This window comes from Mesorhizobium sp. M0923, from assembly GCF_040319365.1.
GTDB lineage: Bacteria > Pseudomonadota > Alphaproteobacteria > Rhizobiales > Rhizobiaceae > Mesorhizobium.
This window is the reverse complement of sequence record NZ_JAMYNW010000008.1, coordinates 55796-109656: the sequence shown is the minus strand read 5'-3', so window position 1 is coordinate 109656 and position 53861 is coordinate 55796. Positions and strand designations below refer to the sequence as shown.

Below are 53861 nucleotides of genomic sequence, written 5' to 3'. Positions count from 1 at the left end.
ATAAAAGCGGCCGTTGCGAAAAGGGCGCGTCTCATCGGGAACCTCCACTCGATGAAAAATCCTATCATATCGATTGCGGCGACGTGGTGACGCTTGAACAATCGCGTGCGAAAGCGCTACCTCTCGCCGTCGGCAGTCGGGCCGCGTGGAGATTTCTTGTGACCATATCAATGTATGAAGCATCCGTGCCGGTATTTTCGGCGAGGCTGAAGGCACTGGCCAACGTCCTGAGCATTGCCGAGCAAAATGCGGCTGACCGGAAGATCGATCCGCAGGTGTATCTCACGGCGAGGCTGGCGCCGGACATGTTCGCCCTGACCAGGCAGGTACAGATTGCCACCGATCACGCCAAGGGCGCGCCGTCGCGGCTGGCCGGGCGTGAGGTGCCAAAATACGAGGACAATGAGGCGAGCTTCGCCGATCTGCAGGCCCGCCTTAGCAAGACATTGGCTCATCTCGCGACATTTTCGGCGGCCGAATTCGATGGTTCAGATGACAGGATGGTCGAACTGAGGCTTGCGGGACGCGAGGTTTCGATGCCAGGAATGCAGTATCTGTTGCATGCCGCCATGCCCAATTTCTATTTCCACCTGACCACTGCCTATGACATCCTGCGCCACAACGGCGTGCCATTGGGCAAGTCGATCTTCCTCGGATTGCGTTGAGATTCGCTCAGGAGATATCCCGGCCGCGCGGGGATATCTCGCGGTGCACTGTTTAGCGCAAGGACATTTCCCGGGCGATGCGTGGGAAATCGGCCGGCTTGACGCCGATATCGGCGCGATCGGCATTGCTCATCGAATGGAGTAGCGCCAGTGCCGCGCGATAGCGCAGCTGTTCCCGCGGACGCGGACGGGCGAACATTTCAGTGAAGAATCCCATGATTCAAGCCCTCTATTGAAACCTCCACGGCCTTCAATATAGGCGGATCATGACGATTGTGCAGTGCAGCATTCGCATGGCAGCCATGCTGCCCCGATCTTTTTTGACATAATTCGGCTGGTCCGGCGAAACTTCTGCGGCACTTCGACCGTATGCGTCAGTGCCGGCATTTGGCCGGTTTTTCCTCGCCATTCCTGGCGAACTTCCGGACTGCATGCACATGCAGTCCGGCTTTTTATTGGCCGTGGGGATAAACCCCGTTCGCCGGCATCCTGGGAAAGTCGCCTGGCCTGCCGGCGGCGGGCTTGGAAGCGGCCGGCGCTTTCCTGTATGCTATTGCTTCCTCCTCGCGCAGCCGCGCAAAATTCCCGCCGGAGAACCTCCATGCACAAACGCCGCCTCGGCCAGACCGATCTTTTCGTGTCGCAGATCTGCCTCGGCTCGATGACCTGGGGCCAGCAGAACACCGAGGCGGACGGTCACACTCAGATGGATTTGGCGTTTGCGCGCGGCGTCAATTTCATCGACACCGCCGAACTCTATCCGATCCCGCCCAAGGCCGAGACGCAGGGCCGCACCGAGACAATCATCGGCAACTGGATGAAGGAGAAGCGCAATCGCGGCCAGGTGATCATCGCCTCGAAAGTGGTTGGCCGCACCGCCAACACCTGGTTTCGCGGCGACCGCCCGTCGAAGCTGGTGCGCGCCGACATCTTCGACGCTATTGATAAGTCACTCGCCAGGCTCAACACCGATTACATCGATCTCTACCAGATCCATTGGCCGGAACGTGACGTACCGTGGGGCGCCAATCCGAACCGCATCGGCGCCGTGCCGCGACGCTCCGATGCCGCCGGCGTGCCGGAGGGCGAGACGCCGATCGCCGAGACGCTTGGTGTGTTCGACGAGCTGGTGAAGGCCGGCAAGATCCGCCACTTCGGCCTGTCGAACGAGAATTCCTGGGGCGTCATGCGTTTCATTGCCGAAGCCGACAAGGGCCTCGGCCCGCGCGTCGTCTCGTTGCAGAACGCCTATAATTTCGTCAACCGCACCTTCGAGGTGAACCTTGCCGAAGTCTGCGAGCGCGAGCAGGTGTCGCTGCTTGCCTATTCGCCGCTGGCGCAAGGCTATTTGACCGGCAAATACGATCATGGCGCGCGGCCGCAGGGCTCGCGCTCGCAGTTGTTCAACCGCGGCCAGCGCTACGAGACGCCGAATGCTGCCGAAGTGCAGCTCGAATACAACCGGTTGGCGCGCACCTTCGGCATGGAGCCGGCCCTGTTTGCCAATGCCTATGTCTCGAACCGGCCCTTGGTCACCTCGAACATCATCGGTGCCACCACCATTTCGCAACTCGAAATGGCGCTCTCTTCCGCCAACGTGGTCTGGACCGAGGACATGCAGAAAGCCGTCGATGCGATCCACCAGCGCGTCGGCAATCCGTGCCCGTGAGGCGTCGAGACGTGATCGTCCGATGATCATAAGGGGAGGGGAACAGCCATGGACTTCCGGATCGACGCGGTGCGCGCAAAATTTCCGGCCTTGTCGCTGACCGACAAGGGCCGCAGGCGCATCTATCTCGACAATCCTGCCGGCACGCAGGTGCCGCAGGCGGTGGTGGACGCGGTGTCACGCTGCCTGCTGACCACCAATGCCAATCTCGGCGGCTTCTTCGAGACCACCATCGCGGCCCAAGACATCGTCGACGAGGCCCATCTGGCGATGGCGGATTTCCTTGGCGCGGCAAGTCAGCAGGAAATTATCATCGGCGCCAACATGACGACGCTGACCTACCACATGTCGCGAACGCTTGGCCGTACGATGAAGCCCGGCGACGAGATCATCCTCACCCGCATGGACCATGAGGGCAACGTCTCGCCTTGGCTGCAACTGGCTGAAGACCTTGGCCTTGTCGTGCGCTGGCTGCCTTTCGACCAGCAGAGCTGGCAAATCGAGGAGGCGGCGCTTGCCGCGTTGCTTTCCGAGAGGACGCGGCTCGTTGCGCTCAACTACGCCAGCAATCTCACCGGGTCGATCAACCGGGTGAAAGCGTTGACCCGCACTGCCAGGCAGGCCGGTGCGTTGGTCTACGTCGATGCCGTGCAGTTCGCCCCGCATGGCCTGATCAACGTCCAAAATCTCGGCTGTGATTTCCTGATCTGCTCGGCCTACAAGTTCTTCGGCCCACATATGGGAATTTTGTGGGGCAGGCTGGACGTCGTCGATGCGCTGAAGCCGTACAAATGCCGTTGCTCGTCCAATGCCCTGCCGGAGCGCTTCGAGCTCGGCACGCCGCAAATTGAATTGATGGCCGGCCTGTCGGCGGCGGTCGATTATCTTGCCGAGCTGGGCGCGGCGGCCGGCGATCAAGCATCGCGCCGCCAGAAAATAACCAAGGCCTTCGAATTGTCGATCGCTTACGAGAACCCGCTGGCGCAACGGCTGATCGACGGTCTGTCGGATATTGCCGGCCTGACCATCCACGGCATCACCGATCCGAAGCGGATCAATGAGCGCGTGCCGACGGTGTCCTTCACCGTCCAAGGCATCGTGCCGGAGGCGATCGTGCGGCAGATGAATGCGGAAAACATCTTCCTATGGTCCGGCCACAACTACGCCTGGGAGATTGTGCACCAGCTCGGCATTCCGGCCGACCAGGGCGTCGTGCGCATAGGCATCGCTCATTACAACACTTCAGCCGAGATCGACGAGACGCTGGAGAGTGTGCACCGCGTTGTCGCCATGCTGAGGCAGGAACGATCCTGAGCGCGCCTCGCGGGCCGATCATCGCTTGTGGGCGCCGCCAAAACCGGTGAGGAAGGCGGTGAGATTGTCGCCGAGCTCGTCGCAGAGATAGCCGCCTTCCTGGACGATGACTGTCGATAGGCCGAGACCGGCGATGGCCTCGCCAATGCGCGAGAAACCGGGCGTGCTCACCGACAGCCCACCGAACGGATCGCCCTCGAAGGCGTCGAGGCCGAGCGCCACCACCAGCGCTTCTGGCGCAAAGGCGCGGATACGCTGGAAAGCCACGTCCAGTGCTTCGAGGAATGCGGCGTCGCCGGATTTGCGCGGCAGCGGCAGGTTGAGATTGTAGCCGAGGCCGGCGCCTTCGCCGCGCTCGTCGGCATGGCCCCAGAAAAACGGATAGAAGCGCACCGGGTCGGCATGCAGCGACACGGTGAGCACGTCCGGCCGGGCATAGAAGATGCCCTGCGTGCCATTGCCGTGATGCAGGTCGACGTCGAGGATCGCCACCCGCGCCGCTTGCTTGCGCAGAACCCGTGCGGCGACCGCCGAATTGTTGATGAAGCAGAAGCCGCCGGCGACCTCGGCAAAGGCGTGATGGCCGGGCGGACGGCAGAGCGCATAGGCTGAAGGCACGCCCGACATCACCGCCTCGGCTGCTTCAACCGCGCTCCAGGCGCTCGACAGTGCGCTCTGCCACGTCTCGCCGGAGATCGGGCAGGCGGTGTCGGCCATGTGGTAGCCGGCCTGGCCGACTGCCGAGGCAGGATAGGAGCCGTGCCGCGCGATCGGATGGATGTTGGGAATGACCTCGGCAGAGGCACCCTCGATGCGCTGCCAGCGCGCGAAGATATGCTGGAGGAAATCGAGATATTCGGGCGTATGCACCGCCGCAATCGGGCCGAGCCCGTGATCCCGCGGCCGTTCGATCGTGCAGCCGGCAGCCTTTGCGCCGGCTAGCAATCGCTCGACCCGTTCCGGCTTTTCCGGATTGGGCTGCGGCGCGCCGCTTGAGAGGAACGCCTTCGGGTCGTGGCGCTTCTGTTCTTCGGCATAAAAGGCTTTCATGTTGGCTCCTCCGGTGCATCGGCGAAGGCGAAAAAGGCGTCGCCGACGATCTTCTGCACCTGCTCGTAGCTCGACCAGGCAATGCCCAACCGTTCGTAAAAAGCCTTGGCGGTCTCGTTGTCGGTATCGACGGACAGCCTGAGATAGACGCCGCCTGCCTTCCGGCACTGCGCCGCCACCCGGCGCAGCAGGCGCTCGCCGATCCTGCGGCCGCGAAACCGGTCCTCGACGTAGAGGTCCTGCACATAGACGCCGGGTCGTCCCATCCATGTCGAGAAGATCGGAAAATACAGGCAAAGCCCGGCAAATTCGCCGCCGACTTCGGCGATCAAGGTCGAGAAGGCAGGCTTTTCGCCAAAGCCATAGGTGCGGAGATCCGCAGCTGTCGAGGTGATCTCCTGATGTGCGCCGACATGCGCGCCGAGCCGTAGGAGTGCGGCGTGGATGGTTTCGACGTCCTCCACCCGGCCGGGGCGGATAAGCACGTTTGTGGATGGCGTACTCACGGCAGGCAGGGCGCCCAGGCACCCCCCCTCTGTCCTGCCGGACATCTCCCCCTCAAGGGGGGAGATTGGATGTCGCGCCGGGTTTCGCCATTCACCAACGTTGCAGGGTGGGCAGCGAGATCGAAGCTGCCGATCTCTCCCCTTGAGGGGGAGATGGCCGGCAGGCCAGAGGGGGGTGTGCCGGAGCGCAACCATCAGAACGCCACACGGTCGCCGCCCTTGAGCGCCAGCATCTGCCGCGCCTCGGCCGGCGTCGCGACGTCCAGCGACAGCCCGTCGAGCACGCTGCGGATACGGCGGACCTGGTCGGTATTGGACTTGGCCAGTTGGCGCCCGTCGTAGAGGCTGTCCTCCAGCCCGACGCGGACGTTGCCGCCCATCGCCGCCGCAATCGAGATCATCGGCATCTGGTGGCGTCCGGCGGCCAGCACCGAAAACTGGTAGCTGTCGCCGAACAGTTTGTCGGCGATGCGCTTCATGTGGATCAGGTTTTCGGGATCGGCGCCGATGCCACCGAGGATGCCGAACACGAACTGGATGAACAGCGGTCCCGACACCAGCCCGCGGTCGCGGAAATGCGCCAGCGAGTAGAGATGGCCGACATCGTAGCATTCGAATTCGAAGCGCGTGCCGCATCCGCGCCCAAGCTTTTCGAGCACCGTCTCCATGTCGGCAAAGGTGTTCTTGAAGATCGTGTCGCGGGTCGCCTCGAGCAGCTTCGGCTCCCATTCGTGCTGCCACTCCCGCGGCCGCTCGAGCATGGGGAACAGCGCGAAATTCATCGAGCCCATGTTGAGCGAGCACATTTCCGGCTCCGCCCTGAGCGGGGCGGCCAACCGCTGGTCGAGCGTCATCAGCGAGGAGCCACCGGTGGTGATGTTGATCACTGCGTCGGTCGCCTGCTTGATGCGCGGCAGGAACTGCATGAACACCTCGGGGTCGGCGGTCGGCCTCCCATCCTTGGGGTCGCGGGCGTGAAGATGCAGGATCGAGGCACCGGCTTCGGCGGCGGCGATCGCGTCGGCGGCGATCTGGTCCGGCGTCACCGGCAGATGCGGCGACATCGATGGTGTGTGCACCGACCCGGTGACGGCGCAGGTGATAATGACTTTTCGCAGCGCCATGGTTCGCCCCTCAGCCTTCGACCGGCAGGTCGAGTTCACCGGCCAGCACTTCGAGCGAGTCGCCGATGATGGCTACGATCTCGCCGATCTGCGCGGCGGTGACGATCATCGGCGGCGCGACCATGAAATTGTCGCCATCGACACCGCCCTTGACCTTGCGTCCGTAGATGATCAGGCCGCGCTCATAGGCGAGGTCGAGCAGGCGCTGGGTGGCCTTCTTTGCCGGCTCGATCGGCCTCAGCGTTTCTGGGTCGGCGACCATTTCGGCACCGGTGAGCAGGCCCTTGCCGCGGACGTCGGCGATGAACGGAAACCGCTTCGCCAATCCCTTCAGCTCGTCCATCAAAAGCTTGCCCATATCAGCCGCGTTGGCGATCAGACCGAGACGGTCCATCTCGCCGAGCACGGCGAGGCCGGCGGCGCAGGCGAGCGGATTGCCGGCATAGGTATGGCCGTGCTGGAAGCCGCCGGACGCGAGCAACGGCTGCACCAGCCGTATCGGTGCCACCAGCGCGCCGAGCGGCGCGTAGCCCGAGCCCAGCCCCTTCGACAGCGCGACGATGTCGGGCTTGCAGTTCCAGTGGTCGCCGCCGAGGAATTTTCCGGTGCGGCCGGCACCGCTCATCACTTCGTCATGGATGAGCAGGATGCCGTAGCGATCGCAGATCTCGCGGATGCGCGGATAGTAGCTGTCCGGCGCCACCAGTGCTGCCGTGGCAGCGCCGCCGACCGGCTCCATGATGAAGGCGAGCACGCTGTCCGGCCCCTCGGCGAGAATCCTCTCCTCCAGCATGTCGGCATAGCGGATGCCGCGCTGTTCCATCGAAAGATTGTCGCGGTCGCGCCAGGCGATGGGCGCCGGCACGGTCGGCATCACTTGCATCATCGGCGCAAATGTTTCGGCCAGCGCATCGTCGCCGGTGACGGCGAGCGCACCCAGCGTGCCGCCATGATAGGACGGAAAACGCGTGATCACCTTCCAGCGGCTGGGCTGGCCGGTGGCGACCGCCCATTGCCGCGCCAGCTTGACGCAGGATTCCGTTGCCTCCGAGCCGCCCGAGACGAAAAAGATGCGGTCCAGGCCCTCGGGGAGTTTGGCCGCCAGTTGCCGCGCGAGCTCCTCGGCCGGTTCGTTCTCGAAATGCAGGCGGTAGGCGAAGGTGGCGCGGTCCATCTGCCGTTTCATCGCGTCGAGCACGTTGCGGTTGGAGTGGCCGATATTGGCGACCATCGGCCCGCTCGATCCGTCGATGAAGCGGCGGCCATCCTGCGTCCACATGTAGATGCCTTCGGCGCGGTCGATCAGCGGCCGACGCAGGCTGGACAGATAAAACAGATGCGAGGCTTCGCGGGCTTCCGGGACAGGGGGCTTCAGCATGTCATGGCTTTCCAAGATAGCGGTCGAGGACATTTCTGGTGACGCGCTCGACCATCGCGTCCTGCCTTAGCAGGCCGGCGACCCATTCGCAGCTTCCTGCGTGAAACACCTCGCCCTTGCCGCGCGGGAAATTGATGATCATGCCGTTGCCGCGTCTGACCTTGTCGAGATTGGCGTCGCTTGCCTCGCCGAACAGCGTTTCGGCGGTGAAGCGACCGTCCTCGTCGCCGAGGAACTGGTCCTCGAACGGAATGTCGGCGCTTTCCTCGACCTGGGCAGCCATGCCGACCGCGAGCACCTGCAGGCCGTCCGGTGCGCCGCTGTCGGGCGTGGGGTAGGGCAGGCCGCCGCGGATCTCGAAATCGAGCCCGTCGACCTCGTAGCCATAGACATGGCTGTCGGCGCCGAGCAGGTCGCCATAGTAGATGCCGGTGCCGGCAAACGCCCAATGCTCAGGCCGGTAGACCGGAAAGCCGCGTACGCCGCGCGGCGCGCAGCCGCCCCAGCCCGCATAGACGCCTCTTGTCGCGTTGAGGCCGAAGGTCGCCGCACCCGGCCGGCCGATTTCCGGCGCTTCCCAGGAATTGGTGGCGCGCCTTATATCGCCGCCGCGATAGGCCGGGTCCTCTGCGCGAGCGCGGTATTTGTAGCAGACCTGCCGGCGGCCTTCGTCCTCCAGCCTGGTCTGCCACATGAAATTGCCGGCGAAGCGCGCCGCATGGCCGCCGCGCTCGACATAGGTGTCGACCGCATCGCGCATCTCCCAGGTCCAGTATTCGTCGTGGCCGACGAAGACGACGCAGTCGTAGCCGTCGAGAATGTCGGGCGAAAAATGCAGATCGTGCTGGCTGGCAAGATCGACGGCGTAGCCGGCACGCTCGGCGAAGCGGAAGAAATGGCTGTCATAGCTTGCCCAGCCGGACGAGGCGTATTTCTTCGAATGGCCGGTGGCAAACGCCCATTCCATATGCGGATAGCGCGGCACGGTTTTCGGCGGCACGGCGACTTCGAGCGGCACGCGCGGCGCGTCCCTGGGCAGCACGACGAAGCCGCGGCACCAAGGCCGCTGCGTCGACACTATTCGTGCATACTGGTCGCGGCCTGGCCCGGTGATGCCTTCGTAATGGTTGGAACCGCCCCATGTGTTGTAGGCGAGCCAGGTGCCGGTGGCCGCGACCTGCAGCACGCGACCAAGCTTCTTGCCGGGCTGCGGCGCGACGATGAAAAGATGGTGGTAGCGGATCGGCTTGCCGTCGCGAGCGTCGGCTTCAAGCGTGACGCGATAGGCGCCGGACGGCCAGTCGTCGCCGATGCAAAATTCGAACGATGCTTCCCAGCCGCAGCCCTCGACCGAACACTGATCAGGCGTATCCTGCCAGCGCGCCGCGATCCCGGTCCTTTCGAATATCGTCGTTTCCGTACCGCCGTCGCGGACGATCGCGATGCCGAAACTGGCGGCCGTCGAGCTGACATGCAGCGCCACCATCTCGCCGGGGTGGTAGGAAAAACGGTCGCTGTAGCACCAGATTTCGCCGCGCCCGCCATCCATACCCGGCCATTCCCAGTAATGGCTGCGCACCGCCTGGCGTCGCTGCTCCGGCGTCAGTCCGAAATCGGGAAACTCGGTCGGCAGATGGTTCATGGACACCGCTAAGGTCGAAGGCCGCCATTTCGGCCATCCGCCGGCCAAGCGTCAATTGGAAACGATCGGGCCAGTCATCGCCGGGCTGCTCCCTTGGCCTTGCCGGACAAACAGACTATCTCACAAAACGCGGCCTTGTCCGCCACGGGAGCCGATATGCTGAGAGTGCAAAAGGTTAGGGTCAACGACATTTACGTGCCGACCGCGCGCAAGAAGACGCTGCATCCCGAGACCGTCCGCCATCTTGCCGAGGACATTCTGGAAAACGGCATGAATACGCCGATCCAGGTGCGCCATGACGGCAAGCGCCATATCCTGGTCGAAGGCCTGCATCGGCTCGAAGCGGCCAAGTGGCTCGGCGAGACTGAGATCGACGCCTATCTGGTGCAAGCCAAGCGCCACTGAAGCCACTCGGTTCCGTCGTTCGAATCTCCGGTTCCGCGGATTTTTTCTCGTGGACCGTGTCGGCTTGCGTCTTGCCGGTTCGTCCTAGACACGAAAGCCAAACCCGACATGTGAGGAAACACCATGACCACCAAGCTCGACATCGCCCCCAACTCCGACCGCGAGCTGGTTCTCGCCCGCATCATCGATGCACCGCGCGAGAACGTCTATCGCTGCTGGACCGAGCCGAAGCTGTTGACGCAATGGTTTGCGCCGAAGCCGTGGACGACGCCGCGCGCTGAGATGGACGTTCGCGCCGGCGGCACCAGCCTGGTCGTCATGGCCGGTCCCGACGGCAACGAGTTTGCGAACCCCGGCGTCTTCCTCGAAGTCGTGCCGGGCAGGAAGCTCGTCTTCACCGATGCCTATACCAAGGCGTGGGAGCCTTCCGCCAAACCGTTCATGACCGGCATTGTGACACTCGAGGACGAGGGCACGGGCAAGACCCGCTACGTCGCCCGGGTTGCGCATTGGTCGGTCGCCGACCGCGAACAGCACGAGAAAATGGGTTTTCACGAGGGCTGGGGCCAGTGCGCCGAACAGCTCGAGGAAGTCGCAAGGCGACTTTGATGCAAACGGGAGAGGGAGACTGACATGTCCAGATCGATATTTTTCGCCATTTTCGCTTCGGCCGCCGCGCTGTTTGCCGCGCCGGGCACCATCAACGCTGAGGAGGCCAAGCCCGCCATGACGACCGCAACCGCAACATTGCCGAAGCCGGAAAAATCCGGCCTGCTGCCGATCAACGGTTTGAACTATTATTACGCCGTCTATGGTAAGGGCGAGCCGCTGCTTCTGCTGCATGGCGGGCTCGGCACGACGGATATGTTCGCGCCGATCCTGCCGAAGCTTACCGAAAACCGCACCGTCATCGGCGTCGACCTGCAGGGCCATGGCCGCACCGCACTCGGCGACCGGCCGCTCAGCCTGGAGGCGATGGGCGACGACATGGCGGCGATCGTCAAGGCGCTCGGCTACGACAAGGTCGACGTCATGGGTTATTCGCTGGGTGGCGGCGTCGCCTTCCGCATGGCCGTGCAGCATCCCGAGGCGGTGCGCCGGCTGGTGCTGGTCTCGACCCCCTACGCCGCGGACGGCTTCTATGCCGAGATGCGTGGCCAGCAGGCACAGGTCGGCGCGGCGATGGCTGACATGATGAAGGACACGCCGATGTACAAATCCTACGTCGCCGTTGCGCCGCATCCGGAGGATTTTCCGAAACTCCTCGATCAACTTGGCGCCTATATGCGCAAGGACTACGATTATTCCGCCGACGTGCCGAAGCTGAAAATGCCGGTGATGCTGGTGTTCGGCGACAGCGACATGTACCGGCCCGAGCACGAGATCAAATTCTACCAGATGCTCGGCGGCGGATTGAAGGACGCCGGCTGGATGCGCGAGAACCTGTCGCAGAACCGCCTGGCGATCGTGCCGAACCGCACCCACTACGATGTGTTCTTCGCGCCGGAGCTCACAGCTGCCGCGCTGCCGTTCCTCAATGGCGAGACCAAGGTCAAGACCTGGGACGAAGTCGTCAACGAAACGAACTGACACGCAGTCAATTGTCTGCCGGCCGTCTCCCGCGAGACGGCCGGCATTTCGTCAATGAGGCCTTGGCGCGGCGCATCGGCCAGTCGTGTATCGGTCGCATCACAGCTATAGATGGCGCCATCAAAGCTTTTCAATTGACGCTACCGCGCCTATCGATAGGTATGCCGCCTATCCTCACAGGCAGGGAAACGGGCGATGGCTGGGTATCAGGGCGGGTGTTTGTGCGGCGCGGTGCGCTACCGCGCCGAGGCAGCACCGATCAATGAGCGCGTCTGCCATTGCCGGTTGTGCCAGAAGGCGCTGGGTGCCGCCTTCAACGCGCGCATGCTGTTCCGTATCGACGATGTGACGGTCGACGGACCGCTGGCGATGGTGAATTCCTCGCCCGATCTCAAGCGCGGCTTTTGCCCGCGCTGCGGCACGACGATGTTTTCCCGGCGCGATTCCGCCGGCATCATCGGCGTCACCACCGGCTCGCTCGATGACCCCTCAGTGTTCAGGCCCGAGATGCATATCTGGACCGCCTCGAAGCAGCCCTGGGTGCAGATCGACGACGGCCTGCCGCAATATGAAGGCGCGCCACCTCCGGTTTGAGGTGAAATCTGGACAAAATTTAATCCAAAGCGACACGAGATAGCCGGCAAAGCGTCATTGGCGGGCCATCATTGCTGCCTATCTATTGCGTGCGGGCGGCAGTCGAGGAGGCGACGGAATGAACGACAGCATCAACACCCTGGACGAACTCTTGAGCGATCCGATGATCAAGCTGGTGATGGAGCGCGACCGCGTGCAACCGGCAGAACTTCGCACGCTGCTCGAAGAAAAGGTCCGCCGGGCGGACGATGATGTGGCGGTCAACGATCGTTTTGTACCGCCGGCCCACCTGATGGCCACGACCTGCCACAAGCTGTGGCTGTGCGGCTAGGGTCTTGAAGCGGTTAGCCGGAATTTGCCGGCAAATAGCTGTAATGGCTGCGGAAATAAGCGAGTTTGAAGCCGAGACGTGCATAGTTGCGATAGGCCGGCCCGTCGCGTTCGGCTTGCGGCGCCTCGATATCGGCCACGAACAGTTTTGCACCGGCCGCAAGTCCGTCGCGCACCATCGCTTCGCCGAGCATTGCATCGAGATCGAAGCTCGGCGCCATGATGCCGGGCACCGGCGCGTCGATGCCGCTCCAGGCCATGCCGTCGGTGCCGATGAACATCGAGCGCACCGCCGCCGCGCCGTCGCGCCGCAGCATGTAATGGTGCCAGCCGCGCCGGCCGGCCAGTGCCAGTAACCACGGTGAGGTCGGCAACCGGTATTGGCTGTCGATGAACCCAGCCCATTCCCTTGCCGTTGCCGGCGTCACCCGCTCGACCGAGACATCCTCCGTCGGGAAAAGCGGCTCCGCTGGCAACGGCGTGGCGTCGCGAAAGATGCGTTCCCAGCCTCCCTGACGCTGCAGGCCGCGCGCCTCGAGCCAGCAGCTGAGCGTCGCGGGCTCGGTGTGTGGGTTGGTGTAGAACCAGGGCCGCAGAATGCCGGCGTCGCGATAATGCCTCAGAAGCGTATCGAGCCGGCTCTCGGTGGCCGCGCTATCGACACCAAGGTTCTTGACGCAGTTGAAATGGATGAACGGGATCGTCGTGCAGGTGGTCCAGACGAGATCGCCATCTTCGGCGATGGCTAGGCCTTGCCTTGCGGCAAAGTCTGCCGGGGCGGCGCGATAGAGATCGAGCCAGGCATCGACCTCAGCGCGTTCGATGACGCGGCTGAGATCGCCGGATATCTCGTCGATCCCGATGGCGGGCGAGCGTGGCTCCGGCGTGACTAAGGGCTGCAATTCTGACAAGGCGGCGGGCTGCATGACTCCCTCCCAAGTATGGCCTTACATCGTAAGATTAGCGAAGACTAATCTCACGCAGTGAGTTGTCAAGCGGGATTGCGAAGCCAGCGACGTGGCCGAACGGTGGAAGGGCAGCGTCCCTTTGCCCGCCGACGTCTCGACGAGAGCCCTAACAATTCGATTCAAACTTTGTTGGTAGTTTCTTGTTAGGAATCCAGCTTGGTTTGTCCGGCGGCGTTGTCCTGCCTTCGGTCTGTTGTGTTTTGCGTACAGGTCCAGATGCGGATATCAGGCGTCGTCATCTTTTCGATCGCAGCGCTGTGCCTTGCCGGTTGCACGTCGACCTCCGGCGTCGATGCGCTGCAAGTGCCGTCCAGCGAGACCACCAGCTCGGTTGTGCGGCCACCCGCGCCGGTGGCATCCGTGGCGAAAACTGATGCTGCGCCCGCTTTTGCCGAACAGGAGCAGGACGAACAGCCGGTCGCGATGGACGTACCCGATCAGGACGTCGAACCGCCGGCCGAGGTGATCGCGCTGATGTCGCCGCCGAAGCGGCTGACACGCGCAGCACCGGCAATGCTTGCAGAGCCGGTCACGCGCTATGGTTTTCGCGACGCCAAGCCGATCAATTTCGGCAAGTCCTCCTCGCCAAGGCGCCTTGCCGTCCATGGCGTCGACGTTTCGCGCTGGCAGGGCAATGTGAACTGGCAAAAGCTGCGCGCCCAGGGCGCCAATTTCGCCTACATCAAGGCGACCGACGGCGGCGATCATATCGACCCGATGTTTACCAGGAACTGGCGCAATGCCGACGCCGCCGGCCTGAAGCGCGGCGCCTATCATTTCTTCTACTGGTGCCGCACCGCCGGCGAGCAGGCGGACTGGTTCATCCGCAACGTGCCGAGGGTCGAGGGTGCGCTGCCGCCGGTGATCGACGTCGAGTGGAACGGCGAATCCAGCTGCAAGCGCCGCCCGTCCCGGCAAAAGGTGCTGGAGAAGATGCAGGTGTTCATGGACAAGCTCGAGCGCCACTACGGCCAGCGGCCGATCATCTACACCGCGCCCGACTTCTACCGCGACAATCTGCGCGGCGCATTCCCAGATTATCCATTCTGGCTGCGCGCCGTGGCGGCGCATCCGTCAAAGGTCTATCCCGGCCGCAAATGGCTGTTCTGGCAATATTCCGGCTCCGGCCTGTCGCACGGTGTGAGAGGCCGCATCGACCTCAACGTCTTCCACGGCGACGAGAGGGCGTGGCGCGACTGGGTCGGTGGACGGCAGATGGTGGCGGAAGTGGAGTAGCGCGGCCGGTCGGGTGCCTGGCTTCCACTGTCGGCATCGCGCCGCCGGGCCACGGCATGGATCCTAGGATCTCCGCAACGTCGCTTCGCTCCTGCTCCGCCCTAGGATGACGAAGGGAGGGATGTTCCCGCCAATTACCGGCTTTGGCGATTGGCCTCCAGGCCCCGTGTCTTCGTCATCCTAGGGCGGAGCGAACGCGAAGCGGAGCGCAGACCCTAGGATCCATGCCGTGCCATCAAAGCGAAACGCGTGGTAGATAACTACCAGCCCCAGTTCGGCTGGCGGCTCTACGCCTCTACATATTCCGCCAGGCTGACCCCTTTGGGCACATCCAGCCCGTCGGCCCGCAGGCCTTCGATATGAAAGCGTATTGCGTCACGAATTTCGGCTTCAACCTCAGGCACCGTCGCACCGGTGGCGATGCAGCCGGGCAGATCCGGAACATAAGCGGAAAAATTGTTTCCGGCTTTTTCAATCACCACCGCGTACCGCATGTTGTCACTCCTTCAGACCGGACTGGTATAGGATGCTGTTCAGGGTTCCTGGCGCTGCTCACCTTCTCCCCGGAACGACGGGAGAAGGTGGAGCATGCCAGATGATTACTTAAGCCGTTTCCGACTAGCCACTTCGTCAGCAATTAGCCTCGCCCGAATTGACTGCCACCTGTCTGCGATCTCTTGGCACGACGCCGCCAGCAGCTTTCTGCGTTGACTGAAACTACCAGGTGCAGTGAAGATCTTCTGCGCAAACACATCAATCACAAAACAGAACTCTGCTCGTGGTTCTCCGGCTTCTTGGAAGCATTCCTCCGCGTACCAATGGAGAAGTGCCCCATGCAGTGCCGACGTTTCTGTCGACAATGGTAGAGTCTTGCAGAGATAGGGTTTAACCAAGCCGAAGCCAAATTCCTTCTTTCCTGTCTGTGGTACCTTCGCCGAGTTTGTCGGTCGGACGCTAACAGAGACACCGCTGAGAAAGAACTTTGGCTGGCTATCCGGAATGCCGGTTAATTTCGCAGCAGTAGGTAGCTTGGCCAAGCTCATAGTGCGACAAAGTTCAATTGCATCGTGAGCAGTAAGAAGCCTTTGCTCATCGTGCGAGGTAGCAGGTTGGCGCGACAGCAAAGCCCTGTCGAGCTGCGACAGTCGGCTGTCATCCTGACCGTGAGTTTCAATGAAATGCATCATTGCGCGCTCAATCTCATTGTAGCGCGTGTCGAGGAGGAAGTTCTTGGGTCTGATGATATCTTCAATGATCACAGATCGTCGAGTGGATCGAGCGAAGCAATACTCAATCAATTTATTGGCGCTAATTTGCGGTTCGGTTTTCATAATGAGAGGGCCTTTCTGGAGCCGTTAAAAAGTCACACTGCTACCGATGCCTTCTCGACTCCTCGATCAGAATCTCCATATAATAACCTTGTTACAGGAGATGGGATTCTGATCTCGTCGCCCCGCGTGGGCTTCGGCTTATTCGCGGCATCCAAGGCCGGCCTGGGAGGGTCGGCTTTGGTGTTTTAAGAGGATGTCACATAAGGACATCCTTATGCGTCGTACCTTTTTTGTTCTCCTTACCATTTCGGCCCGATCTTGCGACCGGGCCGACGATGTTCATTTAGCGTTTCAGATTCCCTCAACTACACCCGCTCGTCGCCCCACAAGTATCGCACTTCTCGCACGTCCCGTTCCGCACCATCGTGAAATTATGGCACTCCGAGCATTCGTTGCCGGTGTAGCCCTGCATCAGCGATTGCTGGCGCCGGTTGGCGGCGAGCGCTTTGGCTTCGGCTGCTTCTTTCGCGGCCTCGTCGGTGAACAGCTCCGTCGGGTCGGAGGCTTCCGCGTAGACGATGTCCTCGACCAGTTCCCTGGCGCGCTCCTCGTAGTCGCGCTTGTAGGCGATGGCTTCGTCGCTGGCCGGCTTCAACGTCAGCACGTTGGAGCCGGAGAAGGCGGTTGGGGCGGTACGGGACGGAGTTCCGGAGCCCAAACCGGCAAAACCCTTGGGCTCGGCGCCCATGCCCGACACCAGCTTGACCGGCGAGGCACCGCGGGTGAGACCCTTGGAGAAGGGCGTCGCCTTGCCTTCGTTGATGCCACGCCCGAGTGCGGTCTTGTCGAAATCCGACTGGTCGACATGGGCGAGGTCGTGGCGGCCGAGATAGGAGACGGCAAGTTCGCGGAACACGTAGTCGAGGATCGACGTGGCGTTCTTGATGGCGTCGTTGCCCTGCACCATGCCGGCCGGCTCGAACTTGGTGAAGGTGAAGGCCTCGACATATTCGTCGAGCGGCACGCCATATTGCAGGCCGAGCGAGATGGCGATGGCGAAGTTGTTCATCATCGCCCGGAAGGCGGCACCTTCCTTGTGCATGTCGATGAAGATCTCGCCGATACGGCCGTCGTCGAATTCGCCGGTCCTGAGATAGACCTTATGGCCGCCGACGACCGCCTTCTGGGTATAACCCTTGCGGCGGTTCGGCAGTTTCTCGCGGTCGCGGTAGAGACGCTCGACGACGCGCTCGACGATCTTCTCGGTCACCTGAACGGCGCGCTGTGCGGCCGGTGCCGCGATCAGCTGCTCGACGGCTTCGTCCTCATCCTCCTCGCCATCGGCGAGCAGCGAGGCATTGAGCGGCTGCGAGAGCTTCGAGCCGTCGCGATAGAGCGCGTTGGCCTTCAGCGCCAGCTTCCACGACAGCATGTAGGCGCCTTTGGCGTCTTCCACCGTCGCGTCGTTCGGCATGTTGATGGTCTTGGAAATGGCGCCGGAGATGAAGGGCTGCGCCGCCGCCATCATCATGATGTGGCTGTTGATCGACAGCGAACGCTTGCCGATCTTGCCGCACGGGCTGGCGCAGTCGAACACCGGCAGGTGTTCGGCCTTCAGGAACGGCGCGCCTTCCAGCGTCATCGCCCCGCAGACATGGATGTTGGCGGCCTCGATGTCCTTCTTTGAAAAGCCAAGCGCCGGCAGCATCTCGAACGAGAAATCGTTGAGCTGCTCGTCGGTGAAGCCAAAATTCTCCTTCACCCAGTCGGCGCCCAGCGTCCACTGGTTGAAGACGAACTTGATGTCGAAGGCCGACTTCAGCGCCGCATTGAGTGCGGCGATCTTTTCGTCGGTGAAACCCTTTGCCTTGAGCGAGCCGGGGTTAACGGCAGGCGCCTGGTTGAGATTGCCGTGGCCAACGGCATAGGCCTCGATCTCGGCGATCTGGCTCTCGGAATAGCCAAGCGTGCGCAACGCTTCCGGAACCGCACGGTTGATGATCTTGAAATAGCCGCCGCCGGCGAGCTTCTTGAATTTTACCAGCGCGAAATCGGGCTCGATGCCGGTGGTGTCGCAATCCATCACCAGGCCGATCGTGCCGGTCGGCGCGATCACCGTTGCCTGCGCGTTGCGGTAGCCATGCTCCTCGCCAAGCTCGATGGCGCGGTCCCAGGCGGCCTTGGCATGGTTGGCAAGCTCCTGCTGCTTGAGATCCGAGGCGACCAGCGGCACCGGGTTGACGGCAAGCTTCTCGTAGCCGTCCCTTTCGCCATAGGCAGCACGGCGGTGATTGCGCATGACGCGCAGCATGTTCTGCGCATTGCGGTCGTAGTCGGGGAAGGCGCCGAGCTCGGCGGCCATTTCAGCCGAAGTGGCATAGGCCGTGCCGGTCATGATCGCGGTGAGGGCGGCGCAGATGGCGCGGCCCTCGTCGGAATCATAGGGAATGCCCGAGGTCATCAGCAGGCCGCCGATATTGGCATAGCCAAGGCCGAGCGTGCGGTACTCGTAGGAAAGCTTGGCGATCTCCTTCGACGGGAACTGCGCCATCATGACGGAGATTTCCAGCACCATGGTCCACAGCCGCACCGTGTGCTCGTAGGCGGCGATGTCGATGGTGCCGTCGGCGTTGCGGTAGGGCAGAAGGTTGATCGAGGCCAGATTGCAGGCGGTGTCGTCGAGGAACATATATTCCGAGCACGGATTTGACGCCCGGATCGCACCGGCCGAGGCGCAGGTGTGCCAGTCGTTCATCGTCGTGTTGAAATGCAGGCCGGGATCGGCCGACGCCCAGGCGGCATAGCCGATCTTTTCCCAGAGATCGCGCGCCTTCAGCGTCTTCAGCACCTTGCCGTCCTTGCGGGCGGTGAGATGCCAGTCTCCATCCTGCTCGACGGCGCGCAGGAAATCGTCCTTCAGCGACACCGAATTGTTGGAGTTCTGGCCGGAAACGGTGAGATAGGCATCCGAATCCCAGTCGGTGTCGTAGGTCTTGAACGACATCGAGGTATAGCCCTGCTTGGCGAACTGGATGACGCGGTAGATGTAGTTCTCCGGCACCGCGTCCTTCTTGGCCGCCTTGATCTCGCGCTTCAGCGCGGTGTTGACCGCCGGATCGAAGCAATCGTCGCCATTGCCTTCGCAGTTGATGCAGGCCTTCATGATCGCTTCGAGGTGCTTCTTGACGATCTTCGAGCCGGTGACCAGCGAGGCTACCTTCTGCTCCTCATTGACCTTCCAGTCGATGAATTCCTCGATATCGGGATGATCGGCGTCGACGATGACCATTTTCGCGGCGCGACGCGTCGTGCCGCCCGACTTGATGGCGCCGGCGGCGCGGTCGCCGATCTTGAGGAAGCTCATCAGGCCCGACGAGCGGCCGCCGCCCGACAGCTTTTCGCCTTCGCCGCGCAGGAACGAGAAGTTGGAGCCGGTGCCGGAGCCGTATTTGAACAGGCGCGCCTCACGCACCCACAAATCCATGATGCCGCCCTCGTTGACGAGGTCGTCCTGCACGCCCTGGATGAAGCAGGCATGCGGCTGCGGATGCTCGTAGGAAGACTTCGACTTGGTCAGCTTGCCGGTGAACGGGTCGACATAGAAATGGCCCTGGCTCGGGCCGTCGATGCCATAGGCCCAGTGCAGGCCGGTGTTGAACCATTGCGGCGAATTCGGTGCGACGCGCTGGGTGGCCAGCATATAGGCGAGCTCGTCGCGGAAGGCGCGCGCGTCTTCCTCCGACTTGAAGTAGCCGCCTTTCCAGCCCCAATAGGTCCAGGTGCCGGCAAGCCGGTCGAAGACCTGGCGGGCGTCGGTCTCGGAACCGTAGCGCTCGGCTTCCGGCAGCTTGGCCAGTTCAGCCTCGTCGGCGACCGAGCGCCACAGGAAGGAGGGGACTTGCGTCTCCTCGACTTTCTTCAGCCGTGCGGGGACGCCCGCCTTGCGGAAATATTTCTGCGCCAGGATATCGGCGGCAACCTGGGAGAACTGCGCCGGCACGTCGATGTTGTCCAAGCGGAACACCACCGAGCCATCCGGATTCTTGATCTCCGAAAGCGCCTTGCGGAATTCAATCTCCGCGTAAGCTGATTGCCCTGGCTTGGTGAAACGACGCTCGATGCGCATTGGTCCGGTCCCTTTTGTCTACATATAGCGCTTTTCCCAGAGGATTTCTGCCCTCGTGACGAAACGCGCATGGCCGCCGTCTGCCGGCGTTCGAAACCGCCGGCTCTCATAGTCACAGTCTCCGCGGCCCTGCCGGTCGAGCCTCTTGCGAGGCCGCTGTCCAACGCGCTCACGGACCCTGTGGGTCCCTCAAAACTGAAAACTTTTTGTAACGCCCTCGGTCGAGGGAAATTCACATTATCTAGCGTCGAACCTACCTGCAAACACTAAATATAGTGTTAACAGACAATTTATTCAAGTCCGACAATCCTCCCCTTTCGCCCCCCAAGGCTTCAAAATCCCACGCCTTCGCCGGCCTCGTAAACAGGCGGGAATGCGGATCAAAACGCACATATTCCGGGAAAAAGACCGGCCTCGAAACTTTTCCGGTCGCACTCTCAACAGGAGCGCATGGCCTATAAAAGGCGACTCGTTTTGCGCCGTCAAGGATTCGTTTGCGTAGCTTTTATGACCCCAACATCTTGTGTGTCACATATGTGGATAACGGGGACAGAAGCGCGCTGATTTCCGTTTTTGTAGCCACAAGCCTGGTGCCGACGCTCGAAGGCCTTCGCCGCAGCGAAGACCATGCCGACTCGGAAGCCATGTGCCGACTCAGTTGAAGCGATGCGGGTCAGCACCGAAATGGGCGATGATCTGACAAAGGTCGGGCTCGTTGACCATGCGTACCGCCTCGGCGGCGCTGACCCATTTGCGGATGCGCGCCCGCTTTTCCTTCCACCGGTCGGCGACCTTGTCGACGTGCAGCGGAAACACCAGCACCTCGCAGGGCACTTCCTCGCCGGACGCCAGCACCTTGGCATAGAAATAGCGGCCGGCCTCATGATGCGAGATCGTGCCGCGCAGCCCGGCCTCTTCGCCGGCCTCGCGCGCCGCTGCTTCGCAAAGCGGCTCCTTTGCTTCCGGCCAGCCCTTGGGAAGCACCCAGCGGCCGGTATCGCGGCTGGTGATCAACATGACCTCCACGCCGTCCTCGCTATCGCGCCAAGGCAGCGCTGCAACCTGCAGGCGGGACGGCACCGTGCCGAAGAGTCGCCGGACTCTTTCGGCCAGATGGTTGTGCGTCGTTGGCCTTGTCAACATCGGAGAAGCTTGCCCCAGCTTCCAGAATCGTTTGCCGTCTCGTAAATCTTACGGCTAATCATAAGCAATAAAAGTAAAAAACTTCATGTGGACTGGTTAACCACTCCAATGGGCGTCGATTAAGGAAATATCGTGTGCCGGGGCCACTCCTTCAAGGAGTGCTCGACGCTGTCTTCCGACGGAAGCGGCGTTACCGCGAATCAGCCGGCGTGGTCGTCGGCGATCGGCTTTTGGTAGGTGAAGCCCATGTCCCAGGGAAAATAGATCCAGGTGTCCTGGCTGACCTCGGTAACGAAAGTGTCGACCATCGGCCTGCCTTTCGGCTTGGCATAGACGGTGGCGAAATGAGCCTTGGGCATCATCGCGCGCACGATTCCTGCCGTCTTGCCGGTGTCGGTGAGGTCGTCGATGATCAGCACGCCGGCGCCGTCATCGGCGAGCAGCGCCGGCGTGACCTCCTTCAGCACCTGCAGCTGCCCCTGGCTGGTATAATCGTGATAGGAGGCAACGCAGACCGTCTCGATGATGCGGATGCCGAGCTCGCGCGAAATGATGGCGGCCGGAACCAGGCCGCCGCGCGTGATGCAGACGATTGCCTTCCATTGCCCCTTGTTGGCGCCGGCAAGCCGCCAGGCGAGCGCGCGTGCATCGCGGTGGAACTGGTCCCAGGAGACCGGGAAGGCTTTTTCGGGCAGGGACATCTTTCACGCACTCCGCAAAGCGCGCATCGCGCGCAGACACTATGGAATGCGGGCGGAATTAACTGGAAAGGCTTGGCCTTGGCAAGGGCGCGGCAAAGCGATTGTCCAACCCGTGATCTCTATGAACTTACCGCGACAGGAAAGCCGCCACCGGCGCGGTGCGCAGCACCGTTCGCGTCACCCCGCCGAACAGCAGCTGGCGCAGCCAGGAATGGCTGTAGGCGCCGAGCACGAGCAGGTCCGCGCCCGATTCGGCGACCCTGGTCTGGATGATGTCGTCGACCGAGGCGCCGCCGGACCTCAGCACCGAGACGCTGACGGTCGCGCCGTGCCTGGACAGCGAGGCGGCGATCTCGGCGCCGGCCGTTTCCGGCGCCTCTTCGAGCGTATCCGGCGGGTCGATGACGACGATGTCCGTCTTCTCGGCCTCGATGATGAAGGGCAGGGCATCGAAGGCCGCGCGTGCGGCCTCCTTGCTGCCGTTCCAGGCGAGCAGCACGTGCTTGAAGCTGGTGACCAGCGGACCCGAATGCGGCACCACCAGCACCGGCCGGCCGGCATCGTAGACCAGCGTGTCGACGTCGGCGCTCGGATCGCCGCTCGATTCGCGCTGCGCGGCGATGATCAGATCCGCGGTGCGAACGGTCGAGATACCGGTCAGCGCACTGTCGCCGGAAAAACTCTCGAGGCTGCGCCACTCGAACGACAGGCCGGAATTCTCGACGCGTTTGTGAAAGGCGGCCTGCAACTTCTCGGCGCGCTCCCGGTTCATGTCGGCCGAAACCTGCAGGAACTCGGTGTCCGGAAAGCCGGTGGCCGAGGTGTAGGGCACGGGCAGCGCCTCGGCATGAATGCCGATCAGATGGCTCTGGAACCGGCTGGCCAGCGGGATCGCGCAGTCGAGAACGCGCTCGGCGTCCTGTTCATTCTGCAATATGGCGACAATGGTCTTGAAGCGCATGGGCAATCCCTCAGTTTTTCGGCGATCCCACTCGTGACAAACGTCACGGCGCGATGCTTGGTTCCGTCACGCCTGCCGATCAGCCCACCTTGCTTGCCTTGGTCAGGCCCGCCACCATAACCTCTACGTCGGCGCGCGCGGAGTCCAGCGCCTGCTGGCTGCGGGCGCGCACCACCAGTTCCGTCCAGAATTTGCCGTCGCCATATTTCGGGTAGGAGCCGATGATCGTATCCGGATGCGCCTTCTGGATGTCGCCCAGCGGGCCGCCGATCAGGCCTTCACCGAACGGACATTCCACGGTTGCCGACAGCATTTTGGTGCCGGCCCGTAATGTCGGCACGACATTGTCGAGCATCGCCTGGAAAATCGCCGGCACGCCGGCCATGACATGGACGTTGCCGATGCGAAAGCCCGGCGCAACCGACACCGGGTTGTCGATGTGGTCTGCCCCGCGCGGCATCCGCGCCATGCGCTTGCGCGCTTCGGTGTATTCGATGCCGCGGGCAGCATAGCTTGCCTCCAGCAGGGCGTAGGCCCTGGCGTCGTATTCGCACGGCACGCCGAAGGCCTTGGCGATGGAATCGGCGGTGATGTCGTCATGCGTCGGGCCGATGCCGCCGGTGGTGAAGACATAGCTGTAGCGGGTGCGCAGCGCATTCACCGCAGCGACGATCTCGTCTTCCTCGTCCGCAACGATGCGCACTTCCTTCAGGTCGATGCCGATCGCCGTCATGATGTCGGCGAGGTGGCCGATGTTCTTGTCCTTGGTGCGGCCGGACAGAATCTCGTCGCCGATGACGAGCATGGCGGCGGTGACGATTTCGGTCATGGCAGGCTCCTGCAACGGGTCGCCTGAGATAGCGCGGCGAACGGCCGGCGGCAATGCCGCCAAACGACGGATCCACCTGTGCCACCTCCCTTGCAGTGGAACCTTCGGCGGGTGATGCTGCGCCGGTTTGGGCCATGAGCAAGAACATGCCGGTATCGATTCTTCTATGGCTGCCCGGCGCGCTGTTTCTGCTGGCGCTCGTCGTGGCAGCTTATCCTGTGCTGGCGACGCTGCGGATTGCGGCGAAAGCCGAAAGGCTGGTGCCGGCCAGCGGTAAATTCATCGAGATCGACGGCAATCGCATCCATTATTTCGAGATGGGCGAGGGGCGGCCGATCGTCTTCCTGCACGGCCTTGGCGCGCAGCTTCATCAATTCCGCCACACGCTGTTCGGACGGTTCGGCCCGAACTATCGGCTGATCGCGCTCGACCGTCCGGGTTCCGGCTATTCGGTGCGGGCCAGGGGCGCCAGCGGGCGGCTACCCGAGCAGGCCGAGATCGTGCGGCATTTTATCGAGGCGCTTGGACTGCAAAAGCCGCTGATCGTCGGCCATTCGCTGGGTGGCGCCATCGCGCTGACGCTGGCTGTCGAGCATCCCGAGGCGGTTTCCGGTATCGCCTTGCTGGCGCCGCTGACCCATCTGGAGCCGGACGCGCGCGAGAAGTTCGGCCCGCTATACATTCAGTCGCCGCTGCGGCGCCGGATCATGGCTCACACGGTGGCGATCCCGGCGGCTCTCAGATACGCAGAACGCACGCTGGCCTTCATTTTCGCGCCGCAGGCGACGCCGGCCGACTATATGGTCGAGGGCGGCGGCTGGTGCGGGCTCAGGCCAAGCCATTTCTATGCAACGTCGACCGATGTCGTGGCCATCGAGCACGACCTTGGCCGTATCGAGCAACGCTATCGCGAGATCACCATGCCAGCTGGCATTCTGTTTGGTGCTTCCGACGTCGTGCTGGGCATCGATATCCATGGCTGGCCGCTGATGGAAAAGATCAGCGGGCTCGATTTCGAGCCGGTCGAGGGGCTTGGCCATATGCCACAATTCGTCGGGCCGGAACGGGTCGTCGCTTTCATCGAACGCATTGCCGACCGCGCATTTGCGCCGAAGTCCGACACCAGCAGCTGACACCCTCCCGGAACCTCACGCAAAGGTGTGCAACCCGCCGCAGCCTCGGCCGGCAGGGTGCCTCGGGACATCCCGGCCGCCGGGAATACCTCCGAACTTATTCCTTCACGGCTCCGGTCATCGAGGAAACATAGTGCTCGACAAAGAACGAATAGAGCACCACCACCGGCAGCGAGCCGATCAGCGCTCCCGCCATCAGCGCCCCCCATTCATAGACGTCCGAGCGCACCAGTTCGGTGAGCACGCCGACCGGCACAGTCTTGTTTTCGGACGACTGGATGAAGGTCAAGGCGTAGATGAACTCGTTCCATGACAGCGTGAATGCGAAGATGCCCGCGGAAATCAGGCCCGGCACCGACAGCGGCAGCACGATCTTGGTGAGGATCTGCCAGCGGCTCGCCCCGTCGATCAGCGCGCATTCCTCCAGCTCGAACGGGATCGAGCGGAAGTAACCCATCAGCAGCCATGTGCAGAACGGGATCAGGAAGGTCGGATAGGTGAGGATGAGCGCGAAGGGCGTGTCGTAAAGCCCAAGGTTGAACACCATCACCGACAGCGGAATGAACAGGATCGACGGCGGCACGAGATAGGCCAGGAACACCGCGAGGCCGACCTGCCGCGCCCCGGAGAACCGCAAGCGTTCGATCGCATAGGCAGCGAACACTGCTGCCAGCAGCGACAGGAAAGTGGCGGCGGTCGAGATGATGATCGTGTTGAGCAGCCAGCCCGGATAGGACGTCTCGAAGAGAAGATAGCGGATATGCTCGAGCGTCGGATGCACCACCCAGAATGGATTGAAATTGGCGTAGTCGGTCATCTCGAGGTTGGGCTTAACCGCCGTGATCGTCATCCAGTAGAACGGAAACAACAGCACGATGACGAATATCAGCAACGGCAGGTAAACCGTCACCACGCGGCGCGGCACACTCTGCAGGTAGCCCATGCCGCCTTCGTCGAGTTCGGGGCGTTTGCTCGTTTCGATCGCGGTCATGTCAATCTCCGCCGCCCTGCTGCCATTTGCGGCGTTGCAGGCCAAAGTAGCTGAACAGGATCGCCGCCAGCAGGAACGGGATCATGGCGACTGCGATCGCGGCGCCTTCGCCAAGCTGGCCTCCGGAAATGCCGCGCTGGAACGACAGCGTCGCCATCAGATGGGTGGCGTTCACCGGCCCGCCGCGCGTCAGCACATAGATCAGCTGGAAATCGGTGAAGGTGAACAGCACCGAAAACGTCATGGTTATGGCGATGATCGGCGTCAGCAGCGGCAGCGTCACATAGCGGAACAATTGCCAGCGGCTGGCGCCGTCGAGCGTGGCGGCCTCGTAGAGCGACTGCGGAATCGTCTGCAGGCCGGCAAGCAGCGTGATCGCCACGAAAGGAATGCCGCGCCAGACATTGGCGGCGATGACCGACGCGCGCGCATTCTCCGGATCGCCGAGGAAGTTGATGCGATGGTCGATCAGGCCCATTTCCATAAGCGCCCAGGACAGGATCGAGAACTGCGAATCGTAGATCCACCAGAAGGCGATGGCCGACAGCACCGTCGGCACCACCCAGGGCAGCAGGACGATCGCGCGGAAGAACGACTTGAACGGCAGGTTCTGGTTGAGGATAAGCGCCAGCCAGAGGCCTAGCGCAAACTTCAGGATCGAGGCGCTGATCGTGTAGAGCAAGGTGTTGAAGACGGAGAGCCAGAAGACGGCGTCATCCCACAGATATTCGTAGTTCTCGATGCCGATGAAGATGCCGGGGCGGCCGATGCGGGCATCGGTGAAGCCGAGCCAGACGCCGAGCCCGAGCGGATAGGTTAGGAAGACCAGCAGCAGCGCCGCCGCCGGCAGCATGAAGCCGAAGCCAAGCGCGTTATGACTTTCAGACACGAACGTCAAAATGCGCGACAGCGTCGACCGGGGTGGCTGAGCGGCAGCGGAGGTCACGGCCATGGGTCGGCTCCTCTAAGTCTCATTGATCGGCCAGGCGGCCATGCGCGATTCGAAGCCGGGCAGCATGGCTGCCCGGCTGAATCCGCTCAAACGCGATAGTAGCGGTTTGCGCGCTTCTCGGCTTCTGCCATCGCTTCTTGCGGCGTCGCCTGGCCTGTCACCGCCTTGGCGAACATGTCGACCAGCACATAGTCGGCCATGGTCGCCGCCGAAGCATAGCCGAGCGGGCCGGCATAGCCGTTGGGCCGCAGCGTCGCCGAGGCCTTGGCGTAGGCGGCATTGTTCGGATCGGCCGTCCACACCGGGTTGTTGTCGAAGGCTTTGAGCGTCTGGCAGCAATAGCCCGCCGAGGACGTGATCCACTGCGACATTTGCTGTTCCTCGAACATGAACTGCAGATAGGCTTTGGCCGCATTGGGATAGGGCGTGTAGTCGAAGATCACGGCCGTGGTCACCTGGAACAGCTCGACGGATTTCCCGACAGGACCGATCGGCAGGTTGGTCGTGCGCGTGTCCTTGGCGATTTCGGTCAGTTTCGGATCCTTGTCCTTGTTGATCTTGGCGGTGTTGTAGGCGGAAATGCCATTGGCGATCACGCTCAATTCGCCGGCCAGGTAGGCGCGGTTGTTGTTGACGTCGAGCCAGCTTTCGGTACCGGGAATGAAGGTCTTGTAGAGCTGTTGCGCGTATTCGATCGCCTTCAGCGTCTCGGGGCTGTTGATCGTCACCTTGCCGCTCTCGTCGACCATCTGGCCGCCATGGCTCCATAGCAGCCAGTGGGCGTAGTTGTTGCCGTCGCCGACGCCGTGGCCATGCGTGAAGCCGGCCGGGTGTCCCTTCGCCTGCAATGCCTTGCAAAGCTCGAGCAAGCCTGCCGTGTCCTTCGGAAATTCGGAGAAGCCGGCCTCCTTCACCCAGCTTTCACGATAGACGATGGCATTGCCGATGGTGGCCAGCGGCAGGCCGAGGAATTTGCCTTGCCGTGTCGCATATTGCTTCGGTCCATCGTGCCAGCCGCCATATTTCGAGCCGAGATATTCGCCCAGTTCCGTCACGTCATGCAGCTTGTCGGGATATTGATGCGGGTCGTCGAACCAGACCAACATCAAGTCCGGGCCGGAGCCGACATTGGCGGCGACCGCTGCCTTGGGACGGATGTCCTCCCAGCTTTCCTTGTCGACGCGGACCTCGACACCGGTCGCTTCGGTGAAGCGCTTGGTGTTGGCCAGCCATTGATCCTCGTCGCCCTGCACGAAGGGCGACCAGCGCAGCAGCCTGAGCTTGGCGCCGTCCTCGGGCTTGTACTTCAATCCCTCCTGGGCAAAGGCGGGAGAGCCGATGAGCCGGCTTCCCAAGGCTCCCGCCGCAGCGCCGGCGGTGGTGCGGATCACGTCGCGTCTGGTGAATTTCATGCTCGCTTCCTCCTGCTTATTGTCCGTGCCGTCCTACTGCTTGATGGGTGTTTCGAACCGCTGTCCGGTTTTGCCGTGAAAGAGATGGATGAGGCCAGGCTCGGCCGTAAGCCAGATGGTTTCGCCCGGCGTGAAGGAATGCCGTTCCCGGAAATTGGCGACGATCTCCTCGCCGCCGGCGGTTCGGCCGATGAGCTGCACTTCGGACCCTGTCGGCTCGACCACCACGACAGTGACCGGAATGCCCTGATTGTCGGATAGCCGCAAATGCTCGGGCCGTATCCCCAGCACGACCGGCTCACCATTGCCGATGGAAAGTGCCGAGGCCAACGGGACCGAAATCCCTCCGGCGCCGCGAAACGACGGCGAGCCGTCGCTTACGATCTCGCCCCTCAGCATGTTCATGGCGGGCGAGCCGATGAAGCTGGCGACAAAAAGATTGTTCGGCCGGTCGTAGAGTTCGAGCGGCGGCCCGATCTGCTCGACGATACCGTCGTGCATGACGACGATCTTGTCGGCCATGGTCATCGCCTCGATCTGGTCGTGGGTGACGTAAACCGTCGTCGTCTTCAGGCGCTGGTGCAGTTCCTTGATCTCGGCGCGCATCTGCACCCGGAGCTTGGCATCGAGATTGGAGAGCGGCTCGTCGAACAGGAAGACCTGCGGATCGCGCACGATCGCGCGGCCCATGGCGACGCGCTGGCGCTGGCCGCCGGAAAGCTGGCGCGGATACCGGTCGAGCAGCGGCACCAGTCCCAGGATTTCGGCCGCGCGCCGCACGCCGGCATCGCTCTCCGTCTTGGGAACGCCCTTGAGCATCAGCGAGAACGCCATGTTCTCGGCGACCGTCATATGCGGGTAGAGCGCATAGTTCTGGAAAACCATGGCGACGTCGCGCTCTTTTGGCGCAACGTTGTTGACGATACGTTTGCCGATCGCGATCTGGCCGCGCGAGATCTTTTCCAGGCCGGCGATCATCCTGAGCAGGGTCGACTTTCCGCAACCCGAAGGACCGACCAACGTGACGAACTCGCCGTCGTTTATATCGACGCTGACCCCGTGCAGGACCTCGACGGTCCCAAATGACTTGTAGACATCGCCGATTGCGACAGACGCCATCGATCTCCTCCCGACTGATTCCTGCAACGACTTCGAAGGAAACCGCTTTCTTGCCTGGCCCGCGACAGCGCCCAGGCTCCTCCCCGGTCACGCGCGATGTGAGACGGTAGCGCTACCAAACCGACCTGTAAAGCACGCCGGCATCACCTGGATATCGACACACCCTAATCCGAAACCTCGGTCTGCGGCCGGTCGCGGCCGTCGGCGAGCTCGTCGTGCCATTTGCCGTCGGCGTCCTCGTACTGGATGCCGTCGGTGTTGCCGGCGACCTGCTGTTCGGCGGAAGCGATCTCGGCGGCGCGCAACGCGTCCTGATGGGTGGGGAACGTTTCGGAGAATGTCGAGCCGACCTTGTAGGCCCAGCCTCCGTCATGCTCGACGATCTTGTAGGTCAGTTTCGCCATGAAACCCTCCGGTTGAAAGCCCGTTGCCTCAATGCAGCCTATCGTCGGCCAGTCTGTCGTTTGGCAGCCTGTCGTCCGTAACCAGCACGTCCGATTCCCTGGCGGCTTCGATCAGTGCCCGGCGTGCATCGGCCGTCGAACGATAACCTTCCAGCACTTTTAGGCAAGTGTCGAGGGCATCACGATGACGCGGCCCGCGATTGAGTGGCCAGACCGTCATCAGGCACTCCGCCGCCTCCTGGGCGCTGCGGATATGCCGATATTTGCCGACATGGCCGAGTTCGACCACGACCGGCTTTTCAAATGGCTTGCTGTCCATCATCGCCGCCAACGCGGAGCGGCCGATTTGGTTGCAACAGCTATTTTAGCTCAGGCGAAAATACCTCAATAGCCGCAGTCGTTGCGCAGCCAGCGCGCATTCGCCCAGCCGGCGCGGCCGCCGAAATCGACCTGGTACCAGTTTCCGCGACGGTCAAAGATCTCGGTTTGGTCGCCGTTGAACAATTGCCCGATCATGCGCGACGACGAGTTCGGCCGGGCCCGAACGGCGAGAAAGCCGCTTCCGGTTGCCAGATTGTAGTGCCTGGAAAGACCGTGCACCGTGCCTTCGCAATATTGCGCCCCGGCCGGCGTCGATGTGGCAAACGACAGCCCGGCCAAAACCGCGGCAGCAGCCGCAATGGAAATCCCCCTGAACGACATGTCTCTGCTCCCCCAACCTGCCGCGCCCAGCCGCGGCCCTCGCCACTCTACACCGGCAGAGGATCAAAGCGAAGCTATGGTTCCCTGTCCAGCGAGGTGAGAACCCGCCCCGTCAGTTCGCCGCCTTCATCCAATGCTGCATCGTCGTCACCGAGCGGGCAAGCTGCGGCGCCGGGTGGATTTTTTCGCCGAAGGTGGCCGCGGCGCGCCAGCCCCAGCGCGGATCGGCAAGGAAGGCGCGCGCCAGCGCCACCATGTCGGCGCGCCCGTCGGCGACGATCGCCTCGGCCTGTTTCGGATCGTCGATCAGGCCCACGGCCCGCGTCGCGATGCCGGCGCCCTTGCGCACCGCTTCGGCCAAATGAACCTGGTAGCCGGGCCCGGACGGCAGCTTCTGCAACGGCGAATTGCCGCCGCTCGAGCAGCAGAGATAGGCGACGCCGACTTCCTTCAGCGCTTTTGCCACTTCGATCGCATCCTCGACGTCGAAGCTGCCATCGACCCATTCCTTGATCGACAGGCGCGCGCCCAGCATCAGCCTGGGCACGGCCTGCTTCACCGCCTTGGCGATCTCGACGGCGAAACGCATGCGGTTTTCCAGCGAGCCGCCCCAGCGGTCGGTGCGCTGGTTGGAGAGCGGCGACAGGAACTGGAAGATCAGATAGCCATGCGCGGCATGCAGCTCGATGAAGTCGAAGCCGGCGCGCTCGGCCCGCCGTGCCGCTTCTGCGAAGCGTTCGATGATTTGCAGGATCTCGTCGTCCTCCAGCGCCTGCGGCACCTGCCAGCCGGTGTCGTAGGCGATCGCCGAGGCCGATACGATCGGCCACGGGTCCTGATCGGCGCTGAGCGGTCCGCCGCCCTCCCAGGGTTTGCGGTTGGAGGCCTTGCGGCCGGCATGGGCAAGCTGCGTGCCGAATTTCGTGCCCGGTGCGGCGACACGCTTGGCTGCATCCAGGGTGCGCCGCGCCGCCGCCTCATTGTCCTCGGAGTAGAGGCCGAGGCAGCCATGCGAGATGCGGCCGCGCCGTTCGACATCGGTCATCTCGACGGTGACCATGCCGGCGCCCGACATCGCCAGGTTCATCCAGTGATAGAGATGCCAATCGCTGGCCGAGCCGTCCTCGGCCGAATACTGGCACATCGGCGCGACCGCGATGCGGTTGGGGAAGGTCAGGCCGTCGAGGGTGATCGGCTGGAAAAGCGATGAGGTCATAAAAAACTCCGGGAAGGGTTGCCGCTATTTATGCAGCCGATTGTGCCAGCGCCAGACACGAGACGGTGAACCGGTGCTCTGGACCAATAGCTGGCCGGATTGCACGAACGGGCGTTCGCGGCTACGCCTTGCCGCGGCAGCAGGGAGTCCACCATGGAAGATCGCATTCGCATCCGCTCGGAGGAAGTCCTTTCCGACGAATGGGCGGTTTTGAAAAAGACCGTCTTCGACTACCGCCGGCGCGACGGCAAATGGGAAACGCACACCCGCCAGACCTACGATCGCGGCGACGGCGCGGTGATCCTGCCTTTCGATCCGGAGCGCTCGACGGTGCTTCTGGTGCGGCAGTTCCGCTACCCGGCCTACGTAACCGGCCACAAGGAGCCGCTGATCGAGGCCTGTGCCGGCCTGCTCGACGAAGACGATCCCGAAACCTGCATCCGCAAGGAGGCCGAGGAGGAACTCGGCTACCGCCTGAAGGACGTGCAGCGGTTGTTTTCACCCTATATGAGCCCCGGCAGCGTGACCGAGCGGCTCTGGTTCTTCGTCGCCCGCTATTCGCCCGCCGACCGCATTTCCGACGGCGGCGGCGCCCACGACGAAGGCGAGGACATCGAGGTTTTGGAAATGCCGCTCGACGAGGCACTTGCCGGCATCCACGACGGTCGGATCATCGACGCCAAGACCATTATGCTGATCCAGCATTTGAAGCTGAACCCGATTGGGGTGTGAGGGGCCCAGAACTGGGTCGAGCGCCCGGTCTCCAGTTACGGAGACTATCAAACGAGACCAAATCTGGTGCGGACGACGGGAATCGAACCCGTACGATCAGAGATCGAGGGATTTTAAGTCCCTTGCGTCTACCAATTCCGCCACGTCCGCAGGCCAGCCCTTTTCAGCCGCCAGCCAAAGGCCGTCAAGCCGTCTTCTGCCGTCGACAAATCTGGCACTGGAAGCTAGCGAGGCCGATCACCTACAGTGATACAAACAAAATCGTTTCACCTGGAAATGTTTTTAGCGGCAGCTTCCGCGGCTACCGCGAATGCGCGTCCCCCGTTCGCAGGATGCGTTCGGGCGCTCTGCCCTGGTAAGGCTCGAAGTGGCAAGTGGATCGGCGCTCCGATACTCGACGCCATCCTCTACAAACACTGGGAGATTGTCATGCTCAAGCTTGCCTCTGCCCTGGCACTGCTGCTTGTTGGGACGGCGCCTCTGTTTGCCGATGAGATGCCGATGAACGCCAAAGACATCAAATGGGGTCCTGCTCCTGCTGCCATTCCCGCTGGGGCGGAAATGGCTGTTGTCGCGGGAGATCCCTCAAAGGACGGCGCCTTTGTGCTGCGGTTGAAGACACCCGCCGGCTACAAAATTGCCGCACATAATCATCCCACCACGGAATACGTAACGGTGCTTTCCGGCAACTTCCATGTTGGAATGGGCGATAAGTTCGACGAGGCGAAAGGCGTCGAACTGACTGCTGGCGGCTTCGGCGTCGCGCCGGCCGGAATGAATCACTTCGCCTGGACGACAAGCGAAACGATCATCCAGGTTCATGGCGAGGGGCCATTCAAGATCACCTACGTCAACCCGGCAGACGATCCGAGCAAGAAGTGACAGTTCGCGATCGAATTGATTGAACCGGCCGAAGGCTCGAACGATGGAGTGCGTCAAACTCCGCGAGCGTCGATTCAGAAGGATCCTCTAACGAGACGAAGGCTGATTGGCCGCAACGGAATCGTATTCCGCCTGGGCCATTTGCCATGAATGGCGCAATAACAAAAAAACCCGCCTCGGGAGGACGGGTCGTTGGAGCCAATTGGCACCATACCCAAATTAGTAGCATAGCTGCCGGCACAAAGCAAGAACAAAGTTGCTGCGGCCGGCACAAAATGCCCTTGGCGATTGGCGAAAGCCATGGCGCATCGATCTCCCTCCTTGAGGGGGAGATGGCAAGTTGTGGCAAGAGGGCAGGCCAGGGGGGTCGTCGCGCGTCGAGCGCCAGCCTGTTTTGTTCGCGGTAAAGGTTCGCGTCAGGATGTCCCGACCCCCTCTGTCGCCTTCGGCGACATCTCCCCCTCAAGGGGGGAGATCTGCAACTTCGCCGTCCGCGCTTACTTCCTCGCTGGTCAAAATCCTCGCGGCTTGGCACAGTCGGGCAAAGAGGAGCCTGTTGATGCCGAAGACCGCCAATGCGACGAAACCAAAACCTTGGGCCGAGATGGCGACGCATCTGGTCGATGTCGCTATGGGCCGCAAACCCGCCGATCTCGTCATCCGCAACGGGCGCTGGGTCAACGTTCATTCGGGCGAGATCATCGCCGGCACCGACATCGCCATTGCCGGCGGCCGCTTTGCCTATTGCGGGCCGAATGCCGGCCATGCCATCGGTCAGGGCACCAAGGTGGTCGATGCCGGCGGCCGCTATCTGGTGCCGGGGCTTTGCGACGCGCATATGCATGTCGAGAGCGGCATGGTGACGGTGACGGAATTCTGCCGCGCGGTGATCCCGCACGGCACCACCTCGATGTTCATCGATCCGCATGAGATCGCCAATGTGCTCGGCCTGCCGGGCGTGCGGCTGATGCATGACGAGGCCGTCGCCATGCCGGTCAACGTGCTCGTGCAGATGCCGTCCTGCGTGCCGTCAGCACCGGGGCTGGAGCATGCCGGCGCCGAGCTGACCGTTGCCGACGTCGCCGAGGCGATGACCTGGGAAAACATCATCGGGCTCGGCGAGGTGATGAATTTTCCGGGCGTCGCCGCCAACGATCCGGTGATGTCGGGCGAGATCGCGGCGACGGTGAGGGCCGGCAAGACCGTCGGCGGGCATTATGCCTCGCGCGATCTCGGCCTGCCGTTCCACGGCTATGTCGCCGGCGGCCCCGAGGACGATCACGAAGGCACGCGCGCCGAGGATGCCATCGCCCGCGTCCGCCAGGGCATGAAGGCAATGCTGCGGCTGGGCTCGGCCTGGTATGACGTCGCCTCGCAGATCAAGGCGGTGACGGAGAGCGGGCTCGACCCGCGCAACTTCATCCTGTGCACCGACGATAGCCATTCCGGCACGCTGGTGCACGAAGGCCATATGGACCGGGTCGTCCGCCATGCCATCAGCCAGGGATTAAAGCCGGTGACGGCGATCCAGATGGCGACGCTCAACACCGCTCAGCATTTCAGGCTGGAGCGCGAGATCGGCTCGATCGCGCCGGGACGGCTCGCCGATCTGCTGATCGTCTCCGACCTGGCCGAAATGACCATCGACGAAGTCTATGGCCGCGGCGTCAGGCTGGCCAAGGGCGGCAAGCTCGAAGTCGACATTCCGGCCTATAATTATCCGCGGACGGCGAAGAACACCGTCAAGCTCGGCAAGAAGCTCAAAGCCGGCGATTTCGACATCGCGGCACCCAAGGGCGCCAACGAGGTGCGGGTGCGCGTCATCGGCGTCATCGAGAACCAGGCGCCGACGCGGGCGCTGGAGGCCGATCTTGCGGTGGAGGACGGGCTGGTCGCCATGGACCGCCGCAACGATGTCTGCCAGATCGCGCTGGTCGAGCGCCACAAGGGCACGGGCGGCGTCACCAACGCCTTCGTCTCCGGCTTCGGCTATATCGGCGACTGCGCCATGGCGTCGAGCGTGGCGCATGATGCCCACCACATCATCGTCGTCGGCACCAACAAGCAGGACATGGCCCTGGCCGTCAACCGGCTGGGCGAGGTCGGCGGCGGCGTCGTGCTGTTTTCCAAGGGCAAGGAACTGGCGCTGGTCGAAATGCCGATCGCCGGGCTGATGTCCAACGAGCGGGCGGAAATCGTCGCCGCCAAGGCGGACCAGCTCAGCGACGCGATGCGCCAGATGGGCTGCTCGCTGAATAACGCCTACATGCAGCACTCGCTGCTGGCGTTGGTCGTTATCCCCGAGCTCAGGATTTCCGACGTCGGCCTGATCGACGTGACGACGTTCCGGAAGGTTGATCTGTTCGTTTAGGGTTGCTGCGGTGTGGAAACCTTTTGATGCGGCGGGACAGCGCCCCCCTCTGTCCTGCCGGACATCTCCCCCACGAGGGGGGAGATCGGCAGCTTCGCCGCCGGCTCGTTCAGCAACGTTGGCGATTGGCAAAAGCCGAGGTGGCGGCCAATCTCCCCCCAAGTGGGGGAGATGTCCGGCAGGACAGAGGGGGGCGCGAAGGATCGCTGCCGTGCGCTTTGTTCCGAACTGACGTCAACAGTGACCGCTCAGCGGCCGCCTCACCCGCCGGTGGCGATGGTCAGCACCTTGAACGGCGTGGTGATGACGATCTCGGCGACCGATCCGACGGCCTTGCCGAGGCCCTGTCCGAGATTGTCGAGCTGGGCCGGCGCGGTCTCTTCGGAGGCGAGGCCGGCCGGGGCGCGCAGGCGGTCGCCGAGCAACTGCACCAGGAACGGGTTGTCGGCGAATTTGGCGTGGTTCAGCCGGTCGCCGCCCTTGGTCTTGGTCAGGTCGACCACCGAGACGCCATAGCTGGCGAGGTCGGCTGCATCGCCATAGTCGCCGACGCGCGGCTTGTCGCCGGAGATCAGGGTCGACAGCCTGAGCGCCCGGTCGTCGCCCGAAAGCAGCACGGCGAACGGCTTGTCTGGCTTGCCGTAGCGGATCATCTGCTTCTTGAACACGTCGACGTCGATGTCGGGTGAAGCCAGGATGACGTAGCCGAGCTTGCCGCCGAGGTCGCGGTCGCCGGTGATGGCAAGCTGGCGCAACGCTTCCATGGTCACCCAGGTCCCCATCGAATGGGCAATGATGTCGATGCTCTTGGCGCGGCTCTTGGCAAGCATGCGCAGCGTCGCTTCGAGATCGTCGCGCGCCGCATTGGCGCTTTCCTTGTCGTAGATGTAGCCGGTCGTCTTGCCGCTCGACGCCCACGAAAACAGCACCGGGGTGCCCGGGTATTTGGTGTCGTGCGCGATCTGCGTCAGCCGGTAGATGCCGTCGTCGAAGCCGTTGTTGAAGCCGTGCACGAAAACCAGCGCGCGGTCGCCGCGCATGGCGATGTCGGCGCCGACCGCCTTGGCGAATTGCGGCGCGCCTTCGTAGAAGGTGACGCCGGTCGCCGTGAAATCCTTCGCCGGATTGCTGTTGGCCGAGCCCTTGACCCGTTCGATGGCGCCGACCTGGTGGACCTTGGGAACGGTCACCTCGACGCTGGCAAAGCTGGTGGTCGGCGAGCGGTCTCCGTCGAACACCTGCCGGGGCTCTTTCGTTGCCTTTTGCCGGGTTGTGGCGACGAAGATCTTATGCGTCGCCGCGATATCGGCAGCAGGCACCGTGATCGTCGTCTTGTTGAGCAGATCGTGCGTGTTCTGGCCGGCGCAGCCTGCCAGCGCGAGCGCGAACGCAACGACGAGAAAGATCTTCGAAGGCACGGTCACGCGGGCTCCCGCAAAGGCGACGTCGAGCCGGAGACGTCTTGGCCTATTCGATAGAGGCAGAGGCCGGCACGGTCCAGTTCAAACTGTTCCGATGGTGCGGCATGGTCAACAATCACTGCCGCGCAATGCAGCTATTGTCCGACCGAGGCGATGCGGTCGGTCACCTCGCGGTCGCTGGCAAACCCGTCATCCTCGCGCAGCTTCTGGCCGATCAACTGCACCAATTCCGGGTTGTCGGCGAATTTGGTGTGATTGAAGCGGTCGACGCCCTTGACGCTGGAGAGATCGACGACCGACACGCCATAGCTGGCGAGGTCGGCGGCGTCCTTGTAGTCGCCGACCCGGGGCCGTGCGCCGGCGATCAGGCCGGACAGCCTGAGCGCCCGGTCATCGTCGGAGAGCAGCAGGATGAACGGCTTGTCCGGCTTGCCGTAGCGGCGCATTTGGCTCTTGAACACGTCGACGTCGATGTCGGGCGAGGCCAGCACGACGTCGCCGAGCTTGCCGCCGAGATCGCGGTCGCCGGTGATGGCGAGCTGGCGCAGCGCCTCCATGGTGACCCAGGTCCCCAGCGAATGGGCGACGATGTCGATGCGCCGCGCGCCGGTCTGCGCCAGCATTCTCAGCGTCACTTCCAGCTGGTCGCGGGCAACGCTGGCGCTTTCCTTGTCGTAGACATAGTCGGTGGTCTTGGCGCCCGACGCCCAGGAAAACAGCACCGGCGTGCCGGGATAGCCGGAATCATGGGTGATCTGGGTGACGCGATAGACCGCGGCGTCGAAGCCGGTGTTGTAGCCGTGGACGAAGACCATGACGCGGCCGCCGCGCGCCGCGATGTCGGCGCTGAGCGCACTGGAGAATTTCGGCTGGGTGTCGTAGCCGACGACCTCGGAAGCCATGAAGTATTTGGCCGGATCGTCCGACTTGCCGCGCGAGCGCCGCTCGATCTGGCCTGTCTTGTGGATGCCGGGGACGGTGACGTTGACGCGGGCATAGTTCAGCGTCGCCGAGCGCTCGCCGTCGAAGACCTTGTTGGGATCGTCGGAGCGCTTGCGCGTGGTGGCGATGAAGATCGAGTGGTTGCCGGCGATTTCCGTCACCGGCACCGCCATCATGGCGCTGCCGAGCAGTTCCTCGGTTTGGCGGCCGCCGCAGCCGGCGAGCAGCGCGGCAAGGACAATGATGCAAATCGTCTTCAAGGGCACTTAAGCAATTCCACTCCGGCCTAACCAAAGGCCCATCCACCTCCGCCGCATCTCCCGGACAGCCGAAGTGCGGCGGAAGTAAGTCGCAGGCGCCGAAATGCGCTCAGCGCCGCTCGACTGCCATCGCACTGTTGCGCGAAAGCCAGAACGGCGGCAGGAAGGCCGGAATGTTGGAAAAGGGCAGCACTTCCGGCTTCAGCCTTATGCCGAGCACGTCGGTCATGAAGGCGCGGCGCGCCTCGATGCGGTGCCAGGCTTCGGGATAGCGCGCGGCGATCTCTTCGCGCAGCGCCTCGTCAGCCAGCGCGATGCCGTCCTCGATGTTGGTGGTGAAATAATCGGTGCCGGTCGCCGGGATGATGTCGACCTGCAAGGCCATGCCCGACTTCAATCTGATGTCGGAGCCGGAAAATACCGGCGAATGCATCCATTCGTCGATATGGATGAGATGGCCGGGATTGAGGGACACGCCAAAGAACGGAGCGCCGATGCGGTCGTGCACCGCTTGCCACAACGCGCCGCCGGGAACGCCGATGCCGACCGTCTCGTACCAGTCGACGACGGCACAGAAATAGGGCGCGACCAGCTTCTCGACATAGTCCTGGATGCCCCTTGGAAGCTCGGCCGCGTCCTCGACCAGAAAACCGGCGCGGGCATTTAGCGAGCCCTGGATGCCGTACGCCACGGTGATGGGGTCGCCGCGCTCGATGACGTCAAGACGCGGGCTCGGCAGGCCATAGGCCGCACGCCTGCCGGCCGACAGCATCGGATGACAGCATTGCGGCAGGCCGTTGATGCCCATCAGCCGCGCCGCCTGCAATTCGGTCATGCCGGGTTCGATGCCTTGCAGGACATTGCGCAGGCCTTGCGAGGAATAGGTCGCGGCGAATTCGAATGCGGCCAGCTGGTCGGCCTCGTTGATGGCGCGCAGGCCGTCGGCAGGGTTCATCAAAAGGTTCGCCGCGTTGACGATCACGCCCCCCGTTACGGCATTCTTGTCGCCGGCAAGGCTGCGCAAGGTGTCGGCGATGAAGGACGGCAGGTCGAGCGTCGTTTCGCCAAAACCGGCATCGCCGGGGCCGAACGGCTTCCAGCCGATGGCGCCGATGCGCTGGCCGGCCTTCAGGCCGCAATCGACGAGGATGTCGGCCAGCGCTTGCGAGCGGTCGCGCGGCTGCGCCGGCAGCGAAAACGTCTGGTAGAGCACGCGCTCGTACGGCCCGTCGCAGATTTCGGCATAGCCCCAGCCCTCATTGCCGACCAGCAGTTTCGGCGACTTGCCGGGAACGATGACCAGCAGCGTCTCCTCGAAGCGCGGATCGTAGCCGCAGAGATAGGCGACATTGGCCGCATGTTCGCGGTCGCCATAGACGACCAATGCATCGAACCCGCCGCGCGCGACCAGTGCCGCGATGCGGGCCTCATAGGTGGCGCGCGTAACCAGCGGCATCACCGTCGGCTCGCCGAACTCCGGCAGCGACACGGTTTTCCGGGCCACCGATGCGACAGGCATGAACAGACGCTCCTAACGGCCAACGAGGTTTTGGGAACACCCTTTCGGGTGGCCGGACAATGGCTTCGCGAGGCCGGATATGCAATAGCGGGACCGAATTCGGCTAGCCTGTGGGGTGCTCTTGCCATGACCAGTTTCTCCTCTCGCGTCGCTGCCGCCGCTGCCGCGATCCGCGAGATCTTTCCGGAAACGCCGCTGCAGGAAAACGACTACCTGTCGAAGAAGACCGGCGCGCGGGTGCTGCTGAAGCGCGAGGACCTGACGCCGGTGCGCTCCTACAAGATCCGCGGCGCCTTCAACTTCTTCCGCAAGACGCTGGCCGCCGGCAACAATGCCGAGCTGTTTGTCTGCGCTTCGGCCGGCAATCATGCGCAGGGCTTTGCCTTCGTCTGCCGTCATTTCGGCAAAAAGGGCGTCGTCTTCATGCCGGTGACGACGCCGCAGCAGAAGATCGACAAGACGCGGCTGTTCGGCGGCGAATTCGTCGAGATCAGGCTGGTCGGCGATTTCTTCGACGACTGCTATCGCGCCGCACTCGAATTCACCGAAACTGCCGGCGCCCACATGGTGCCCCCGTTCGACCATAAGGACATCATCGAAGGACAAGCGACCGTCGCCTACGAGATATCAGGCCAGATGCCCGGGGCGCGCATGGCTGATATCGTCATGCTGCCCGTCGGCGGCGGTGGCCTGGCCGCCGGCGTCACCCATTATTTCGCCGACCAGCAGCGTGAAACACGCTTCGTCTTTTGCGAGCCGGCTGGCGCCCCGAGCCTGAGCGAGAGCCTCGCCGCCGGAAAGCGGGTCAAGCTCGCCAAGGTCGACAATTTCGTCGACGGCGCGGCGGTGGCCGAGATCGGCCGCGAGCCGCTGCGCCACCTCAGGGAGTTTGCCGCCGACGCAGTGCGGCTGATTCCGGAAAATCGGCTCTGCGCGACCATGATCGAAATGCTCAATGTCGAAGGCGTCGTGCTGGAGCCGGCCGGCGCGCTGGCGATCGACGCGCTGAAAGATTTTCCCAAAAAGGAAATCAGGGGCAAGACCATCGTTGCCGTCGTGTCCGGCGGCAATTTCGATTTCGAGCGGCTGCCGGATGTGAAGGAACGGGCGCTGCGCTTCGAGGGCTTGAAGAAATACTTCATCATCCGTTTTCCGCAGCGGCCCGGCGCGTTGCGCGATTTCCTCGAATTGCTTGGCCCCGACGACGACATCGCCCGCTTCGAATATCTGAAGAAATCGGCGCGCAATTTCGGTTCGGTGCTGATCGGCATCGAAACCAAGGACCGCCGCAATTTCGACCTGCTCAAGGCGAATTTCGACGCCGAGAGCGTCCACTATCAGGACATTACCGACAACGAGACGCTCGCCGGGTTCATCATATGAGCGGCAACGATCTTCCGAGCACTCAGGGAAAGGTTTTTGTCGCGCTGTTTTCCGGCATCAACGTCGGCGGCAATCGCATCGTCAAAATGGCAGAACTCAGGTCATTCTTCGAGGAGCTCGGTTTCTCAGATATCGCCACCTATGTGCAGAGCGGCAACGCCGTCTTCCGGTCGCCAGATGGCGATGCGGCGATGCTGACCAGGCGGTTGGAAGCGGAATTCGAAAAGAAATGGAGATTCCACTCGCGCATCATGGTGCGCGATCTCGGCTGGCTCGAGCGGCTGGCGGCGGAAAATCCCTATCCGGAAGTCGCGGGCGAGCCGACCAAGCTGCACGCCTATGCGCTGGAGCGCCAGCCGACCGCCGACGAGTTCGCCCGGCTGGCGGAAAAATGCACTGGGCCCGAACGCTTCGAGATCAAGGGCGACGTGCTTTACCTGCATGCGCCCGACGGGCTCGGCAAATCGGTCTTTGCCAATCTCATCCCGCGCGTTCTGAAGGTGCCCGGCACGGCGCGCAATTGGCGCACCGTGCTGATGCTGCTGGAGATGGCCAAGGCCGGCGGTTGATAGGTCGTCTACGCGGCCGGAGCGCGTTTCCAGTCGAATGCCAGCTCTTCGCGGAAGGCGAAGCGCTTGATGTGGTCGGCGACGACCGTTTCCAGGCGCTCGAGCGAGGCGGCCTCGTCGGTCGTCACCGCAATATGCAGCGCCGTCGGGTCGGCATCGAGAATAGTGCGGCCGAGCGTCAGATCGATGCTGCCGTGGTTCGGGTCGAATTCGACCGGGAATTTGTGCGCCCAATGTTTGCACAGCTGCTGCAGATAGCGGCTGGCATGTTCGGTGGCGACGTCGACATGGCTGGTCGGCATGAATGAATTCTCCTTGGGAATGCGGACGCGAAACCGAACCAGGGCCAGGCGACGTCCGCTCAAGATAGCGTGATCGGTTACCAGCTTCCGGTGTTCGGCATCGACGCCCAGGGCTCGGCCTTCGGCTTTGCCGGGCCTTTCTGCAACAGCTCGATCGAGATGCCGTCCGGCGATTTGACGAACGCCATGTTGCCGTCGCGCGGCGGCCGGTTGATGGTGACGCCATTGTCCATCAGCCGCTGGCAGGTGGCGTAGATGTCGTCGACCTCATAGGCGAGATGGCCGAAATTGCGGCCGCCCTTGTAGTCTTCCGGATCCCAATTGTAGGTCAGCTCGACCAGCGGCGCTTTCTCGCTGATGCCGCTTTGCTCGTCTTGGGGCGCGGCGAGGAAGATCAGCGTGTAGCGGCCCTGCTCGCTTTCGTGGCGGCGCACTTCCTTCAGGCCAAGCTTGTTGCAGTAGAAATCGAGCGAAGCATCGATGTCGGCGACGCGGACCATGGTATGCAGATAGCGCATGGATTTCCTCCGTATGTTGCGTTGCGGCGCAACATAGGGGCGGCCCGGCCAAAGGGCAATTGGCCACGCTTGCCGGCGCCGGCAAACGACAAATCCGCTATTCCTGTATGGAACCGTGAAAAAAGGCACGTCAGGTCTTGCACACACCGGAAGCCGCGGTGTTAATCTGGCGTCAAGAATCAGTTGCGGTGTTTCTTGAAAAAAGGGGGCGTTCTTATGGGGGAAAAGGCCTCTTTCATGGGGCGGGACGGGGCCGGTAGCGATGCGTTGAAGCGGGATGAGAGCGCCGATACGGCCGATCTCGTCGAAATCGCCGGCGCCATCAAATGGTTCGACGTGGCCAAGGGCTACGGTTTCATCCTTCCCGATGATGGTTCTTCGGGCGACATCCTCCTCCATGTGACATGCCTTCGAAAGGACGGTTTTCAGACCGCCCTGGAAGGCGCCCGCGTTGTCTGCCTGGTCAAGCAGGGCGAGCGCGGGCTGCAGGCTTTCCGCGTGCTCTCGATGGATGTCACCACGGCGGTGCATCCGGCAGAGCTGCAGGAGCAGCGCACCCATGTCGCGGTGACGCCGGAAAGCGGCCTCGAACGGGCGCTGGTGAAATGGTTCAACCGCACCAAGGGGTTCGGCTTTCTGACCCGGGGCGAGGGCACCGAGGACATTTTCGTCCACATGGAGACGCTGCGCCGCTACGGCATCACCGAACTCCGTCCGGGCCAGGTGGTGCTGGTCCGCTTCGGACGCGGCGACAAAGGCCTTATGGCTGCCGAAATTCACCCCGATATGGGTACCTTGCCGGTCTCGCATTAGTTCCGGCCGAGGATTTCATATGGCTCACAGGAACCGGCTGACGGCGGGCGCGCTCTGCGCCGGGATTTTCCTCATCGTCGCCACAAGCGCCTTCTTCTATTTTCAGCAACCGAGTTCGGCCGACGGCAAGGCGATGATCCTTCCGGTCGACCCGGCGCCGCTGGTCGCGGTGACGAAGGCCGGCGAGCGTTCTTTTTCCGTCGAAATCGCCGACACGCCCGCCGAGCGCGAGGCCGGCCTGATGTTCCGCCGCCACATGGCCGACAATCACGGAATGCTGTTCGTCTTCGGTGCGCCGCAGGATGTGAGTTTCTGGATGAAGAACACGCCGCTGCGGCTCGACCTGATCTTCGTCGGCCAGGACGGCCGAATCCGGGCGATCAAGCAAGGCGAGCCGCAGTCGGAGGCGATCATCTCGCCGGACGAACCGGTGCGCTTCGTGCTCGAGCTCAAGGCAGGAACCGCCGCCAAAAAGGGCATCAAGGACGGCGACCTGCTGCGCCATCCGGCCATCGGCACGGCGGCGGGGCCAGCCATGCCGCCGCCCGACAAGGGCGATGCGCCGAATGTCGATTCCGACTGAACGGGCAGGATCTTCGGCCGATGCAGTTCTTCTCCCATGACGGTTTCGAGCTTGCTTTCCTTGACCGCCAGCCAGCATCGGGGCAGGGCGATCCGGTGCTGATGATCCACGGCTTTGCGTCGAGCCACTACGTCAACTGGGTGTCGCCCGGCTGGTTCAAGACGCTGAACGATGCCGGCTACCGTGCGATCGCCTTCGACAATCGCGGCCATGGCTCGTCGTCGAAAAGCTATGACGAAGCAGACTACACGCCGGCAAAAATGGCGTCCGACGCGGCAGCGCTTTTGAACCATCTCGGCATCGAACGCGCCCATGTCATGGGTTATTCGATGGGCGCGCGCATATCGGCCTTCCTGGCGCTCTCCGAGCCGGACAAGGTGGCGACGCTGGTCTTCGGCGGTCTCGGCATCGGCATGGTCGACGGCGTCGGCGACTGGGATCCGATAGCCGACGCCCTCTTGGCCGAGGATCCCGCAGGCACCAGCGACCCGCGCGGCCGCTCGTTCCGCGCCTTCGCCGACCAGACCCGCAGCGATCGCCGGGCGCTCGCCGCCTGCATCGCCACGTCGCGCGAATTGCTGAGCGAGGCCGACATTGCCCGCATTGCCCAGCCGACCTTGATTGCGGTGGGAACCAAGGACGACATCGGCGGCTCGCCGGATGAACTCGCTGCCTTGATGCCGAACGCCAGGGCATTTCATATCGAAGGCCGCGACCACATGCTGGCGGTCGGCGACAAATCCTTCAAGCAGCGTGTGCTGGAGTTTTATGGGGAGCATCCGCTTTGATGGACGGCTCCCAAAGCGGCCATAGGGCCTGAAGCTGGGTTCTTAGCGGTTTTGCAACGATACAGCAGTAAATAAGCGCGACTTGTGGATCGGTTCAAACCCGCCACGCGCTGAACGAGGGCAGGGGGGGTACGATGGCACAATGGGGAAGAAGCGACGCCGCTTTGCCGGGCGTCGTTGCGAAAAGCAGGTTCGGCGAATGGTCCGTTGTTCTAGCGGTGGCCGCATTGGCGACAGGGGCGATTGCGATCACCGCGTTGATAGCAATGCCGAGCGACGCCTCCCCACTGCTCCAGAACAGTGCGACGGGCTTCTTCGCTGCGGTATTTTTTATGGCCGGCCCTTTGGCACATCTTATCGGCGTGGTCTTCGGCTTGATGGCCGTGGGGCGCCCAGACGACAATCGTGTGCTCGGCCTGGCTGGCATCGTGGTCAATGGCGCGTCGCTTGCGGCCGGGGGGTTCATGCTGTGGGCAATGGCATCGACTTTTGGCGCATTCACCTGATCTCGACAAGCCTCCGGCAGGCAAGCGACCGACGCGACCCCTCAGCTTCAAATCTGCGCGAGTTGCCATGGTCGATCTTGTCGTCACCTATCTGGAGATGACCGAGCCGCCGTCCAGCGGCGGCTTTGCCGCACCCGCACCGGGCGCGGCGGTGATGCGCGAAACGCTTGGCGTCGCTGATTACATCAGCCTCTACCGCGCCGTTGGCGAGCCTGTGCAATGGGATCAGCGGCTGCGCATGCCCTTGGGCGACCTTGAGCGCCTTCTCGCCAGCCCGTCGACGCATATCCATGTCCTGCGCGTCGATGGCGAAGCAGCCGGCCTGTGCGAATTCACGGGCGTCGGCCAGCCGGTTGTCGAATTGGCCCATTTCGGGGTCGTTCCGGCTCTTCAGGGCCGCAAGCTTGGGCCATACCTGCTCGACCGGGCGCTGCGCGCCGTCTGGTCGCATGAACCTGAAAGGGTCTGGCTGCACACCGACACTCACGATCATCCGGGCGCGCGATCTGTCTACGGGCGAGCCGGTTTCAAGGCCTATGCGCAGCGCATGGAGACGTTTCCGGATTAGGATTTGTCTGGGCTGAGGTTATCGCCAAGCGCCCTGAGCGAGCGCGCCATGTTTTGCCGGGCCTGGGTTTCGAAGCGCCGGCGGAATTCCTCGCTATGGAAGATATGCGGACGCGCGAGGAAGCCCTTTAGGACAGCGGCACGGCCGGCCCGCCACATCGGCTCATCGACCCACTGATATTCGCGGCGAACCGCCTGTTCGTAAGCGTCGAACACGTCAGGCGCAGCACCCAGGATCGCCAGGTCCATGTCGAGGAACAGCGCCGCGTCACGAACGGAATGCTGGTCGCCAAGGGACGGCAATTCGTGGCCGGCGGTGGCAGTGATCATCGCCGCGATGCGACGGATGCGTTGTGCATCGGCGCGGCCGGCGAGCTTTGTCTCGGCAAGTGCGGCACTCCTCGCCTCATTGTCCTTGGCGCGGCCGTCGTAGATCGCGTCGTGGAACCAGATCGCCGCTTCGACTGCTTCAGGATCATGCAGCAATGCCTTGTAATCGTTGGCTAGCGCCAGCATCGCCTCGATGTGGCCAAGGTCGTGGTAGTGGCGATCCGCGGCGTCATACAGCGCGGAAAGCTCGCGCTTCAGGGTCTCGTCCATCAAGGTTGCGTTTTCCATGGCTGCTTGAAATTCCGCCAACCAAATCCATTTGACGAAGCACTAAGGAAAATTGAGTTCACCCGTGCTATGATCTGGCTTATAGGTGCGGCCGGAGAATAGGCAAGCCGCCAAGCCGAGACATTGGATGGCCTGAGACATTGGATGGCCGGAGACATCAGATGAACAGCGTTACGATTTCCCGTCCCACCAGGGTGCAGCCGGTAGATCCGATCTGGCGTTCGATCCGCGATGAAGCAATGGAAGCGGTCAACCGCGATCCGCTGCTGGCGGCGTTCCTCTATTCGACCATCCTCAATCAGGAAAACCTGGAAGAAGCGGTTATCCACCGGTTGGCCGAGCGCCTCGCTCACCAGGACATCGGCTCCGACCTCATCCGCCAGACATTCAAGGCGATGGCGGCCGACGACAAGGACTGGTCGACGACGGTGCGCGTCGACATCCAGGCCTATTACGACCGCGATCCGGCCTGCGACCGCTTCATCATGCCGGTGCTCTACTTCAAGGGTTTTCATGCCATCCAGACGCACCGGCTGGCGCATTGGCTGTGGAACCAGGGCCGCCAGGATTTCGCGCTGTATTTGCAGAGCCGATCGTCCTCGGTGTTCCAGACCGACATCAATCCGGCCGCCCGCATCGGCAAGGGCATCTTCCTCGACCACGCCACCGGCCTCGTCGTCGGCCAGACGGCGGTGATCGAGGACGACGTGTCGATCCTGCACGGCGTCACGCTGGGCGGCACCGGCAAGGCCGGCGGCGACCGTCATCCCAAGATCCGCTATGGCGTGCTGATTGGCGCCGGCGCCAAGATCCTCGGCAACATCGAGATCGGCCATTGCTCCAAGATCGCGGCCGGCTCGGTGGTGCTGTCGCCGGTGCCGCACAACAAGACGGTTGCCGGCGTGCCGGCCCGCGTCGTCGGCGAGACCGGCTGCGACCAGCCTTCGCGGCAGATGGACCAGCTGTTGCCGTCGCAGACGATGGACCACGTCGTCAGCTTCGACATCTGAGCGCTCGAGCAGGGGGCTGAATTCCTGCCCTCTATGCCGGCTTGCCTTTACATGGCCATTGTCGACGTGCCAGAAGCGCGCTCACCAATGCATGTCGCCCAATAGTGCCCAGCTGTTTTGGGATAGCGACATGCATGAAGCAAGATTTAAAGCGCGTCGCATCGATCTCTTCAGACGCGACGCACTTGAGCAAGCGACGATCGGAGAAGACTGTTGAAGCCGGACGAAATCAGAAAGCTGGACGCCTATTTCAAACGCACCTTCCAGAACCCCAAACTCGAAGTGAAGGCGCGGCCGCGCAAGGAAGATTCGGCCGAGGTCTATGTCGGCGACGAGTTCCTCGGCATCGTCTTCAAGGACGAGGATGACGGCGACTATAATTTCTCGATGGCGATCCTCGATATCGATCTGGCCTGAGCCGGGAATTTGGTGCTGGCCGGACCTGCTTGTTGCAGGCGGGACCGCCTGATGGCGGAGCGCAAACCTCGGAGACTGGCTGGAGCATCCCTCCCTTCGTCATCCCAGGGCGGAGGAAGGAGCGAAGCGACGCGGCGCAGACCCTGGGAGCCATGCCGTTACCTCGCGGCAGTGCTCCGCTCTGACCAGAATCGAATGCTTCTTGGCACCGGCTGGGCGTCCTCTACCAACCAGTCCCGCGAAACAGTTCGAACCACTCTGGATTGGTCTTCTCGATCAGCTCGATCTTCCACCGGCGTGGCCAGCGCTTCAGCGACTTCTCGCGCTGGATGGCGTCGCGAATGTCGAAATGTTCCTCGTACCAGACCAGACGCTGTACGCCGTAGCGGCTGGTGAAGCGTGAGCCTTCGCCAGATTTGTGCTCCGGCATGCGGCGGCCGAGGTCGTTGGTGACACCGATGTAGATCGTGCCGCGCTTCTGGCTTGCAGTCATGTAGGCATAGCCCGTCATGGCTGAAGGGTAGTAGGCATTGTTGCGGATGCAAGCACCGTTCTGAGCCGCTGCATTCTTCGACTGGCGTAACGGCATGGATCCTAGGGTCTCCGCGACGTCGCTTCGCTCCTGCTCCGCCCTAGGATGACGAAGGCGTGGTGGGCCTACAGCCAATCGCAAACCCTGGAGATTGGTAGCCCGATTGGCGGGGCTCCAGCCCACAGCCCTTCAGGGTCGGTCGAAGGATCAAGCCCTACCGCCCTGTCTTCAGCACGCGCGCTGCCTCGCCAGAAATCGCCGCGTCGAGCGCCTGCCAGTCGCCCAGGAATTCCCGGGGGAAGCGGTAGGTAAGGCTGAGATTGTCGCCGACCAGGATGTCGCGTTCGCAGGGCGCCAGCGATTCGTCCGCGCTCGGGCCGCTCAGGCAGCGGGCAACGAACGGATCCTTGCCGGGGCGGTTTGCGACCGCCAGCACTTCGTTGAGATAGCCTGATTTTTCGCTGAAAGCGTAAAGTGTGGTGCCGCCAGGGCCGGGCGTACCCGGCTTGGCGATCAGCGCGCTGTAGATCGGCGCAAAGCGGCCGCTCATGTCGCGCGACATCATCTGCGGCTCGAACGACAGGAAAATGATGTCCTTGCTGGGTCCGGTGTGGTTGAAGTCGTTGCGGGCAACCTCGCTGTAGCCGTCCAGCTCGGGATAGCGCAAATAGAGGTCGAGCCGCGAGGCGATGCCGTCGCGCCGGGCCTGGGCAAAGCGAATGACATTGGCCGGCACGGCGATGATGTTGTTGCCGATGACGACCTTGTGGACCGTGGTGTCGTCGGTGTACCCGGCCATGGCGATCGAGCGGCCGAACCATTTGCCGCCAAGGCTGATCGCCACCGAAAGCAGCGCCAGCGTCGCGAACGCATAAAACACCCGCTTCATCAGCGTCGAATCGACGACGCTGAGTTGCGGGCCCTCTGTGGCGGCTGCCTGCTTCATCGCGATCCTCGTTGCCGTCCCATCGGTGTGCCTGAACGGCACACTCGGCGCGGCACGGCTCTTGCTACGCAGCTTTGCAGGCGACTGTGCGATTTCATGGTAAACGGAGGGTAAAGATGAGCCCGGTCGAACAAATCATATTCAGTTTTATGGCTGGGCTGACGGCTTGCGGCCTGGCCGGATCGGCGATGGAACTGGTCGCCGGCCGCAAGCTTGCCTTCGTCCAGCCCTATGTATCGTCGAAGCACATGCTGCGCTCGCTCGCCGCGACGGCTTGCGCCGGGCCGCTGATGTTCGTCAACGAGGCGCTGGACGCCTGGCGCGAGCGTCGCATCTCGGTGCTGGGGCTGATCTCCTGCGGCTGTACGGCGACCGTCTGGGCGCTGGCGCTGGGCATGGTGGTGATCGCCATTGCGTCGTGGGCGGCTTCGCTTCTAGGGTCTGGCACCTTGTCGGTGTGAGACAATCTGGAGACAGCGATGCCGATCTACGCGATTGACGGAAAAGCGCCCACCTTCGAGGACGCCGACAGCAACTGGATCGCGCCCGACGCCACGCTGATCGGCAATATCAGGATCGGCCGCAACGCCGGCTTCTGGTTCGGCGGCGTCGCCCGCGGCGACGACGAGCCGATCGTCATCGGCGCCGACACCAACGTGCAGGAGCATACCATCATGCACACCGACGCCGGCTTTCCGCTAACCGTCGGCCAAGGCTGCACGATCGGCCACCGTGCCTTGCTGCATGGCTGCACGATCGGCGACAACAGCCTGATCGGCATGGGCGCCATCGTGCTGAACGGCGCGAAGATCGGTAACAACTCGCTGGTCGGGGCTGGTGCACTGGTCACCGAAGGCAAGCAATTCCCCGACAATTCGCTGATCGTCGGCTCGCCCGCGCGCGTCGTCAGGACGCTCGACGAGACAGCAATCGCGAGGCTACGCGCCTCGGCCGCGCATTATGTCGCCAATGGGAGGCGGTTCAGGGCGGGGCTGAAGAAGGTCTAGCGCCAGGCAGTGAAGGCCGCCTATCGCAAGCCCAGAAATGGTGGAGCCGGCCCGGGGACGGGGCCGGCTCCTAAACCCGGTCGTTGGGGACGGGGAGGGTGGGGACTCGACCGGGTTTTCCGTCGCGTCCTCAGCGGACGCTGGCGACCGCGTCGGAGCGGCCGTCGTTGATCGTTACCCAGGCGCCGGAATTGCGGTCGGACTGGCGCTTCAGGTAGGTGTAACTGGTCTTGGTCCAGGACAGCACCTTGGGCTGGAGATTGTCGAGGATGAACTCTCCAAGGCTGGTGCGCACGGTCAGCACCGCATGGCCGTCGCCGTTGCGCTGGCGCACCACCGTCATCAGCAGATCGCCGGCCGGCACGCCCATGCTCATCAGTTCGCGGCGCTTTTCCAGCGCATAGTCCTCGCAGTCGCCGAAGCCTTTGGGAAACGACCAGACTTCTTCCTTGCCCCACATTTCCATGTCGGTGCGCGGCGCCACTTTGCTGTTGACCGAATTGTTGATCTTGACGATCGTTGCCCACAGCTTGCGGGTGAGCTCGACCGGTGCCCGGTTCGGCGTCCTCTGATTGCATTCCTGCGGAAGCTGCTGGCACAATTCGTAGTGACCGACCGGCTGCGTGGTGCGACCGCCGGTGTGCATGAAGGCCGGCTCCGCCGCGTTTGCAGTCCCCCAGCCGAAAAGCTGCATCGCTATTGCCGCCAGCAACAGCTTGCCCCTCGTCTTTTTCATTATTCAGTCTCCCCGTTTGAGGAGACAATGACACGGCTGGATTTATTTGACGCAAAAGCGCGAAGTAGACATTAAGTAAAACGCCAGTAGAATAAACATAAAATTGGATGCAATTGAGTATAGAATTATTTAAGGATTCTAGCCGGGTGCATTCCCATGCTTCGTCGCACCGTTCGAACAGCTAGGATGGCGATCCTTCGCGATGGTGCTAAAACTTTCGCGTCAGCCGCGCGGCGAGCTGAATTCGGTGTCGAGCGTTTCCGGCCGCTGGATGACGGCGAACTCGATGGCGACGCCATCTTCGAAATGGCGAACAACCTGGCCGCGCATGGTGCCCAGCGTCACCTGGACGCCGATGGCCGGCTTGACGTCGATCTCGATCGCGGCGCCCGACAGCGACAGATCGATGATGCGGCACTGGTACTGCCGTCCGTCAGCAAGTTGCAGCACGCTCGTCGGGTTGCGCGGTGCCACGCGTTCATGGCGGCGGTCTTCCGGCAGGTCGAGCTCGTGCTTATTGGCAAGCCAGGTCAGTTGCGCGGCGAGCTTGTCCCTCTTGCGGTCCGACGCGATGACGGTCATCGCAAAGCCATCCTGCAAAGTGCGGGTGATGACGCCTTCGATGCGGCCGATGTGATCGATGTAGGCAATGACCTTTTCACCCGGCAGGCCGGCGCGCTCGGTGCGCAGTGCGACGTTGCCGGGCGACATGTCGACCACCTGGCAGGGATGTTCGGTGCGGTCTTCCAGCATGAAACGTCCGTAAATCTTCACGCGGACGCGCTGAAAGTTACGCCTTTCAGCTTGGGACGGCGCATGGTCGACCGCCGCTGACCTCATGACTGCCATACCCCGTTCGGCATTCCGCGCATGGATGCGGGGAATTTCAGCGGAAAACTACAACAAAGCAGGTTAACAAAGGGGAAAGCCCGGCACTGTTGCTTTAAGCTTTGGCATCATTCTTCGCGTCCGCCGTCGAAGACGACCAGGTGACGGATGCGACGGGCCTGGCCGAGCGCCGAAATCGTCTCGGGCGGGTCGAATTCCGATGGGGCGAGCGAGGGAACTTCGATCGCCGGGCGGTTCTTCAGGAACATCGGCTCCTTGTCGGGATCGACGACACGGATCGAATCGATCAACGCGTCGAGAACCGGGTCGGCGCCCAGCCAGAAGGGCTTTTCAACGGCGCTTATCACGCCGAGGCAACGCGGACTCTCGACACCGCCGTCGAGCGGCAGTGCGAGCAGCTCGAACCTGTTGGAACGGCCGTTGCGGCTGAAACCCTCATAGGTGATGAGCACCACCGATTTCAGGTCGAAGACGCCATCGGTCAGCTTCGAGATCAGCCGCTGGTCCTTCTCGCGCCACAGCGAAGGGAATGAAAACCCCTTGAGTTCACGGCCATAGACTGCGCAAAGCCTGGTGCCGGCCAGCCGGAACACCGCTTCGCCGCGCGTGTCCTTTTCCAGGATGAACGTGTCGGCCAGCAGCGACTTGATGTCGGCCGGTTCGACTTCCGAGCGCTTCGGGGCAGGGCGTCCGTCACGCAATCGGTTCCAATAATGGAACAGCGTGATCGATCCGGTCTGGTTCATGCTAATGCTGCTCCGCGCATTCTGTCTTCTGATGTCCCATCGGTGAACAGAAGGGCGCCCTCCGAAGACCTACATGCGTTGCGGAGCAGGATGCGTGCCAGCATCGTTAATACTTGTTCACGGGTCGGGGCGGTTAAGGTTAACAACTGGTTTACGTTGCGCGCCGGCCAGGCCTGTGGCACACCAAAACCACTCCAGAAGCGGTCGTTTTGCGACGATCGGCAGCACTTCAGTCAAGAGTTCAGGGGGAGCAAGGGGGCTCGACCAGCCGTTCAAGGGAAACCTTGGACGGCTTCTTTTTTGATTCGGAGCTGCTGATTCGCCGTTTGTGATTCGGTTGGCCGTGATCTACATGCTCGCGAAGTCCAATCCAGCGACTGAGTGCAAGCCATATGAGCGACCCAGAAAGCCCACCGGAGATCGAGCAGGGCGAGAGTGGGCCTGCCGCCCGCGAACCGGAGCAACGCCGTGAACCGGTGTTCAACCTGCCGCCCGTGGTGCTGGCGGTGATCGGCATCTGCGTCGCCGTCCATCTGATCCGGGTCTATTGGCTGACCGACGACCAGGACTTCGAACTGCTTGTCCGGGCAGCCTTTGTGCCGATCCGCTATTCCGGCCGCTTCGACTTGGATTTCTTCGCGTTTTCAAGCCCTTTTACCTATGCCTTTCTGCATGGCGGTTTTGCCCATCTTGCCATCAACATGGTGTGGCTCGCGGCCTTCGGCTCACCGCTGGCCAACCGCTTCGGCGCGTTGCGCTTCAGCCTGTTCTTCGCCGCGACCGGACTGGCGGCGGTGGCGCTGTTCTGGGCCATGCATCCGCTTGGCGAAGCGCCGCTGGTCGGCGCCTCCGGCGCGATTTCCGGCATGATGGGTGCGGCGGCGCGCTATGGCTTCCGCATCGACCGCTCGTCGGGCAAGGCCGCCTTCGCCGGCCAGCCTTTGCCGATGGCGGCGGTGCTGCGCTCGCGCGGCGTCGTCACCTTTCTCGCCATGTGGATGGTGATCAACCTGGCGACCGGCCTCTTCGGCCTGGCGCCCGGCATTGACGGCCAGATCGCCTGGGAAGCCCATATTGGCGGCTTTCTTGCCGGCTTCTTCGGCCTGCGGTTCTTCGATCGGCGAGAGCAGGCGCTCCAACAGGCGGACGAGCCGGACACCTGAGACCTCCGCACTTGAAATGAAACCGATCGCGGCGCACCATGTTCATACTAGGGAAAGCCGGCCAAGGCAGGAGCCGGCAGGAAATGCAGAGGAGGACGTCATGACTGTTAAGGCAATTCTCGAGGCAAAAGGCCACGACGTGGTGACGCTCGGGCCGAACGAAAAGCTCAGCGAAGCCATCCGCATGCTTTCCGAACACAGGATCGGCGCGCTGGTCATCACCAACGGCGATCACAAGATCGTCGGCATT

General features: G+C 62.7%; 60 protein-coding genes and 1 tRNA gene (2 of these 61 running past the window's edge). 26 read left to right on the top strand and 35 right to left on the bottom strand.

Translation table 11 applies throughout. The annotated features are described in order from the left end of the window. A protein-coding gene (locus NKH89_RS15840; protein ID WP_352860914.1) for a DUF1176 domain-containing protein crosses the window boundary here: on the bottom strand, positions 1-35 show its beginning. It extends 997 nt beyond the left edge of the window; only the first 35 of its 1032 coding nucleotides appear in the window; its start codon is at positions 33-35; its stop codon lies off the left edge, out of view. Between the two features lie 123 nt (positions 36-158). On the opposite strand from NKH89_RS15840, the gene NKH89_RS15835 reads away from it, so the two are divergent. Further along, positions 159-665 carry a DUF1993 domain-containing protein gene (locus tag NKH89_RS15835; protein WP_023717410.1) on the top strand — a complete coding sequence of 169 codons (507 nt, stop codon included), beginning with the start codon at positions 159-161 and terminating at the stop codon, positions 663-665. A gap of 52 nt (positions 666-717) precedes the next feature. Here the strand turns inward: NKH89_RS15835 and NKH89_RS15830 are convergent, their stop codons facing one another. After that, on the bottom strand, positions 718-882 hold the full coding sequence (locus NKH89_RS15830; protein WP_023674744.1) for a hypothetical protein: 165 nt from the start codon (positions 880-882) through the stop codon (positions 718-720). Positions 883-1266: 384 nt separating this feature from the next. Between NKH89_RS15830 and NKH89_RS15825 the strand changes: the two genes are divergently transcribed. Further along, positions 1267-2334, top strand: coding sequence for an aldo/keto reductase (locus NKH89_RS15825; RefSeq protein WP_352909293.1), 1068 nt, complete (start codon positions 1267-1269; stop codon positions 2332-2334). 48 nt (positions 2335-2382) lie between these two features. Further along, the gene (locus tag NKH89_RS15820; RefSeq protein WP_352909292.1) at positions 2383-3648 is read left to right on the top strand and encodes a cysteine desulfurase-like protein; all 1266 of its coding nucleotides are present in this window, start codon (positions 2383-2385) and stop codon (positions 3646-3648) included. An 18-nt stretch (positions 3649-3666) separates the two neighbouring features. Here the strand turns inward: NKH89_RS15820 and NKH89_RS15815 are convergent, their stop codons facing one another. The 5 genes from NKH89_RS15815 to NKH89_RS15795 form a co-directional block, all read right to left on the bottom strand. Further along, complete coding sequence (locus tag NKH89_RS15815; RefSeq protein WP_352909290.1) at positions 3667-4698, bottom strand: histone deacetylase family protein; 1032 nt, start codon at positions 4696-4698, stop codon at positions 3667-3669. Beyond that, entirely contained in the window at positions 4695-5249 is a 555-nt protein-coding gene (locus NKH89_RS15810) for a GNAT family N-acetyltransferase (RefSeq protein WP_502896896.1), read from the bottom strand. The genes NKH89_RS15815 and NKH89_RS15810 overlap by 4 nt, the downstream gene beginning before the upstream one ends. A 149-nt stretch (positions 5250-5398) precedes the next feature. Beyond that, a complete protein-coding gene (gene kce, locus NKH89_RS15805; RefSeq protein ID WP_352909288.1) occupies positions 5399-6328 on the bottom strand; it encodes a 3,5-dioxohexanoate:acetyl-CoA acetone transferase in 930 nt (309 codons plus the stop codon). Positions 6329-6338: 10 nt separating this feature from the next. Continuing rightward, positions 6339-7706, bottom strand: coding sequence for an aminotransferase family protein (locus tag NKH89_RS15800; RefSeq protein ID WP_352909287.1), 1368 nt, complete (start codon positions 7704-7706; stop codon positions 6339-6341). A gap of 1 nt (position 7707) precedes the next feature. Further along, complete coding sequence (locus NKH89_RS15795; protein WP_352909285.1) at positions 7708-9348, bottom strand: N,N-dimethylformamidase beta subunit family domain-containing protein; 1641 nt, start codon at positions 9346-9348, stop codon at positions 7708-7710. A gap of 156 nt (positions 9349-9504) precedes the next feature. On the opposite strand from NKH89_RS15795, the gene NKH89_RS15790 reads away from it, so the two are divergent. The 5 genes from NKH89_RS15790 to NKH89_RS15770 all read left to right on the top strand — a co-directional run bounded on the left by NKH89_RS15790 (position 9505) and on the right by NKH89_RS15770 (position 12268). Then, positions 9505-9753: a ParB N-terminal domain-containing protein gene (locus tag NKH89_RS15790; RefSeq protein WP_023717418.1), complete on the top strand. Its 249-nt coding sequence runs from the start codon at positions 9505-9507 to the stop codon at positions 9751-9753. A gap of 123 nt (positions 9754-9876) precedes the next feature. Beyond that, positions 9877-10362 carry an SRPBCC family protein gene (locus tag NKH89_RS15785; protein ID WP_352587676.1) on the top strand — a complete coding sequence of 162 codons (486 nt, stop codon included), beginning with the start codon at positions 9877-9879 and terminating at the stop codon, positions 10360-10362. 24 nt (positions 10363-10386) lie between these two features. Then, positions 10387-11343 (top strand): alpha/beta fold hydrolase, encoded by a 957-nt coding sequence (locus tag NKH89_RS15780; RefSeq protein ID WP_023717420.1) that lies wholly within the window; start codon positions 10387-10389, stop codon positions 11341-11343. A gap of 195 nt (positions 11344-11538) precedes the next feature. Then, a complete protein-coding gene (locus NKH89_RS15775) occupies positions 11539-11937 on the top strand; it encodes a GFA family protein (protein ID WP_023717421.1) in 399 nt (132 codons plus the stop codon). Between the two features lie 118 nt (positions 11938-12055). After that, complete coding sequence (locus NKH89_RS15770; protein WP_023717422.1) at positions 12056-12268, top strand: hypothetical protein; 213 nt, start codon at positions 12056-12058, stop codon at positions 12266-12268. Positions 12269-12281: 13 nt separating this feature from the next. On the opposite strand, the gene NKH89_RS15765 is transcribed toward NKH89_RS15770, so the two are convergent. Next, positions 12282-13193, bottom strand: coding sequence for a hypothetical protein (locus tag NKH89_RS15765; RefSeq protein WP_352817500.1), 912 nt, complete (start codon positions 13191-13193; stop codon positions 12282-12284). Positions 13194-13451: 258 nt separating this feature from the next. Here NKH89_RS15765 and NKH89_RS15760 point away from each other — a divergent pair, with 258 nt between their 5' ends. Beyond that, a complete protein-coding gene (locus NKH89_RS15760; protein ID WP_352481149.1) occupies positions 13452-14471 on the top strand; it encodes a GH25 family lysozyme in 1020 nt (339 codons plus the stop codon). Between the two features lie 287 nt (positions 14472-14758). Here NKH89_RS15760 and NKH89_RS15755 read toward each other — a convergent pair whose 3' ends face one another. From NKH89_RS15755 to NKH89_RS15725, 7 genes are all read right to left on the bottom strand, one after another. Beyond that, positions 14759-14965 carry a type II toxin-antitoxin system HicB family antitoxin gene (locus tag NKH89_RS15755; protein WP_023783899.1) on the bottom strand — a complete coding sequence of 69 codons (207 nt, stop codon included), beginning with the start codon at positions 14963-14965 and terminating at the stop codon, positions 14759-14761. A 105-nt stretch (positions 14966-15070) separates the two neighbouring features. Beyond that, complete coding sequence (locus tag NKH89_RS15750; protein WP_352481148.1) at positions 15071-15802, bottom strand: hypothetical protein; 732 nt, start codon at positions 15800-15802, stop codon at positions 15071-15073. 301 nt (positions 15803-16103) lie between these two features. Further along, positions 16104-19868: a vitamin B12-dependent ribonucleotide reductase gene (locus NKH89_RS15745; protein ID WP_352909283.1), complete on the bottom strand. Its 3765-nt coding sequence runs from the start codon at positions 19866-19868 to the stop codon at positions 16104-16106. A gap of 654 nt (positions 19869-20522) precedes the next feature. Further along, entirely contained in the window at positions 20523-21011 is a 489-nt protein-coding gene (locus NKH89_RS15740; RefSeq protein ID WP_352790689.1) for an NUDIX hydrolase, read from the bottom strand. A gap of 200 nt (positions 21012-21211) precedes the next feature. Continuing rightward, positions 21212-21712, bottom strand: a complete 501-nt coding sequence (gene gpt, locus NKH89_RS15735) for a xanthine phosphoribosyltransferase (protein WP_023674762.1) — start codon at positions 21710-21712, stop codon at positions 21212-21214. 127 nt (positions 21713-21839) lie between these two features. Further along, the gene (locus NKH89_RS15730) at positions 21840-22673 is read right to left on the bottom strand and encodes a universal stress protein (protein WP_023717430.1); all 834 of its coding nucleotides are present in this window, start codon (positions 22671-22673) and stop codon (positions 21840-21842) included. Positions 22674-22752: 79 nt separating this feature from the next. Further along, positions 22753-23502: a competence/damage-inducible protein A gene (locus NKH89_RS15725; protein ID WP_352481143.1), complete on the bottom strand. Its 750-nt coding sequence runs from the start codon at positions 23500-23502 to the stop codon at positions 22753-22755. Positions 23503-23648: 146 nt separating this feature from the next. Here NKH89_RS15725 and NKH89_RS15720 point away from each other — a divergent pair, with 146 nt between their 5' ends. Then, a complete protein-coding gene (locus tag NKH89_RS15720) occupies positions 23649-24635 on the top strand; it encodes an alpha/beta fold hydrolase (RefSeq protein ID WP_023717432.1) in 987 nt (328 codons plus the stop codon). 97 nt (positions 24636-24732) lie between these two features. Here the strand turns inward: NKH89_RS15720 and NKH89_RS15715 are convergent, their stop codons facing one another. The 8 genes from NKH89_RS15715 to NKH89_RS15680 all read right to left on the bottom strand — a co-directional run bounded on the left by NKH89_RS15715 (position 24733) and on the right by NKH89_RS15680 (position 31431). Further along, positions 24733-25626 carry a carbohydrate ABC transporter permease gene (locus NKH89_RS15715; protein ID WP_023717433.1) on the bottom strand — a complete coding sequence of 298 codons (894 nt, stop codon included), beginning with the start codon at positions 25624-25626 and terminating at the stop codon, positions 24733-24735. Between the two features lies 1 nt (position 25627). Then, complete coding sequence (locus NKH89_RS15710) at positions 25628-26479, bottom strand: carbohydrate ABC transporter permease (RefSeq protein ID WP_376705884.1); 852 nt, start codon at positions 26477-26479, stop codon at positions 25628-25630. 185 nt (positions 26480-26664) lie between these two features. Continuing rightward, on the bottom strand, positions 26665-27990 hold the full coding sequence (locus tag NKH89_RS15705; RefSeq protein ID WP_352495827.1) for an ABC transporter substrate-binding protein: 1326 nt from the start codon (positions 27988-27990) through the stop codon (positions 26665-26667). Positions 27991-28023: 33 nt separating this feature from the next. Further along, on the bottom strand, positions 28024-29109 hold the full coding sequence (locus tag NKH89_RS15700) for an ABC transporter ATP-binding protein (protein ID WP_352495828.1): 1086 nt from the start codon (positions 29107-29109) through the stop codon (positions 28024-28026). A gap of 164 nt (positions 29110-29273) precedes the next feature. Next, positions 29274-29513 carry a DUF2188 domain-containing protein gene (locus NKH89_RS15695; RefSeq protein ID WP_023674770.1) on the bottom strand — a complete coding sequence of 80 codons (240 nt, stop codon included), beginning with the start codon at positions 29511-29513 and terminating at the stop codon, positions 29274-29276. Between the two features lie 28 nt (positions 29514-29541). Further along, positions 29542-29835 carry a DUF982 domain-containing protein gene (locus NKH89_RS15690; RefSeq protein WP_352641155.1) on the bottom strand — a complete coding sequence of 98 codons (294 nt, stop codon included), beginning with the start codon at positions 29833-29835 and terminating at the stop codon, positions 29542-29544. Between the two features lie 62 nt (positions 29836-29897). Beyond that, the gene (locus NKH89_RS15685) at positions 29898-30215 is read right to left on the bottom strand and encodes an SH3 domain-containing protein (RefSeq protein ID WP_023717438.1); all 318 of its coding nucleotides are present in this window, start codon (positions 30213-30215) and stop codon (positions 29898-29900) included. A gap of 112 nt (positions 30216-30327) precedes the next feature. After that, on the bottom strand, positions 30328-31431 hold the full coding sequence (locus NKH89_RS15680) for an NADH:flavin oxidoreductase/NADH oxidase (RefSeq protein ID WP_352790685.1): 1104 nt from the start codon (positions 31429-31431) through the stop codon (positions 30328-30330). A 153-nt stretch (positions 31432-31584) separates the two neighbouring features. Here NKH89_RS15680 and NKH89_RS15675 point away from each other — a divergent pair, with 153 nt between their 5' ends. Beyond that, entirely contained in the window at positions 31585-32163 is a 579-nt protein-coding gene (locus NKH89_RS15675; protein ID WP_023717440.1) for an NUDIX domain-containing protein, read from the top strand. Positions 32164-32227: 64 nt separating this feature from the next. Here NKH89_RS15675 and NKH89_RS15670 read toward each other — a convergent pair. Further along, a tRNA-Leu gene (locus NKH89_RS15670) sits at positions 32228-32313 on the bottom strand. A gap of 279 nt (positions 32314-32592) precedes the next feature. Between NKH89_RS15670 and NKH89_RS15665 the strand changes: the two genes are divergently transcribed. Both NKH89_RS15665 and ade read left to right on the top strand, forming a co-directional pair. Next, entirely contained in the window at positions 32593-33045 is a 453-nt protein-coding gene (locus tag NKH89_RS15665) for a cupin domain-containing protein (protein ID WP_023717441.1), read from the top strand. A gap of 559 nt (positions 33046-33604) precedes the next feature. Next, positions 33605-35416 (top strand): adenine deaminase, encoded by a 1812-nt coding sequence (ade, locus tag NKH89_RS15660; protein ID WP_352909280.1) that lies wholly within the window; start codon positions 33605-33607, stop codon positions 35414-35416. 260 nt (positions 35417-35676) lie between these two features. Here the strand turns inward: ade and NKH89_RS15655 are convergent, their stop codons facing one another. The 3 genes from NKH89_RS15655 to NKH89_RS15645 form a co-directional block, all read right to left on the bottom strand. Next, positions 35677-36840, bottom strand: a complete 1164-nt coding sequence (locus tag NKH89_RS15655; RefSeq protein WP_352495838.1) for an alpha/beta hydrolase — start codon at positions 36838-36840, stop codon at positions 35677-35679. A 131-nt stretch (positions 36841-36971) separates the two neighbouring features. Beyond that, positions 36972-38045, bottom strand: a complete 1074-nt coding sequence (locus NKH89_RS15650; protein ID WP_352481136.1) for an alpha/beta hydrolase — start codon at positions 38043-38045, stop codon at positions 36972-36974. 103 nt (positions 38046-38148) lie between these two features. Then, the gene (locus NKH89_RS15645; protein ID WP_352909277.1) at positions 38149-39558 is read right to left on the bottom strand and encodes a hypothetical protein; all 1410 of its coding nucleotides are present in this window, start codon (positions 39556-39558) and stop codon (positions 38149-38151) included. Between the two features lie 126 nt (positions 39559-39684). On the opposite strand from NKH89_RS15645, the gene ilvA reads away from it, so the two are divergent. Next, positions 39685-40941 carry a threonine ammonia-lyase IlvA gene (gene ilvA / locus NKH89_RS15640; protein WP_352495840.1) on the top strand — a complete coding sequence of 419 codons (1257 nt, stop codon included), beginning with the start codon at positions 39685-39687 and terminating at the stop codon, positions 40939-40941. Next, entirely contained in the window at positions 40938-41510 is a 573-nt protein-coding gene (locus NKH89_RS15635) for a DUF1697 domain-containing protein (protein ID WP_352641165.1), read from the top strand. Before ilvA ends, NKH89_RS15635 begins: the two co-directional genes overlap by 4 nt. Positions 41511-41518: 8 nt before the next feature. Here NKH89_RS15635 and NKH89_RS15630 read toward each other — a convergent pair whose 3' ends face one another. Then, a complete protein-coding gene (locus NKH89_RS15630; RefSeq protein WP_352481132.1) occupies positions 41519-41812 on the bottom strand; it encodes a DUF2218 domain-containing protein in 294 nt (97 codons plus the stop codon). Positions 41813-41889: 77 nt separating this feature from the next. Beyond that, on the bottom strand, positions 41890-42330 hold the full coding sequence (gene gloA / locus NKH89_RS15625; protein WP_352481131.1) for a lactoylglutathione lyase: 441 nt from the start codon (positions 42328-42330) through the stop codon (positions 41890-41892). A 216-nt stretch (positions 42331-42546) separates the two neighbouring features. On the opposite strand from gloA, the gene NKH89_RS15620 reads away from it, so the two are divergent. From NKH89_RS15620 to NKH89_RS15600, 5 genes are all read left to right on the top strand, one after another. Beyond that, complete coding sequence (locus NKH89_RS15620) at positions 42547-43143, top strand: cold-shock protein (protein WP_502895906.1); 597 nt, start codon at positions 42547-42549, stop codon at positions 43141-43143. Between the two features lie 19 nt (positions 43144-43162). Further along, positions 43163-43726 carry a DUF192 domain-containing protein gene (locus tag NKH89_RS15615; RefSeq protein ID WP_352495841.1) on the top strand — a complete coding sequence of 188 codons (564 nt, stop codon included), beginning with the start codon at positions 43163-43165 and terminating at the stop codon, positions 43724-43726. Positions 43727-43746: 20 nt separating this feature from the next. Continuing rightward, complete coding sequence (locus tag NKH89_RS15610) at positions 43747-44514, top strand: alpha/beta fold hydrolase (RefSeq protein WP_352481128.1); 768 nt, start codon at positions 43747-43749, stop codon at positions 44512-44514. A 134-nt stretch (positions 44515-44648) separates the two neighbouring features. Beyond that, the gene (locus NKH89_RS15605; protein WP_352495843.1) at positions 44649-45020 is read left to right on the top strand and encodes a hypothetical protein; all 372 of its coding nucleotides are present in this window, start codon (positions 44649-44651) and stop codon (positions 45018-45020) included. A 67-nt stretch (positions 45021-45087) separates the two neighbouring features. Continuing rightward, the gene (locus NKH89_RS15600) at positions 45088-45588 is read left to right on the top strand and encodes a GNAT family N-acetyltransferase (RefSeq protein ID WP_352495844.1); all 501 of its coding nucleotides are present in this window, start codon (positions 45088-45090) and stop codon (positions 45586-45588) included. On the opposite strand, the gene NKH89_RS15595 is transcribed toward NKH89_RS15600, so the two are convergent. Beyond that, positions 45585-46205 (bottom strand): HD domain-containing protein, encoded by a 621-nt coding sequence (locus NKH89_RS15595; RefSeq protein ID WP_352495845.1) that lies wholly within the window; start codon positions 46203-46205, stop codon positions 45585-45587. The two genes, NKH89_RS15600 and NKH89_RS15595, sit on opposite strands and share 4 nt — an antisense overlap. 161 nt (positions 46206-46366) lie before the next feature. Here NKH89_RS15595 and cysE point away from each other — a divergent pair, with 161 nt between their 5' ends. Together cysE and NKH89_RS15585 are read left to right on the top strand one after the other, a co-directional pair. Further along, complete coding sequence (gene cysE / locus NKH89_RS15590; RefSeq protein WP_023717455.1) at positions 46367-47215, top strand: serine O-acetyltransferase; 849 nt, start codon at positions 46367-46369, stop codon at positions 47213-47215. 213 nt (positions 47216-47428) lie between these two features. Continuing rightward, complete coding sequence (locus tag NKH89_RS15585; RefSeq protein ID WP_023674799.1) at positions 47429-47632, top strand: DUF3126 family protein; 204 nt, start codon at positions 47429-47431, stop codon at positions 47630-47632. A 223-nt stretch (positions 47633-47855) separates the two neighbouring features. On the opposite strand, the gene NKH89_RS15580 is transcribed toward NKH89_RS15585, so the two are convergent. Together NKH89_RS15580 and NKH89_RS15575 are read right to left on the bottom strand one after the other, a co-directional pair. Next, the gene (locus NKH89_RS15580; protein WP_352481307.1) at positions 47856-48143 is read right to left on the bottom strand and encodes a GIY-YIG nuclease family protein; all 288 of its coding nucleotides are present in this window, start codon (positions 48141-48143) and stop codon (positions 47856-47858) included. A gap of 235 nt (positions 48144-48378) precedes the next feature. After that, positions 48379-49110, bottom strand: a complete 732-nt coding sequence (locus NKH89_RS15575; RefSeq protein WP_352641174.1) for a hypothetical protein — start codon at positions 49108-49110, stop codon at positions 48379-48381. Between the two features lie 116 nt (positions 49111-49226). Here NKH89_RS15575 and NKH89_RS15570 point away from each other — a divergent pair, with 116 nt between their 5' ends. Both NKH89_RS15570 and NKH89_RS15565 read left to right on the top strand, forming a co-directional pair. Continuing rightward, positions 49227-49571 carry a DUF6949 family protein gene (locus tag NKH89_RS15570; RefSeq protein ID WP_352481124.1) on the top strand — a complete coding sequence of 115 codons (345 nt, stop codon included), beginning with the start codon at positions 49227-49229 and terminating at the stop codon, positions 49569-49571. A gap of 18 nt (positions 49572-49589) precedes the next feature. Further along, positions 49590-50117, top strand: a complete 528-nt coding sequence (locus NKH89_RS15565; protein ID WP_352909272.1) for a gamma carbonic anhydrase family protein — start codon at positions 49590-49592, stop codon at positions 50115-50117. Between the two features lie 130 nt (positions 50118-50247). On the opposite strand, the gene NKH89_RS15560 is transcribed toward NKH89_RS15565, so the two are convergent. From NKH89_RS15560 to NKH89_RS15550, 3 genes are all read right to left on the bottom strand, one after another. Next, positions 50248-50853: a transglutaminase-like cysteine peptidase gene (locus NKH89_RS15560; protein ID WP_352484541.1), complete on the bottom strand. Its 606-nt coding sequence runs from the start codon at positions 50851-50853 to the stop codon at positions 50248-50250. A 222-nt stretch (positions 50854-51075) separates the two neighbouring features. Continuing rightward, entirely contained in the window at positions 51076-51693 is a 618-nt protein-coding gene (locus tag NKH89_RS15555) for a PilZ domain-containing protein (protein WP_352909270.1), read from the bottom strand. A 116-nt stretch (positions 51694-51809) separates the two neighbouring features. Then, a complete protein-coding gene (locus tag NKH89_RS15550) occupies positions 51810-52448 on the bottom strand; it encodes a PAS domain-containing protein (RefSeq protein WP_023717462.1) in 639 nt (212 codons plus the stop codon). 392 nt (positions 52449-52840) lie between these two features. Here NKH89_RS15550 and NKH89_RS15545 point away from each other — a divergent pair, with 392 nt between their 5' ends. Both NKH89_RS15545 and NKH89_RS15540 read left to right on the top strand, forming a co-directional pair. Continuing rightward, positions 52841-53611, top strand: coding sequence for a rhomboid family intramembrane serine protease (locus NKH89_RS15545; protein ID WP_023717463.1), 771 nt, complete (start codon positions 52841-52843; stop codon positions 53609-53611). A gap of 100 nt (positions 53612-53711) precedes the next feature. After that, positions 53712-53861, top strand: the 5' portion of a protein-coding gene (locus tag NKH89_RS15540) for a CBS domain-containing protein (RefSeq protein WP_023717464.1). Its footprint extends 282 nt past the window's final position; the window shows 150 of its 432 coding nt (coding positions 1-150); it begins with the start codon at positions 53712-53714; the stop codon falls past the right edge of the window.

What these genes read in the sequence shown, in the direction of transcription:
- NKH89_RS15830 (WP_023674744.1), bottom strand. Translation starts at nt 882, where the DNA reads ATGGGATTCTTCACTGAAATGTTCGCCCGTCCGCGTCCGCGGGAACAG.
- NKH89_RS15825 (WP_352909293.1), top strand. Translation starts at nt 1,267, where the DNA reads ATGCACAAACGCCGCCTCGGCCAGACCGATCTTTTCGTGTCGCAGATC.
- NKH89_RS15820 (WP_352909292.1), top strand. Translation starts at nt 2,383, where the DNA reads ATGGACTTCCGGATCGACGCGGTGCGCGCAAAATTTCCGGCCTTGTCG.
- NKH89_RS15815 (WP_352909290.1), bottom strand. Translation starts at nt 4,698, where the DNA reads ATGAAAGCCTTTTATGCCGAAGAACAGAAGCGCCACGACCCGAAGGCG.
- NKH89_RS15810 (WP_502896896.1), bottom strand. Translation starts at nt 5,249, where the DNA reads ATGTCCGGCAGGACAGAGGGGGGGTGCCTGGGCGCCCTGCCTGCCGTG.
- kce (WP_352909288.1), bottom strand. Translation starts at nt 6,328, where the DNA reads ATGGCGCTGCGAAAAGTCATTATCACCTGCGCCGTCACCGGGTCGGTG.
- NKH89_RS15800 (WP_352909287.1), bottom strand. Translation starts at nt 7,706, where the DNA reads ATGCTGAAGCCCCCTGTCCCGGAAGCCCGCGAAGCCTCGCATCTGTTT.
- NKH89_RS15795 (WP_352909285.1), bottom strand. Translation starts at nt 9,348, where the DNA reads ATGAACCATCTGCCGACCGAGTTTCCCGATTTCGGACTGACGCCGGAG.
- NKH89_RS15790 (WP_023717418.1), top strand. Translation starts at nt 9,505, where the DNA reads ATGCTGAGAGTGCAAAAGGTTAGGGTCAACGACATTTACGTGCCGACC.
- NKH89_RS15785 (WP_352587676.1), top strand. Translation starts at nt 9,877, where the DNA reads ATGACCACCAAGCTCGACATCGCCCCCAACTCCGACCGCGAGCTGGTT.
- NKH89_RS15780 (WP_023717420.1), top strand. Translation starts at nt 10,387, where the DNA reads ATGTCCAGATCGATATTTTTCGCCATTTTCGCTTCGGCCGCCGCGCTG.
- NKH89_RS15775 (WP_023717421.1), top strand. Translation starts at nt 11,539, where the DNA reads ATGGCTGGGTATCAGGGCGGGTGTTTGTGCGGCGCGGTGCGCTACCGC.
- NKH89_RS15770 (WP_023717422.1), top strand. Translation starts at nt 12,056, where the DNA reads ATGAACGACAGCATCAACACCCTGGACGAACTCTTGAGCGATCCGATG.
- NKH89_RS15765 (WP_352817500.1), bottom strand. Translation starts at nt 13,193, where the DNA reads ATGCAGCCCGCCGCCTTGTCAGAATTGCAGCCCTTAGTCACGCCGGAG.
- NKH89_RS15760 (WP_352481149.1), top strand. Translation starts at nt 13,452, where the DNA reads ATGCGGATATCAGGCGTCGTCATCTTTTCGATCGCAGCGCTGTGCCTT.
- NKH89_RS15755 (WP_023783899.1), bottom strand. Translation starts at nt 14,965, where the DNA reads ATGCGGTACGCGGTGGTGATTGAAAAAGCCGGAAACAATTTTTCCGCT.
- NKH89_RS15750 (WP_352481148.1), bottom strand. Translation starts at nt 15,802, where the DNA reads ATGAAAACCGAACCGCAAATTAGCGCCAATAAATTGATTGAGTATTGC.
- NKH89_RS15745 (WP_352909283.1), bottom strand. Translation starts at nt 19,868, where the DNA reads ATGCGCATCGAGCGTCGTTTCACCAAGCCAGGGCAATCAGCTTACGCG.
- NKH89_RS15740 (WP_352790689.1), bottom strand. Translation starts at nt 21,011, where the DNA reads ATGTTGACAAGGCCAACGACGCACAACCATCTGGCCGAAAGAGTCCGG.
- gpt (WP_023674762.1), bottom strand. Translation starts at nt 21,712, where the DNA reads ATGTCCCTGCCCGAAAAAGCCTTCCCGGTCTCCTGGGACCAGTTCCAC.
- NKH89_RS15730 (WP_023717430.1), bottom strand. Translation starts at nt 22,673, where the DNA reads ATGCGCTTCAAGACCATTGTCGCCATATTGCAGAATGAACAGGACGCC.
- NKH89_RS15725 (WP_352481143.1), bottom strand. Translation starts at nt 23,502, where the DNA reads ATGACCGAAATCGTCACCGCCGCCATGCTCGTCATCGGCGACGAGATT.
- NKH89_RS15720 (WP_023717432.1), top strand. Translation starts at nt 23,649, where the DNA reads ATGCCGGTATCGATTCTTCTATGGCTGCCCGGCGCGCTGTTTCTGCTG.
- NKH89_RS15715 (WP_023717433.1), bottom strand. Translation starts at nt 25,626, where the DNA reads ATGACCGCGATCGAAACGAGCAAACGCCCCGAACTCGACGAAGGCGGC.
- NKH89_RS15710 (WP_376705884.1), bottom strand. Translation starts at nt 26,479, where the DNA reads ATGCTGCCGGCGGCGGCGCTGCTGCTGGTCTTCCTAACCTATCCGCTC.
- NKH89_RS15705 (WP_352495827.1), bottom strand. Translation starts at nt 27,990, where the DNA reads ATGAAATTCACCAGACGCGACGTGATCCGCACCACCGCCGGCGCTGCG.
- NKH89_RS15700 (WP_352495828.1), bottom strand. Translation starts at nt 29,109, where the DNA reads ATGGCGTCTGTCGCAATCGGCGATGTCTACAAGTCATTTGGGACCGTC.
- NKH89_RS15695 (WP_023674770.1), bottom strand. Translation starts at nt 29,513, where the DNA reads ATGGCGAAACTGACCTACAAGATCGTCGAGCATGACGGAGGCTGGGCC.
- NKH89_RS15690 (WP_352641155.1), bottom strand. Translation starts at nt 29,835, where the DNA reads ATGATGGACAGCAAGCCATTTGAAAAGCCGGTCGTGGTCGAACTCGGC.
- NKH89_RS15685 (WP_023717438.1), bottom strand. Translation starts at nt 30,215, where the DNA reads ATGTCGTTCAGGGGGATTTCCATTGCGGCTGCTGCCGCGGTTTTGGCC.
- NKH89_RS15680 (WP_352790685.1), bottom strand. Translation starts at nt 31,431, where the DNA reads ATGACCTCATCGCTTTTCCAGCCGATCACCCTCGACGGCCTGACCTTC.
- NKH89_RS15675 (WP_023717440.1), top strand. Translation starts at nt 31,585, where the DNA reads ATGGAAGATCGCATTCGCATCCGCTCGGAGGAAGTCCTTTCCGACGAA.
- NKH89_RS15665 (WP_023717441.1), top strand. Translation starts at nt 32,593, where the DNA reads ATGCTCAAGCTTGCCTCTGCCCTGGCACTGCTGCTTGTTGGGACGGCG.
- ade (WP_352909280.1), top strand. Translation starts at nt 33,605, where the DNA reads ATGCCGAAGACCGCCAATGCGACGAAACCAAAACCTTGGGCCGAGATG.
- NKH89_RS15645 (WP_352909277.1), bottom strand. Translation starts at nt 39,558, where the DNA reads ATGCCTGTCGCATCGGTGGCCCGGAAAACCGTGTCGCTGCCGGAGTTC.
- ilvA (WP_352495840.1), top strand. Translation starts at nt 39,685, where the DNA reads ATGACCAGTTTCTCCTCTCGCGTCGCTGCCGCCGCTGCCGCGATCCGC.
- NKH89_RS15635 (WP_352641165.1), top strand. Translation starts at nt 40,938, where the DNA reads ATGAGCGGCAACGATCTTCCGAGCACTCAGGGAAAGGTTTTTGTCGCG.
- NKH89_RS15630 (WP_352481132.1), bottom strand. Translation starts at nt 41,812, where the DNA reads ATGCCGACCAGCCATGTCGACGTCGCCACCGAACATGCCAGCCGCTAT.
- gloA (WP_352481131.1), bottom strand. Translation starts at nt 42,330, where the DNA reads ATGCGCTATCTGCATACCATGGTCCGCGTCGCCGACATCGATGCTTCG.
- NKH89_RS15620 (WP_502895906.1), top strand. Translation starts at nt 42,547, where the DNA reads ATGGGGGAAAAGGCCTCTTTCATGGGGCGGGACGGGGCCGGTAGCGAT.
- NKH89_RS15615 (WP_352495841.1), top strand. Translation starts at nt 43,163, where the DNA reads ATGGCTCACAGGAACCGGCTGACGGCGGGCGCGCTCTGCGCCGGGATT.
- NKH89_RS15610 (WP_352481128.1), top strand. Translation starts at nt 43,747, where the DNA reads ATGCAGTTCTTCTCCCATGACGGTTTCGAGCTTGCTTTCCTTGACCGC.
- NKH89_RS15605 (WP_352495843.1), top strand. Translation starts at nt 44,649, where the DNA reads ATGGCACAATGGGGAAGAAGCGACGCCGCTTTGCCGGGCGTCGTTGCG.
- NKH89_RS15600 (WP_352495844.1), top strand. Translation starts at nt 45,088, where the DNA reads ATGGTCGATCTTGTCGTCACCTATCTGGAGATGACCGAGCCGCCGTCC.
- NKH89_RS15595 (WP_352495845.1), bottom strand. Translation starts at nt 46,205, where the DNA reads ATGGAAAACGCAACCTTGATGGACGAGACCCTGAAGCGCGAGCTTTCC.
- cysE (WP_023717455.1), top strand. Translation starts at nt 46,367, where the DNA reads ATGAACAGCGTTACGATTTCCCGTCCCACCAGGGTGCAGCCGGTAGAT.
- NKH89_RS15580 (WP_352481307.1), bottom strand. Translation starts at nt 48,143, where the DNA reads ATGACGGGCTATGCCTACATGACTGCAAGCCAGAAGCGCGGCACGATC.
- NKH89_RS15575 (WP_352641174.1), bottom strand. Translation starts at nt 49,110, where the DNA reads ATGAAGCAGGCAGCCGCCACAGAGGGCCCGCAACTCAGCGTCGTCGAT.
- NKH89_RS15570 (WP_352481124.1), top strand. Translation starts at nt 49,227, where the DNA reads ATGAGCCCGGTCGAACAAATCATATTCAGTTTTATGGCTGGGCTGACG.
- NKH89_RS15565 (WP_352909272.1), top strand. Translation starts at nt 49,590, where the DNA reads ATGCCGATCTACGCGATTGACGGAAAAGCGCCCACCTTCGAGGACGCC.
- NKH89_RS15560 (WP_352484541.1), bottom strand. Translation starts at nt 50,853, where the DNA reads ATGAAAAAGACGAGGGGCAAGCTGTTGCTGGCGGCAATAGCGATGCAG.
- NKH89_RS15555 (WP_352909270.1), bottom strand. Translation starts at nt 51,693, where the DNA reads ATGAGGTCAGCGGCGGTCGACCATGCGCCGTCCCAAGCTGAAAGGCGT.
- NKH89_RS15550 (WP_023717462.1), bottom strand. Translation starts at nt 52,448, where the DNA reads ATGAACCAGACCGGATCGATCACGCTGTTCCATTATTGGAACCGATTG.
- NKH89_RS15545 (WP_023717463.1), top strand. Translation starts at nt 52,841, where the DNA reads ATGAGCGACCCAGAAAGCCCACCGGAGATCGAGCAGGGCGAGAGTGGG.